At 74.5% G+C, this 56,617-nt stretch carries 55 protein-coding genes (2 of these 55 running past the window's edge); 44 read left to right on the forward strand and 11 right to left on the reverse strand.

Annotation, left to right across the window (positions count from 1 at the left end):
• The 5 genes in view from PHK61_RS06985 to PHK61_RS07005 are tightly spaced (at most 60 nt apart) and all read left to right on the forward strand, a layout consistent with a single transcriptional unit that may run on beyond the window.
• Nucleotides 1–398: the 3' end of a protein kinase domain-containing protein gene (locus PHK61_RS06985; RefSeq protein WP_274280244.1), read on the forward strand. 1,684 nt of this gene lie to the left of the window's left edge; only the last 398 of its 2,082 coding nucleotides appear in the window; its start codon lies beyond the left edge, outside the window; the stop codon is at nt 396–398.
• A 60-nt stretch (nt 399–458) separates the two neighbouring features.
• On the forward strand, nt 459–1,775 hold the full coding sequence (hemL, locus tag PHK61_RS06990) for a glutamate-1-semialdehyde 2,1-aminomutase (RefSeq protein WP_274280316.1): 1,317 nt from the start codon (nt 459–461) through the stop codon (nt 1,773–1,775).
• Nucleotides 1,772–2,407 (forward strand): histidine phosphatase family protein, encoded by a 636-nt coding sequence (locus PHK61_RS06995; RefSeq protein WP_274280245.1) that lies wholly within the window; start codon nt 1,772–1,774, stop codon nt 2,405–2,407. The genes hemL and PHK61_RS06995 overlap by 4 nt, the downstream gene beginning before the upstream one ends.
• 1 nt (nt 2,408) lies before the next feature.
• Nucleotides 2,409–2,984, forward strand: coding sequence for a redoxin domain-containing protein (locus tag PHK61_RS07000; protein WP_476287384.1), 576 nt, complete (start codon nt 2,409–2,411; stop codon nt 2,982–2,984).
• Between the two features lie 53 nt (nt 2,985–3,037).
• Nucleotides 3,038–3,451 carry a zinc-ribbon domain-containing protein gene (locus PHK61_RS07005; RefSeq protein ID WP_274280246.1) on the forward strand — a complete coding sequence of 138 codons (414 nt, stop codon included), beginning with the start codon at nt 3,038–3,040 and terminating at the stop codon, nt 3,449–3,451.
• Between the two features lie 18 nt (nt 3,452–3,469).
• Here the strand turns inward: PHK61_RS07005 and PHK61_RS07010 are convergent, their stop codons facing one another.
• Nucleotides 3,470–3,643 carry a hypothetical protein gene (locus tag PHK61_RS07010; protein ID WP_274280247.1) on the reverse strand — a complete coding sequence of 58 codons (174 nt, stop codon included), beginning with the start codon at nt 3,641–3,643 and terminating at the stop codon, nt 3,470–3,472.
• A gap of 361 nt (nt 3,644–4,004) precedes the next feature.
• On the opposite strand from PHK61_RS07010, the gene PHK61_RS07015 reads away from it, so the two are divergent.
• The 4 genes from PHK61_RS07015 (at nt 4,005) to PHK61_RS07030 (ending at nt 9,058) form a co-directional block, all read left to right on the forward strand.
• Nucleotides 4,005–4,853, forward strand: coding sequence for a cytochrome c biogenesis CcdA family protein (locus PHK61_RS07015; protein WP_274280248.1), 849 nt, complete (start codon nt 4,005–4,007; stop codon nt 4,851–4,853).
• A gap of 5 nt (nt 4,854–4,858) precedes the next feature.
• Entirely contained in the window at nt 4,859–6,619 is a 1,761-nt protein-coding gene (gene resB / locus PHK61_RS07020) for a cytochrome c biogenesis protein ResB (protein WP_274280249.1), read from the forward strand.
• Nucleotides 6,609–7,622, forward strand: a complete 1,014-nt coding sequence (ccsB, locus tag PHK61_RS07025) for a c-type cytochrome biogenesis protein CcsB (RefSeq protein ID WP_274280250.1) — start codon at nt 6,609–6,611, stop codon at nt 7,620–7,622. Before resB ends, ccsB begins: the two co-directional genes overlap by 11 nt.
• 89 nt (nt 7,623–7,711) lie before the next feature.
• Nucleotides 7,712–9,058 carry a MinD/ParA family ATP-binding protein gene (locus PHK61_RS07030; protein WP_274280251.1) on the forward strand — a complete coding sequence of 449 codons (1,347 nt, stop codon included), beginning with the start codon at nt 7,712–7,714 and terminating at the stop codon, nt 9,056–9,058.
• 10 nt (nt 9,059–9,068) lie between these two features.
• Here PHK61_RS07030 and PHK61_RS07035 read toward each other — a convergent pair whose 3' ends face one another.
• Nucleotides 9,069–9,329 (reverse strand): hypothetical protein, encoded by a 261-nt coding sequence (locus PHK61_RS07035; RefSeq protein WP_274280252.1) that lies wholly within the window; start codon nt 9,327–9,329, stop codon nt 9,069–9,071.
• Nucleotides 9,330–9,591: 262 nt separating this feature from the next.
• Nucleotides 9,592–9,795, reverse strand: a complete 204-nt coding sequence (locus PHK61_RS07040) for a BldC family transcriptional regulator (RefSeq protein ID WP_274280253.1) — start codon at nt 9,793–9,795, stop codon at nt 9,592–9,594.
• Between the two features lie 204 nt (nt 9,796–9,999).
• On the opposite strand from PHK61_RS07040, the gene PHK61_RS07045 reads away from it, so the two are divergent.
• Complete coding sequence (locus PHK61_RS07045; protein ID WP_274280254.1) at nt 10,000–10,338, forward strand: DUF4229 domain-containing protein; 339 nt, start codon at nt 10,000–10,002, stop codon at nt 10,336–10,338.
• Here PHK61_RS07045 and PHK61_RS07050 read toward each other — a convergent pair.
• The 3 genes from PHK61_RS07050 to PHK61_RS07060 form a co-directional block, all read right to left on the reverse strand.
• Nucleotides 10,331–11,203 (reverse strand): 1,4-dihydroxy-2-naphthoate polyprenyltransferase, encoded by an 873-nt coding sequence (locus PHK61_RS07050; protein WP_274280255.1) that lies wholly within the window; start codon nt 11,201–11,203, stop codon nt 10,331–10,333. The two genes, PHK61_RS07045 and PHK61_RS07050, sit on opposite strands and share 8 nt — an antisense overlap.
• A 34-nt stretch (nt 11,204–11,237) precedes the next feature.
• Nucleotides 11,238–12,503: a hypothetical protein gene (locus PHK61_RS07055; protein WP_274280256.1), complete on the reverse strand. Its 1,266-nt coding sequence runs from the start codon at nt 12,501–12,503 to the stop codon at nt 11,238–11,240.
• A 261-nt stretch (nt 12,504–12,764) separates the two neighbouring features.
• On the reverse strand, nt 12,765–13,412 hold the full coding sequence (locus tag PHK61_RS07060) for a DUF998 domain-containing protein (protein ID WP_274280257.1): 648 nt from the start codon (nt 13,410–13,412) through the stop codon (nt 12,765–12,767).
• Between the two features lie 148 nt (nt 13,413–13,560).
• On the opposite strand from PHK61_RS07060, the gene PHK61_RS07065 reads away from it, so the two are divergent.
• The 27 genes from PHK61_RS07065 (at nt 13,561) to PHK61_RS07195 (ending at nt 44,991) form a co-directional block, all read left to right on the forward strand.
• Nucleotides 13,561–13,884 carry a YciI family protein gene (locus PHK61_RS07065; RefSeq protein ID WP_274280258.1) on the forward strand — a complete coding sequence of 108 codons (324 nt, stop codon included), beginning with the start codon at nt 13,561–13,563 and terminating at the stop codon, nt 13,882–13,884.
• On the forward strand, nt 13,881–15,833 hold the full coding sequence (locus tag PHK61_RS31885) for a sigma-70 family RNA polymerase sigma factor (protein WP_337993936.1): 1,953 nt from the start codon (nt 13,881–13,883) through the stop codon (nt 15,831–15,833). Before PHK61_RS07065 ends, PHK61_RS31885 begins: the two co-directional genes overlap by 4 nt.
• 327 nt (nt 15,834–16,160) lie before the next feature.
• The gene (menD, locus tag PHK61_RS07075; protein ID WP_274280259.1) at nt 16,161–17,888 is read left to right on the forward strand and encodes a 2-succinyl-5-enolpyruvyl-6-hydroxy-3-cyclohexene-1-carboxylic-acid synthase; all 1,728 of its coding nucleotides are present in this window, start codon (nt 16,161–16,163) and stop codon (nt 17,886–17,888) included.
• Nucleotides 17,889–18,023: 135 nt separating this feature from the next.
• Nucleotides 18,024–20,879 carry a Na+/H+ antiporter subunit A gene (locus tag PHK61_RS07080; protein ID WP_274280260.1) on the forward strand — a complete coding sequence of 952 codons (2,856 nt, stop codon included), beginning with the start codon at nt 18,024–18,026 and terminating at the stop codon, nt 20,877–20,879.
• Nucleotides 20,876–21,382 (forward strand): Na(+)/H(+) antiporter subunit C, encoded by a 507-nt coding sequence (locus PHK61_RS07085; protein ID WP_274280261.1) that lies wholly within the window; start codon nt 20,876–20,878, stop codon nt 21,380–21,382. The genes PHK61_RS07080 and PHK61_RS07085 overlap by 4 nt, the downstream gene beginning before the upstream one ends.
• Nucleotides 21,379–23,196 (forward strand): Na+/H+ antiporter subunit D, encoded by a 1,818-nt coding sequence (locus PHK61_RS07090; RefSeq protein ID WP_274280262.1) that lies wholly within the window; start codon nt 21,379–21,381, stop codon nt 23,194–23,196. The genes PHK61_RS07085 and PHK61_RS07090 overlap by 4 nt, the downstream gene beginning before the upstream one ends.
• Nucleotides 23,193–23,777, forward strand: a complete 585-nt coding sequence (locus PHK61_RS07095) for a Na+/H+ antiporter subunit E (protein ID WP_274280263.1) — start codon at nt 23,193–23,195, stop codon at nt 23,775–23,777. Before PHK61_RS07090 ends, PHK61_RS07095 begins: the two co-directional genes overlap by 4 nt.
• Complete coding sequence (locus PHK61_RS07100; protein ID WP_274280264.1) at nt 23,774–24,058, forward strand: monovalent cation/H+ antiporter complex subunit F; 285 nt, start codon at nt 23,774–23,776, stop codon at nt 24,056–24,058. The genes PHK61_RS07095 and PHK61_RS07100 overlap by 4 nt, the downstream gene beginning before the upstream one ends.
• Entirely contained in the window at nt 24,055–24,540 is a 486-nt protein-coding gene (gene mnhG / locus PHK61_RS07105; RefSeq protein ID WP_274280265.1) for a monovalent cation/H(+) antiporter subunit G, read from the forward strand. Before PHK61_RS07100 ends, mnhG begins: the two co-directional genes overlap by 4 nt.
• 23 nt (nt 24,541–24,563) lie before the next feature.
• Nucleotides 24,564–25,160 carry a DUF3592 domain-containing protein gene (locus tag PHK61_RS07110; RefSeq protein WP_274280266.1) on the forward strand — a complete coding sequence of 199 codons (597 nt, stop codon included), beginning with the start codon at nt 24,564–24,566 and terminating at the stop codon, nt 25,158–25,160.
• The gene (locus PHK61_RS07115; protein ID WP_274280267.1) at nt 25,157–25,915 is read left to right on the forward strand and encodes a demethylmenaquinone methyltransferase; all 759 of its coding nucleotides are present in this window, start codon (nt 25,157–25,159) and stop codon (nt 25,913–25,915) included. Before PHK61_RS07110 ends, PHK61_RS07115 begins: the two co-directional genes overlap by 4 nt.
• Nucleotides 25,916–26,138: 223 nt before the next feature.
• Nucleotides 26,139–27,485, forward strand: a complete 1,347-nt coding sequence (locus PHK61_RS07120) for a geranylgeranyl reductase family protein (protein WP_274280268.1) — start codon at nt 26,139–26,141, stop codon at nt 27,483–27,485.
• A 168-nt stretch (nt 27,486–27,653) separates the two neighbouring features.
• Nucleotides 27,654–28,019, forward strand: a complete 366-nt coding sequence (locus tag PHK61_RS07125) for an NADH-quinone oxidoreductase subunit A (protein WP_274280269.1) — start codon at nt 27,654–27,656, stop codon at nt 28,017–28,019.
• A gap of 4 nt (nt 28,020–28,023) precedes the next feature.
• Nucleotides 28,024–28,620 carry a NuoB/complex I 20 kDa subunit family protein gene (locus PHK61_RS07130; RefSeq protein ID WP_274280270.1) on the forward strand — a complete coding sequence of 199 codons (597 nt, stop codon included), beginning with the start codon at nt 28,024–28,026 and terminating at the stop codon, nt 28,618–28,620.
• A gap of 196 nt (nt 28,621–28,816) precedes the next feature.
• Entirely contained in the window at nt 28,817–29,452 is a 636-nt protein-coding gene (locus tag PHK61_RS07135) for an NADH-quinone oxidoreductase subunit C (RefSeq protein ID WP_420791368.1), read from the forward strand.
• Entirely contained in the window at nt 29,449–30,783 is a 1,335-nt protein-coding gene (locus tag PHK61_RS07140; protein WP_274280272.1) for an NADH-quinone oxidoreductase subunit D, read from the forward strand. Before PHK61_RS07135 ends, PHK61_RS07140 begins: the two co-directional genes overlap by 4 nt.
• Nucleotides 30,784–30,807: 24 nt before the next feature.
• Nucleotides 30,808–31,617, forward strand: a complete 810-nt coding sequence (gene nuoE, locus PHK61_RS07145) for an NADH-quinone oxidoreductase subunit NuoE (protein WP_274280273.1) — start codon at nt 30,808–30,810, stop codon at nt 31,615–31,617.
• Nucleotides 31,614–32,945, forward strand: coding sequence for an NADH-quinone oxidoreductase subunit NuoF (gene nuoF / locus PHK61_RS07150; RefSeq protein WP_274280274.1), 1,332 nt, complete (start codon nt 31,614–31,616; stop codon nt 32,943–32,945). The genes nuoE and nuoF overlap by 4 nt, the downstream gene beginning before the upstream one ends.
• Nucleotides 32,942–35,545: an NADH-quinone oxidoreductase subunit G gene (locus tag PHK61_RS07155; RefSeq protein WP_274280275.1), complete on the forward strand. Its 2,604-nt coding sequence runs from the start codon at nt 32,942–32,944 to the stop codon at nt 35,543–35,545. The genes nuoF and PHK61_RS07155 overlap by 4 nt, the downstream gene beginning before the upstream one ends.
• 23 nt (nt 35,546–35,568) lie before the next feature.
• Nucleotides 35,569–36,858, forward strand: coding sequence for an NADH-quinone oxidoreductase subunit NuoH (gene nuoH / locus PHK61_RS07160; RefSeq protein ID WP_274280318.1), 1,290 nt, complete (start codon nt 35,569–35,571; stop codon nt 36,856–36,858).
• Nucleotides 36,858–37,496, forward strand: a complete 639-nt coding sequence (gene nuoI, locus PHK61_RS07165) for an NADH-quinone oxidoreductase subunit NuoI (RefSeq protein ID WP_274280276.1) — start codon at nt 36,858–36,860, stop codon at nt 37,494–37,496. Before nuoH ends, nuoI begins: the two co-directional genes overlap by 1 nt.
• 41 nt (nt 37,497–37,537) lie before the next feature.
• Entirely contained in the window at nt 37,538–38,407 is an 870-nt protein-coding gene (locus PHK61_RS07170; RefSeq protein ID WP_274280319.1) for an NADH-quinone oxidoreductase subunit J, read from the forward strand.
• On the forward strand, nt 38,404–38,703 hold the full coding sequence (gene nuoK / locus PHK61_RS07175; protein ID WP_274190868.1) for an NADH-quinone oxidoreductase subunit NuoK: 300 nt from the start codon (nt 38,404–38,406) through the stop codon (nt 38,701–38,703). Before PHK61_RS07170 ends, nuoK begins: the two co-directional genes overlap by 4 nt.
• 24 nt (nt 38,704–38,727) lie before the next feature.
• The gene (nuoL, locus tag PHK61_RS07180) at nt 38,728–40,719 is read left to right on the forward strand and encodes an NADH-quinone oxidoreductase subunit L (protein ID WP_274280320.1); all 1,992 of its coding nucleotides are present in this window, start codon (nt 38,728–38,730) and stop codon (nt 40,717–40,719) included.
• On the forward strand, nt 40,716–42,335 hold the full coding sequence (locus PHK61_RS07185; protein WP_274280277.1) for an NADH-quinone oxidoreductase subunit M: 1,620 nt from the start codon (nt 40,716–40,718) through the stop codon (nt 42,333–42,335). Before nuoL ends, PHK61_RS07185 begins: the two co-directional genes overlap by 4 nt.
• Nucleotides 42,332–43,969, forward strand: coding sequence for an NADH-quinone oxidoreductase subunit NuoN (gene nuoN / locus PHK61_RS07190; protein WP_274280278.1), 1,638 nt, complete (start codon nt 42,332–42,334; stop codon nt 43,967–43,969). Before PHK61_RS07185 ends, nuoN begins: the two co-directional genes overlap by 4 nt.
• Nucleotides 43,939–44,991 (forward strand): polyprenyl synthetase family protein, encoded by a 1,053-nt coding sequence (locus tag PHK61_RS07195; RefSeq protein ID WP_420791365.1) that lies wholly within the window; start codon nt 43,939–43,941, stop codon nt 44,989–44,991. Before nuoN ends, PHK61_RS07195 begins: the two co-directional genes overlap by 31 nt.
• A 41-nt stretch (nt 44,992–45,032) precedes the next feature.
• On the opposite strand, the gene rarD is transcribed toward PHK61_RS07195, so the two are convergent.
• The 4 genes from rarD to PHK61_RS07215 form a co-directional block, all read right to left on the reverse strand.
• Nucleotides 45,033–45,917 (reverse strand): EamA family transporter RarD, encoded by an 885-nt coding sequence (rarD, locus tag PHK61_RS07200; RefSeq protein ID WP_274280280.1) that lies wholly within the window; start codon nt 45,915–45,917, stop codon nt 45,033–45,035.
• Nucleotides 45,918–45,954: 37 nt separating this feature from the next.
• Complete coding sequence (locus PHK61_RS07205) at nt 45,955–47,052, reverse strand: 2-oxoacid:ferredoxin oxidoreductase subunit beta (RefSeq protein WP_274280281.1); 1,098 nt, start codon at nt 47,050–47,052, stop codon at nt 45,955–45,957.
• Nucleotides 47,049–48,935 carry a 2-oxoacid:acceptor oxidoreductase subunit alpha gene (locus PHK61_RS07210; protein ID WP_274280282.1) on the reverse strand — a complete coding sequence of 629 codons (1,887 nt, stop codon included), beginning with the start codon at nt 48,933–48,935 and terminating at the stop codon, nt 47,049–47,051. The genes PHK61_RS07205 and PHK61_RS07210 overlap by 4 nt, the downstream gene beginning before the upstream one ends.
• Before the next feature lie 206 nt (nt 48,936–49,141).
• A complete protein-coding gene (locus PHK61_RS07215; protein WP_274280283.1) occupies nt 49,142–50,005 on the reverse strand; it encodes an enoyl-CoA hydratase-related protein in 864 nt (287 codons plus the stop codon).
• 53 nt (nt 50,006–50,058) lie between these two features.
• Here PHK61_RS07215 and PHK61_RS07220 point away from each other — a divergent pair, with 53 nt between their 5' ends.
• The 5 genes from PHK61_RS07220 to PHK61_RS07240 all read left to right on the forward strand — a co-directional run bounded on the left by PHK61_RS07220 (nt 50,059) and on the right by PHK61_RS07240 (nt 53,112).
• A complete protein-coding gene (locus tag PHK61_RS07220) occupies nt 50,059–50,643 on the forward strand; it encodes a PaaI family thioesterase (protein WP_274280284.1) in 585 nt (194 codons plus the stop codon).
• A 68-nt stretch (nt 50,644–50,711) separates the two neighbouring features.
• Nucleotides 50,712–51,545, forward strand: coding sequence for a zinc metalloprotease HtpX (htpX, locus tag PHK61_RS07225; RefSeq protein WP_274280285.1), 834 nt, complete (start codon nt 50,712–50,714; stop codon nt 51,543–51,545).
• A 98-nt stretch (nt 51,546–51,643) separates the two neighbouring features.
• A complete protein-coding gene (locus PHK61_RS07230; RefSeq protein ID WP_274280286.1) occupies nt 51,644–52,027 on the forward strand; it encodes a VOC family protein in 384 nt (127 codons plus the stop codon).
• A complete protein-coding gene (locus PHK61_RS07235; protein WP_274280287.1) occupies nt 52,020–52,484 on the forward strand; it encodes a GNAT family N-acetyltransferase in 465 nt (154 codons plus the stop codon). Before PHK61_RS07230 ends, PHK61_RS07235 begins: the two co-directional genes overlap by 8 nt.
• Before the next feature lie 67 nt (nt 52,485–52,551).
• Entirely contained in the window at nt 52,552–53,112 is a 561-nt protein-coding gene (locus PHK61_RS07240; protein ID WP_274280288.1) for a Clp protease N-terminal domain-containing protein, read from the forward strand.
• 48 nt (nt 53,113–53,160) lie between these two features.
• Here PHK61_RS07240 and PHK61_RS07245 read toward each other — a convergent pair whose 3' ends face one another.
• Complete coding sequence (locus tag PHK61_RS07245) at nt 53,161–54,498, reverse strand: NAD(P)/FAD-dependent oxidoreductase (protein WP_274280289.1); 1,338 nt, start codon at nt 54,496–54,498, stop codon at nt 53,161–53,163.
• Between the two features lie 106 nt (nt 54,499–54,604).
• Here PHK61_RS07245 and PHK61_RS07250 point away from each other — a divergent pair, with 106 nt between their 5' ends.
• Both PHK61_RS07250 and PHK61_RS07255 read left to right on the forward strand, forming a co-directional pair.
• Nucleotides 54,605–56,404 carry a GAF domain-containing SpoIIE family protein phosphatase gene (locus PHK61_RS07250; protein ID WP_274280290.1) on the forward strand — a complete coding sequence of 600 codons (1,800 nt, stop codon included), beginning with the start codon at nt 54,605–54,607 and terminating at the stop codon, nt 56,402–56,404.
• Between the two features lie 196 nt (nt 56,405–56,600).
• Nucleotides 56,601–56,617, forward strand: partial view of an excalibur calcium-binding domain-containing protein gene (locus tag PHK61_RS07255; RefSeq protein ID WP_274280291.1) — the beginning only. Its footprint extends 706 nt past the window's final position; only the first 17 of its 723 coding nucleotides appear in the window; its start codon is at nt 56,601–56,603; its stop codon lies beyond the right edge, outside the window.

The raw sequence follows: 56,617 nt of genomic DNA on the forward strand, positions 1-56,617 counted from the left end.
GGGCGGTCGATCGCATCCTGCCCGGGGCGGTCCGCGACGGCTGCGGCCCCGCGACCCCGACCCCGGGCACCTCGGGGATCGTCCCGCTCCAGGTGCGCAGCTGCATCGGCGCCGACGGCACCACGACGACCTGGTCGCGGTGGAACGGCCCGGGCGACGTCGCGACCGAGGCCAACGCCCGCGGGTCGCGCACGGGCGAGACGGTGAGCTCGTGGAACGCGCCGAACGGGCCGCGCCAGGGCCCGTACGTGCAGGCCGAGGACGGCGGCACGTGCCGCGCGCTGCTCGGGTGGGACGCGGCGCCCTACGCCGCCGAGATCGTCGGGCCGGACTGCGACGCCGTCGACCGCACCGTCGCGGGGCTGGGGCCGCCGCCGGGGGACGCGCTCCCGACCTGATCCCGGCCACGGCGCCGTCACGCAGCGGCTGGGACACTGGCGCCCGTGACCAGTACAGCGATGACGGGCTCGGGCACGTCGAGCGTCGGCCACAGCGCCGACCTCTTCGCCCGCGCCGAGCAGGTGGTCCCGGGCGGGGTGAACTCCCCGGTCCGCGCGTTCCGGTCGGTCGGCGGCACCCCGCGGTTCATGGTGTCCGGCTCCGGGCCCTACCTCACCGACGCCGACGGCAACCGCTACGTCGACCTGGTCAGCTCCTGGGGCCCGATGATCCTCGGGCACGCCCACCCGGCCGTCGTCGAGGCCGTTCGCGAGGCCGCGACCCGCGGGCTGTCGTTCGGGACGCCGACCGGCGGCGAGGTCGAGCTCGCCGAGGAGATCGTGCGCCGCGTCGAGCCCGTCGAGCAGGTGCGCCTGGTCAACTCGGGCACCGAGGCGACGATGAGCGCGGTGCGCCTCGCCCGCGGGTTCACCGGGCGCAGCGTCGTCGTGAAGTTCGCCGGCTGCTACCACGGGCACGTCGACGCGCTGCTCGCCGAGGCGGGTTCCGGGGTCGCGACCTTCGGGCTGCCGTCCACCCCGGGCGTCACCGGCGCGCAGGCCACCGACACCGTCGTCCTGCCCTACAACGACCTCGACGCCGTCGCGCAGGTGTTCGCCGAGCGCGGGCCCGAGATCGCGTGCGTGATCACCGAGGCGGCCGCGGGCAACATGGGCGCGGTCGCCCCCCACGACGGCTTCAACGCCGGCCTCAAGCGGCTCTGCCAGGCCCACGGCGCGCTGCTGGTGATCGACGAGGTGATGACGGGCTTCCGCGTCTCGTCCGCCGGCTGGTACGGCCTCGAGGGCGTGGCCGGCGACCTCTACTGCTTCGGCAAGGTCATGTCCGGCGGCCTGCCCGCCGCGGCGTTCGGCGGCCGCGCCGACGTCATGGCCCAGCTCGCTCCGGCCGGGCCCGTCTACCAGGCGGGCACGCTGGCCGGGAACCCCGTCGCCACGGCCGCCGGGCTGACGACGCTGCGCCACGCGACGCCCGAGGTCTACGCCGCGCTCGACGCCCACGTCGACCGGCTGCACGGGCTCGTCACGGACGCGCTGTCCGGGGCCGGCGTCGTCCACACGATCCAGCGGGCCGCCTCGCTGATCTCCGTGCGCTTCGCCGAGGACGAGGGGCGCAACTACGACGACATGCGTGCCGCGGAGACCTGGCGCTTCCCGCCGTTCTTCCACGCCCTGCTCGACCGGGGCGTCTACTGGCCGCCGAGCGTGTTCGAGGCGTGCTTCGTCTCCGCGGCGCTCGACGACGACGCGTTCTCGGTGCTCGCCGACGCGCTGCCCCACGCGGCGCGGGCGGCGGCCGGGGCGATGGCCCCGTGAGCCCGGTCCGGACCACCGTGCACGTCGTGCGCCACGGCGAGGTGCACAACCCCGAGGGCATCCTCTACGGGCGCCTGCCCGGCTACGGGCTCTCGGACACCGGTCGCGAGCAGGCCAAACGCGTCGCGGTGCACCTCGCGGGCGCCGACGTGACCGCGCTGTTCGTCTCGCCGATGCAGCGCGCGCAGGAGACCGCCGAGCCGATCGCCGCGGCGCTCGGGTTGGAGCCGGTGACCGAGGACCGGCTCATCGAGGCCGCCAACGCGTTCGAGGGCCAGCACGTGTCCGTCGGCGACGGGGCGCTGCGCAAGCCCGAGTACTGGCCGCTGCTGCGCAACCCGTTCCGCCCGTCGTGGGGCGAGCCGTACCTGGAGATCGCGCACCGCATGCTCGGCGCGGCGCACCGGGCGCGCGCCGCGGCCGCCGGCCACGAGGCCGTGTGCGTCTCCCACCAGCTGCCGATCTGGACGCTGCGGCGCTTCCTCACCGGGCAGCGGCTCTGGCACAACCCCACGCACCGGCAGTGCTCGCTCGGGTCGGTGACGAGCTTCGTCTTCGACGACGAGAGCCTCGTCGACATCGCCTACGCCGAGCCGGGCGGCACCTCGGACCCCACCGCCACGGGGGCGTGAGGTGCGCGTGCTCCTGCTGGCGCTGGCGGGCCTGCTGCTCGTCGCCGGGTGCTCGTCCGGGGCGGCGGAGGGCGAGTTCGTCTTCAACGGCACCGGCGGGCGCACCACCGTCGTCTACGACCCGCCGGAGACCCGGGGGTCGCTGACCCCGATCAGCGGCGAGAGCCTCCTCGAGCCGGGCCGGACGCTGTCCACCGACGCCTACCGCGGGCAGGTGGTCGTGCTCAACGTGTGGGGATCGTGGTGCGGGCCCTGCCGCGGTGAGGCGGACGCGCTCGACGCGGTCGCGACGGCGTCGGCGCCGCGCGGGGTGCAGTTCCTCGGCATCGACGTCCGCGACCAGCGCGACGCCGCCGCCGACTTCGTGCGCGACCGCGGCGTCGTCTACCCGTCGATCTTCGACCCGCCGGGGCGCTCGCTGCTCGCGCTGCGCGGCTACCCGCGCAACGCGGTGCCCTCGACGATCGTGCTGGACCGCCGGCACCGCGTCGCGGCGGTCTTCCTCACCGCGATCCTGGCCGAGGACCTCCAGCCCGTGGTCGACCGCGTCGCGGCGGAGCCGGCGCCGGCCGGCTGACTGGTCGCGCGCCATCTGAGAAGCTCACCGGCAGGACCGCTCCCCGGGGGTACGTGTTGCTCATCTTCGGCACCCGCCGCACCGTCACGCAGCTGGCGCTGGTCGTCCTGACCTGCGCGAACTGTCACCGCTCGGCCGCCACCGCGATCCTGCGGGCGGTCACCAGGTTCACGCTCTTCTTCATCCCGCTCTTCCCGGTCCGCGTCCGGTACGCCACGCAGTGCACGGCCTGCGGGTTCCTGATGTGGATCGACAAGGGGCAGGCCGAGCAGCTCGCGACCGCGCCGTCGGCGCCGCCGGCCGGCCCGCCGCCGCTGCCCGGGCAGTACCAGGGCCCGTACCAGCAGGGCCCCTACCAGCAGCCCCACCCGCAGCAGGACGCGGCGCCGGGCATGCCCGGCGCCGCGCCCTGGCCGGCGCCGCCGCAGGGCGGCGGCAACGGCAACGGCCACGCGAGGCACAACTGACGAGTCGCTCCTCGCCGGTCAGCCGCTGCGCCGTGCGGCGAAGTCCGTGCGGTGGTGCACCGGCTTCGTGCGCTGCCGCGGGCCGGTGACGCGCGGGGCGGCCGGCTGGCCGGTCGACCCGGCCGACCGGCCCTTCGCGGCGGCGCGGCGCGCGGCGCGGTTGGCCGGCGGCGTGGGATCGGTGGTGCGCATACGGGACCTCCTGGGGGTGCGGACGGACGCCGCCGGCGTCACCCGGGGTGCGCGGGGCACCGCGCCGGGCGGCATGAGGGGCAGCGGGGTCGGACACGGGGACCGGTGCGGTCCCGGCGTCCTCAGGAGTCGACGAGCACGACGGAGACGCTAGGAGCCCTCCGCGGGCGGCGCGAGCGAATTTCCGCGGGCCCGCTCGCCCCGCCGTGATCAGCAGGTCGAGAGGCACCTCCGGGGGCCCCTGCGCGGTGCTCCCCAGCCTGCTGATCGTCGCGCTGGCCGGTCTTCTACGACACATCGTCGGAGATCGGTCCCCGCGCTCACGCACGCCCGACCGCGGCGTCCTACCCTGGACGGCGCCATGAACCTGACCGAGGTGGCCACGTCCGGCCCCGTCCTGCTCGCCGTGCTGCTGTCGGTGGCGGCGGGCGTGGTCAGCTTCGCCTCGCCCTGCGTGGTGCCGCTGGTGCCGGGCTACCTGGCCTACCTCGCCGGTCTCGTCGGGGCGGACGCGCCGGCGGTCACGCAGGACGAGGTCCGCGTCCAGGACGCCGAGCGCCGCGCGGCGGTCACCGGGGAGCTCCCCGCCGCCGGTACGGCCACCGCGGCCCCGCGGCGGCTGCGCCGCTTCCGGGTCGCCGGGGCCGCGGCGCTGTTCGTCCTCGGGTTCACCGTCGTGTTCGTCGTCGGGCTCGGGTCGGTGGTGTGGCTCGCCGACGCGCTGCTCGTCAACGAGGCGCTGCTGCAGCGCATCGGGGGCGTCGTCACCGTTGCCATGGGGCTGGTCTTCCTCGGCCTCGTGCCCGCGCTGCAGCGCGACACCCGCCCGCACTGGATCCCGCGCACCGGCCTGCTCGGCGCGCCCCTGCTCGGCGCCACCTTCGGGCTCGGGTGGACGCCGTGCCTCGGGCCGACGCTCGCCGGGGTCGTCGCCCTGGCCAGCGGCACCGACTCGGGGTCCGCGGGGGTCCGGGGCATCGTCCTGCTGCTCGCGTACTGCCTCGGGCTCGGCGTGCCGTTCGTGCTGATCGCGCTCGGCGCCGGGCGCGCGGTCCGGGCCCAGGCCTGGCTGCGCACCCACAGCCGCCGCATCCAGATCGTCGGCGGCGTCGCGCTCGTCGTCGTCGGCCTGCTGCTCGCCACCGGCCTCTGGGCCGAGATCGTCGCCCTGCTGCGCGGCCCCGTCGCCGGCTTCACCACCCCCCTGTAGGCCTGATGACCACCACGCTCCCGGCGCCCCCGGGCGACGCCGGCCCGCCGCCGGCGCGACCGCCCCGGGTGCGGCAGGCGCTCGCCCTGGCCCGCAACACCTGGCGCGGGCTGACCAGCATGCGCACCGCGCTGATCCTGCTGTTCCTGCTCGCGGTCGCCTCGATGCCCGGCGCGGTGCTGCCCCAGCGCACGCCCAGCCCGAACGCCGTCGACGACTACCTCACGCAGAACCCCACCCTCGGCCCGATCCTCGACGACCTCGGGTTCTTCGACGTCTTCGCCACCCCGTGGTTCGCGGCGATCTACCTGCTGCTGTTCATCTCGCTCATCGGCTGCCTGTTGCCCCGCTCGTTCGAGCACGTGCGGGGCCTGCGCGCCGAGCCGGTGTCGGTGCCGCGCAACCTCGCGCGCCTGCCCCACCACGCGCAGAGCACGTCCGACGACGACCCCGACGCCGTCGTCGAGGCCGCGCGCCGGCGCCTGCGCGGCTGGAAGGTCGCGGTGCGCTCCGAGCCCGGCGGCGTGCGCACGCTGTCGGCGGAGAAGGGCGCGCTGCGCGAGGTCGGCAACCTCGTGTTCCACCTCAGCCTCGTCGCCCTGCTCGGCGGCATCGCCGTCGGCAAGCTCTTCGGGTACGAGGGCCAGGTCATCGTCATGGCCGACGGCAGCGAGTTCTGCAACTCCGGCATCTACGCCTACGACTCGTTCCGCCCCGGCCTCCAGGTCGACGGCACCGGGCTCGATCCGTTCTGCATGATCGTCGACGACTTCCGGGCCAGCTTCCGCCCGGACGGCCAGCCCGACTCGTTCGACGCGAACGTCCGCTACCAGGACACCGACGCCGTCGAGCGCGGTGACACCGACTGGCAGTCGCACGACCTCGCCGTCAACGACCCGCTGCGTGTCGACGGCGAGCGCGTCTACCTGCTCGGGCACGGCTACGCCCCGCGGTTCACGGTCACCTTCCCGAACGGCGAGCAGCGGGTCGGGCTGATCCAGTGGCGGCCCGTCGACCAGGCGACGCTGCTCTCCGAGGGCGCCACCAAGATCGACCCGCCGGGCGTGACCGACGAGTCGGAGCGCCGGCGCTCGCAGCTCGCCATCACCGGCCTGTTCGCGCCCACCTCGTCGGGCGGTGGCCTGGTCACCTCGGTGTTCCCGGCGCTGAACGACCCCGAGGCGGCCGTCGACGTGATGCGCGGCGACCTGGGCCTCGACTCGGGCCGCGCGCAGTCGATCTTCGAGGTGGACCGGACGATGGTCGACCAGGGCCGCCTCGTGCGGGTGGCCCGCGAGAACGTCAAGCCCGGCGGCGAGATCGCGCTCGACGACGGCACCCGCATCCGCTTCGACGGCGTCGAGAACTGGGTGTCGCTGCAGGTGTCCCACGACCCGGCGCAGACCGCGGTGCTCCTCGCCGCGATCGCCCTCCTGGGCGGGCTGACCCTCTCGCTGACCGTGCGCCGGCGGCGCTTCTGGCTGCGGGCGAGCCCTGGCGCGCCGTCTACGACAGGAGGTCGTACGGTGGTGAGCCTGGGCGGACTCGCCCGGACCGACCGGGCGGGCTACGGCGAGGAGTTCGGGCGGCTCGCCGGTGAGCTGGCCCCGCCGCGTGCCGGCGGTGATCCCGGCGGGGACCCGACCGGGCGCACGGAGCCCGACCCGGACGTCCCGGACGAGGCCCTCGAGGGGCCCGACGGGCCGGCCGCCGAGCAGCCCCGACCGCAGGACGATGACCGGGAGGACGACGACGATGGTCGTTGACGCAGCGTTGGGCCAGTTCGGCGATCTGCTGTTCGAGTCCGCGCTCGCGGTCTACGTGCTCGCCATGATCCTGCACGCCGTCGAGCACGCGCTGCTGCGGCGCACGGGGGTCGAGCAGGAGGAGGCCCGGGTGCCGGTGGCGGCCGCGGCCACCGCCGGCACGGGCGCGGGGCTCTCGCGCGAGGGTGCGGCCGCGGCCGCCGATCTCGGCTCCCACGACACGTCCACGCCGACCCGCCCGCCCCGCACGAAGGCCGAGCGTTTCGGGCGCACCGGGGTCTCGCTCACCGTGCTCGGGTTCGGCCTGCACCTCGCGATGCTGGTGGTGCGCGGGCTGGCCGCCCAGCGCGTGCCCTGGGGCAACATGTACGAGTTCACCGCGGCGATCTGCCTGGTCGCGGTGGGGGCCTGGCTGGTCGTGCTGCGCCGCCGCCCCGAGCTGCGCCGCCTCGGCGCGTTCGTGCTGCTGCCCGTGGTCGTCCTGATGTTCCTCGCCGGCACGGTGCTCTACACGCAGACCGCGCCGGTGGTGCCCGCGCTGCGCTCGTACTGGCTCGCCATCCACGTGTCCGCGGCCGTGATCGCCTCCGGCATCCTGCTGCTCGCCGGCGTCGCGAGCCTGCTCTACCTGCTGCGCCGCGTGCACGAGAACGACCCCACGCGGCTGACCTGGACCGCGCGCCTGCCGTCGGCCGACGTCCTCGACCGCGTCGCCTACCGCGCCACCGCCATCGCCTTCCCGGTCTGGACGTTCGCGGTGATCACCGGCGCGATCTGGGCCGAGGCGGCGTGGGGCCGGTACTGGGGCTGGGACCCCAAGGAGACGACGGCGTTCGTCGCCTGGATCGTCTACGCCTGCTACCTGCACGCCCGCTCGACGGCCGGCTGGCGCGGACCCCGCGCCGCGGTGATCAACGTCGTCGGGTTCGCGGTCATGGTCTTCAACCTCTTCTTCGTCAACCTCGTCGTCACCGGACTGCACTCCTACGCCGGCGTGGGGTGATCCTCGGAGTCGATCCCGTTCTCCCGTTCGTCCAGGATCTCCCGACGGGATACGGTGCGGCGCGCACGCGACGAGGGAGGACCGTGGGGATGGAAGCCAGGGACGACACCGGCGCCGAGCGCGGGGCGGGAGACGCCGCGCCCGGTGCGTCCGAGTCGTCGCCGGTCACCACGGCGACCCCCGGGGCTCCCGCCACGGACCGGTCGGAGTCCTCCGCGGCCGCCGCGCCCGTGAGCAGCACCGACGAGCCCCCCGGTGCCGCGGCCGCGCCGGACTCGCCGGACACCACCCGGCGCGTCGACACGGCCGAGGCCGCCCGCGGGGACGCCGCGCAGCCCCGTCCCTTCGCCCCGCGCGTCGGCGCCGCCCCCACCGGCCGGGTCGCCGGCCCGCCCGGGAGCCCCCCGCCCGCCGACCGCGCCCCCGTCTCGGGGCGCTTCACCACGCCGGGCCGCGGCGCGGGCGTGCCGCCGGCCGGCGGACCGAGCACCGACGACCTGTCGTCGGCCCACCTCCTGCGGCCCAGCAAGCGCCCGCCGCAGACCGGCTGGCGGCGCGCGCTGTTCGTCGGCTCCGGCGGGCTGATCAACCCGGGGGAGAGCCTCGGCGACGCCGCCCGCCGCGAGCTCATCGCGCGGGTCAACCAGCCCCTGCACGGCTGCTACAAGATCGCGATGCTGAGCCTCAAGGGCGGCGTCGGCAAGACCACGATGACCACCACGCTCGGCTCGACGTTCGCGTCCCTGCGCGGCGACCGCGTCATCGCGGTGGACGCCAACCCCGACCGCGGCACGCTCAGCCAGAAGATCCCGCTCGAGACCACGGCGACGGTGCGCCACCTGCTGCGCGACGCCGACCGGGTGCGGCGCTACTCCGACGTGCGCGCCTACACCTCGCAGGGCCCGTCCCGCCTGGAGATCCTCGCGAGCGAGCAGGACCCGGCGGTGTCCGAGGCGTTCAGCGAGGTCGACTACCGGCGCACGGTCACGCTGCTCGAGCACTTCTACAACGTGGTGCTCACCGACTGCGGCACCGGCCTCATGCACTCGGCCATGAAGGGCGTGCTCGACGTCGCGGACTCGCTGCTGATCGTGTCGTCGGCGTCGATCGACGGGGCCCGCAGCGCGTCGGCGACCCTGGACTGGCTCGACGCGCACGGCTACCGCGACCTGGTGTCCCGCTCGGTGGCCGTCATCAACTACGTGCGGCGCTCGTCGGGCAACGTCGACCTCGACCGCGTCTCCGACCACTTCGCGGCCCGCTGCCGCGCCGTGGTGCGCCTGCCGTTCGACCCGCACCTCGAGGAGGGCGCGGAGATCGAGCTGGACAAGCTGGCGGCGCGCACCCGCTCGGCGCTGCTGGAGCTCGCGGCGACGGTGGCCGACGACTTCGGCCGCGCCGGCTCGCGCGTGCGGCGCCCCGTGCTCCCGCGCTGATCCGCGCCCGCTACGGGGAGGGCGGGTCCTCGCGCTGGATCTTCTCGTCGAGCGCCTTGAGGAACTCGGGGTCGTCGTCCGGGGCCACCGGGCGGCGGGGGCGCTGCGGGCGCCGCGGCGTCGCCTGCCGGGTGGGGCCGGTGGGAGCGTCCTGGACCATGCCGCCGGGGCCGCCGTCGTGGCCGGCCTGGGCCGCCTGGGCGGCCATCACCTTCCACAGCAACGTCCCCACGACGACCAGGACCAGCACGGCCACGAGGAACGGGATCACTCGGACGCCTCCAGCATCTCGCCGTCACCGGTCCACGGGTGGGACTGCGGACCGGGCATCCACCACGCTACCGGTCGGACCGGAAGTCCGCGTGGCGTGCGAGCGGTGGCCGTCGGGTGACGGTCGGGTGCCGGGGACGAGCGGGACGCGCGTCACCGGCGGTGCCGGTGACGCCCCGGGACGGCGCAGCGCGCGTCGACCGGGAACCGTCGGTGACCGGCGGCAGTGCGGCCGCCGGCCACCCGGCATCGTCGGACGAAGACTAGTGGTGCGCCTCGCTCGTGAGGCCGTCGAGCAGCGTGCGGACCTCGGACTCGCGGAAGCGGCGGTGCCCACCCGGCGTGCGGATGGAGCCGATGCGGCCGGCCGACGCCCACCGCGTGACGGTCTTGGGGTCGACGCGGAACATCGCGGCGACCTCACCCGGGGTCATCAGTCGCTCGCTGGCGTCGTGAGTGATGGTCATGTCACTCCACCTTCCCTGTCCCTCACACCTGGCCCGCACCGGTCCGGCGGGCGGAGCGGACGTAACGCAGCGAATCGTGACACCGGACCCCGTACGTACTCGAACGCTTGTATCCAGGTAAAGGGACCATAAAGGGCGAAACCGGACGAGGTGGGCGTCCCACGAGCCCGCACGGTGGCGTCGGCCGGTGCCTACCCTGGGGGTGTGACCTCCCAGGAACCCGGGTCCACCACCACGTCCACCCCGCCCGCCGCCGGCACGCCCGCCAGCGTCGCGCTGGCGGTGGTGCTCTACGTCGGCGCGCGCCTGCTCGTCGTCGCCGTGATCGCGGGCGTGCTCGTGGCCGTCGGCCTCCCCCTGCTCGTGGGACTGCTCGTCGCGATCGTCGTGGCCCTGCCCCTGTCGCTCGTGCTCTTCCGTGGCCTGCGCGCGCGCCTGAACGCCGAGGTGGAGGCCGCGACCGCGACCCGCCGCGACCGCCGCGAGCGCCTGCGAGCGGAACTGCGCGGTGACGTCGGGACCGACGACGGCCCGGCTACGTGAGCGCCAGGCCCAGCGCCGTGGCCGCCGACCACACGAGCAGGCCCAGGGCGGTGTCGCGCAGCACCGGGATGAGCTGCGGGCCGGTCGAGCCGGCGAGCACGCGCCGCAGGCCGGGGCCGAGCAGGATCAGCGCGAGCAGGCCGGCGAGCGCGCCCCAGGCGCGCAGGCTCAGCACGAGCGTCATGCCGAGCGGCACCACGACCAGCGCGGCGTAGAGCACGCGGGTGTCGCGGTCGCCGAGGACGACGGCGAGCGTGCGCTTGCCGGTCTCGACGTCGGAGCCGATGTCGCGCAGGTTGTTGGCGACGAGCACCGCGCACGCGAGCAGCCCGACGCCCACCGAGGCGCCGACGCCGAGCCCGCTGGCCCGACCCGTCTGGGTGAACTCGGTGCCGAGCACGGCGACGGGGCCGAAGAACACGAACACCGCGACCTCGCCGAGCCCGCGGTAGCCGTAGGGGCGCGAGCCGCCGGTGTAGAACCACGCGCCGAGCAGGCACACCGCGCCGACGACGATCAGCCACCAGTGCCCGCTGTAGAGCGAGAGCGCGATCCCCGCGAGCGCCCCGAGCCCGAGGCACACGAAGGCCGCCTGCCGCACCTTGTAGGGCTGCGCCAGCCCGGAGCCGACGAGGCGCAGCGGGCCGACCCGGTCGTCGTCGGTGCCGCGCACGCCGTCGGAGTAGTCGTTGGCGTAGTTCACGCCGATGACGAGCGCCACCGACACGACCAGCGCCAGCACGGCGGCCACCGGGTCGAACCCGGCGACGCCCGCGGCCGCCCCGGACCCCGCGAGCACCGGCGCGACGGCCGTGGGCAGCGTGCGGGGCCGCGCTCCCTCCACCCACTGCGCGACGGTCGCCACGGGCCGCGAGCCTAGTGGGCCCGGGCCGTCGGTCCTACGTGCAGGGAGGGACGGGAGGTGCGCCCTGGATCCACGCCGCCGGGACGTAGTGGTCGGGCCGGGTGCGCAGCCAGAGGTTGCTCGTGCCCTGGCTGCCCGCCACCGGGGTCCCGGCGACCTGGCACTGGATCTCGACCTGGGCGCCGTCGCCGACCACCCCGCCGTCCGCGGCCGCCGCGTCCGCGCCGGTGCGCTCGACGACCGGCCCGGCGCCGCCCGTGACGGCCCGGCCGAGCGCGGCCGCCCGGGCCGTCCACAGGTAGTCGACGGTGACGAAGGCGTTCTCGCGCAGCCCGAGACCCCAGAAGGTGCCGTCGGCGAGGTCGATGCCCGCGGGGTTCCTGACCTGGCGGCCGAACCCGTCCCGCCCGCCGTTGTGCTCGTTCTCGAACGCGGCCTGCGCCTGCGGGCGGCCCTGCGGCAGGTCCTTCCACTGCTGGCGCTGGTCCGCGGGGTTCCAGTAGTCGTCCTTGGTGTTCCACGGCCCGACGTCCCACACCGGCACGGTCGCGCAGCGGCCGGCGTCGGTGCAGACGCGCACGCTGTAGTCGCCGCTGCCGTTCGGTGACAGGGCGCGCCGGGAGGGCAGCGCGACGAACTGGTCATCGGCGACGATCCGGTGCCCGTTCGCGGTCGTCCCGCCGACGAGGCCCTCGCGGGTGGCGAACACCCGGTAGCTGGCCCGCGGGGTGATGGTGCGGGCGTCGGTCGGCACCTCGTCGGCGCGGATCTCGAGGCTGCGCACCGCCGGCCCCGTCCCGCCGGCGGGCCCGATCAGCGCGAGGCGCGCGGCCACGGTGCGGGTGGGCTCGGGGAGGATCGCCGGCGTGCCGGGCGCGGCGGGGATCCACTCGGTCCACTGCCCGTCGGGACCCTGCCCGCGGACGTCGACGGCGACCTGCGTGCCGGGCGGGACGTCGCCGGTGACGGGCGCCTCGATGCGGTTCACCGGCGTCGCGAACTGGTGGGCGCCGAGGTCGAGCAGGCCCTGGCGCTCGGCGCCGCGCAGCGCGGCAGGCCCGGTCTCGGTGCCGTCGCGGGAGGTGGACAGGCGCGCGGTGCCCGCGGTGACCTCGACGCCGGTCGTCGCGCCCGCCAGCGGCGGGGCCCAGCGCTGCGGGCCGTCCTCCTCCGGCGTGCCGCGGTCGTCGCGGGGCACGGGCTCAGACGTGCCGGGGCCGGGTGGCGTCACGGGGTCGGCCACCGCGACGGGCGCGGCGACGGCGAGGGTCAGGGCGGTCGTCAGGACGCCGGCGGCCACGACGAGTCCGGTCCGTCGCCTCCGCGGCGTCGCGACGACCCGGTCCAGGGAACGGGACGGAGCGATGCGCACCTCCCGCCAACGGCGCCGCCCCGGGTCGGGATGACGGTTCCGCCGCGGGATCCGCTCGATGGGTTGTCATCCGGTCGAGTGGTGTGCCACCCGTTCGGCGTGTCGGCTCGACGGCGACGCGTGCGTGGTGCAGACGTGCGGGGCATCCGAGGTCCCTGTGGGTGAAGCTTGGGTGAGGTGTGGGTGCGGTCAGCTCGCCCGGCGGAGCCGTAGGGCGACGACGGCGATCCAGGCCATGGCGGCGATCGCGCCGATCGCGAGGGTCAGCGTCCCCGCGGCGCCGCCGGTCATGGCCCAGCCCCATCCGGCGACGAGCGCCAGGCCGGCGGCCCGGGAGACGACGGCGAGATCGCGGCGCCCGCCGCGGCCGACGTGGCGGGCGAGCACGAAGCACGCGGCGATCAGTGACGTGAACGAGATCGTGCCGGCGATCATGTGGCCGTAGGCGTGCCAGGTGACGAGCGGCAGGTCGGCCGGGGCGCCGACGGGGAAGTTCGCCCCCGGGTCCATGACCATGGCGCCCGCCAGCACGAGCCCGACGCCGGCGGAGGTGACGAGTCGCGGCGCCCACACGCCGCCCGGTGTCCCCTGCAGCGCGCTCCGCAGGCCGCTCGCCCCGATGATCGTGAGCAGGCCGGCGAGCACGAAGTTCGTGATCTGCAGCCAGCCCAGGTCCCCCGTGGACAGCAGGCTCAGCGGGTGGACCCGGAGGTCGAAGCCCTCCCGGGTGGCGGCCTGGGCGAGGGAGACGGCGCTCCAGCCGAGGAGCCCGGCGGCGAGGGCGGCCAGGCGGGTGCGGGTGGTGGTGCTCGTGGCGGTGACGGTCGGTGTGGTCATCCCGGGTGCCTCCTCGGCGGGGTGGATCGGACTCTCGCCGGGACGTCGCCGGAGCTGGTACGACAGGGAACACTGGCCGTTCCCTGCCACATCGGCGCGATCGACGTGGAGCCGGAAGCACTCCGCACCACGCACCGAGGAGACCGAGATGCGCTACCTGATGACCACCGGGCAGAACAGCCGCGCGGCCGACGAGGCCCTCTTCGCGGAGATGGGCGCGTTCATCGAGGAGATGACCGCTGCCGGCATCCTCATCGCGACCGGGGGCCTCGAGCCCGGCGGCGTCGTGATGACCTCGCAGGGCGACGAGATCACCGTGACCGACGGCCCCTTCGTCGAGGCCAAGGAGGAGATCCTGGGCTTCGCGCTCGTCGAGGTCTCGTCGCACGAGGAGGCCCTCGAGGTCTCGCGGCGCTTCCGGCGGATCGTCGGTGACGGGTCGAGCGTCCTGCACCGGGTGATGGGTCCGTGACCCCCGCGCGTGGGGGCGGCCTGCCGGCGCAGGTGGACGCGGTCTGGAAGCTCGAGTCCGCCCGCATCGTCGCCGCCCTCACGCGGATGGTCCACGACGTGGGTCTGGCCGAGGAGCTCGCGCAGGACGCGCTGGTCGCGGCGCTGGAGCAGTGGCCGGCCGAGGGCGTGCCCGACAACCCCGGCGCCTGGCTGACCTCGGTCGCCAAGCGCCGCGCCGTCGACCACCTACGGCGCGCCGACCGGGCGGAGCGGGCGCGGACGGCACTCGCGGCGACCCCCGAGGCCGACGACGTCCCGGCCGACGAGGACGCCGACGTCCTGCGGCTGATGTTCCTGTCGTGCCACCCGGTGCTGCCGACCGCGGCCCGCCTCGCCCTGACCCTGCGGCTGCTCGGCGGCCTGTCCGTCGACGAGATCGCGCGGGCGTTCCTCGTCGACGCCGCCACCGTCGGGCGCCGCATCGCCGACGCCAAGCGCACCCTCGCGCAGGAGGGCGCCGCGTTCGCGATGCCCGACCGCGAGGAGCTGGCGGCGCGCCTGTCGTCGGTGCTCGAGGTGGTCTACCTCCTGTTCAACGAGGGCTACGCCGCGACCGCGGGGCACGACCTGCTGCGCCCGGACCTGTGCGGGCAGGCCCTCCGGCTCGGCCACCGGCTCGCCGCGCTCGCCCCGTCGGAGCCCGAGGTGCACGGGCTGCTCGCGCTGATGGAGCTGCAGGCCTCGCGCGCCGCGGCGCGGACCGGTCCGGCGGGCGAGCCGGTCCCGCTGCACGAGCAGGACCGCGGCCGCTGGGACCCGGTCCACGTGCGCCGCGGGTTCACCGCGATGCTGCGTGCGCGGGATCTGGGCGCGCGCGACCTCGGCGGAGCTCCGGGGCCCTACGTCCTGCAGGCCGCCATCGCCGTCTGCCACGCCCAGGCGCGGCGCGCGGAGGACACCGACTGGGCCGCGATCGCCGCCCTCTACGACCGCCTCGCCGCCCAGCTGCCCACGCCCGTGGTGGCGCTCAACCGGGCCGTCGCCGTCGCCCGCGCCCGCGGACCCGCCGAGGGGCTCGCGCTGGTCGAGGCGCTGCGCGACGACCCCCGCCTGCGCGACTACCACCTGCTGCCCGGGGTGCGCGCCGACCTGCTCGCCCGGCTCGGGCGCGAGGCCGAGGCCCGCCGGGAGTACGCCCGCGCGGCCGCCCTGACGCGCAACGACGCCGAGCGCGCGTTCCTCGACGCGCGGGCGGCCGACCTGGTCGCCGCGCCGGCCGGACCCACGCTGGAGGAGGTCGCCGCGCGGTTCCTCGACGGGCTCGCCGCTCCCGCGCGCCGGGCCTACGGGCAGACGCTGCGCCGCCTCGTCCGCGGGCTCGGCGGCACGACGCCGCTCGCCGCGACGACGGCCGCCGACGTCGCCCGGGTGCTCACGACCTCGTGGGGCACCGCCGCGCCCGCCACGTGGAACCGCCACCGGGCGGCCGTGCGCTCCTTCGCGGCGTGGTGCGGGCGGCCCGAGCTGGCGTCGGACCTCGTCCGCCGGTCCTCCTCGTCGGTGCCGACGCCGCCCGTCACCCCGGACCGCGTGGCCGCGCTCTGCGACGACCCCGCCGTCCCCGTGCGCGAGCGCGCGCTGTGGTCGTTGCTGCACGAGTCCGGCGCGCCGGTGCGGGCAGTGCTGGCGCTCGACGTCGGCGATCTCGACCGCGACGACCGCAGCACCCACGACCGCGCGGTGACGTGGCGCTCGCGCACCGCCCGCCTGCTCGAGGAGCTCCTCGCGGGCCGCGCGCGGGGACCGGTGTTCCTCGCCGACCGCCGCCCCGGCCCCGCGCGCACCCCGGAGCCGGCCGACCGCTGTCCCGACACGGGCCGCGCGCGCCTGTCCTACGAGCGCGCCGAGTACCTGTTCAAGCACTCCTCCGGCGGCGCCACCCTGCGCCGGCTGCGCGCGGGGCGGTGAGCCCGGTCCGGCCGCGGCGACGGCCTTCTCCGACCACGGGGCGCCGACGTCCAGCTCGACGTCGGTCGGCGGTTGTCCTGCGCCCGACGACGCCCTGGCGGGCCTGCTCGACCCGGAGCTGCCCGACGGCCACCGCTTCGTCCCGACCCCACCCCGCGTCCGCCACTCCGGCGTGTCGTGCCACCGAGGATGTGGCGATCCTGGCGTCACACGCCAGCGATGCCGCATCGCTCGCACCGCCGAGACGTCCCCTCCGAACCCGATCAAGGGCCGGGATCACCCCCGCCGGGCGGGTGCGCCGGGCCCGACGCCCCTACCGTGGAGAGCGTGTTCCCCTCGACCGCGCAGGCCCACGTCGTCGTCGACGAGTGGGTGCGGGCCGGGGTGACCGACGCGGTCGCGTGCCCGGGCTCGCGCAACGCGCCGCTGCTCGTCGCCCTCGACGCCGCCGACCGCGACGGGCGCCTGCGCCTCCACGTCCGCATCGACGAGCGCGGCGCGGGCTTCCTCGCGGTGGGCCTCGGCGCGGTGTCCGGGCGGGTGGTCCCCGTCGTCGTGACCTCCGGCACGGCCGTCGCGAACCTGCACCCCGCCGTCCTCGAGGCCTCGCGGGCCGGTGTCGGGCTCCTCGTGGTCAGCGCCGACCGGCCCGTCGAGCTCGTCGACAGCGGCGCGAACCAGACCATCGACCAGGCCGGCCTGTTCGGCGAGGCCGCTCGGGCCTCGATCACCATGCCCGTCGCCGAGGACCGCGCCGGCGCCGCGCGCACCTGGCGCGCGGTCGTGGCGCGCGCCCTCGACCGCGCCGCCGGCACGAGCGGCGGCGACCCGGGCCCCGTGCAGCTCAACGTGCCCCTGCGCGAGCCGCTGCTCGACCCCGCCGACGACGCCCCCGGCGAGCCCGACCCCACGCTCGCGGGCCGCGCCGACGCGGCCCCGTGGACGCGCACGATCGCCGCGCCGCCGACGTCGGTGCTCGCCCCGCTGCCGCTGCGCGCCGGGGCCCGCACGCTCGTCGTCGCCGGCTACGGCGGCGCCGCGGTGCCCGCCGGGACCCGCCTGCCCGAGGGCGTGCCGGTGATCGCCGAGCCCACCTCGCCGCTGTGGTCGGACGCGCAGGGCGGGCGGGTGCTGCACGCCGGCACGTGGGTGCTCCCGGCCGCGCTCGACGGGCTGCGCGACGACCTGCGCCCCGAGCAGGTCGTCGTCCTGGGCCGCCCGACCCTGCACCGCTCGATCTCCCGGCTGCTCGCCGACCCGGGCATCGAGGTCCTCGCGGTGCCCGCGATCGCCCCGACCGGCGGGCGACCCCGGCCGGGGTGGACCGATGTGGCCGGCGCCGTCTCCGCCGTCGGCGCGCTGCCCGACCCGGACGACTGGAAGCCCGACCTCCACTTCGCCCGCGCCTGGGCCGAGGCGTCGCAGCGGGCCGCCGCGGTGATCGCCGCCGACCCCGGCGAGGACGGCCCCGCGCTCGCCGCGGCCACCGTCGCCGCGCTCCCCTCCGGTGCCCACCTCGTGGTCGGCTCGTCGGCCCCGATCCGCGACGTCGCGCTGGCCGCCGTCCCGCGCGGCGACGTCACCGTGCACTCCGCGCGCGGCGTCTCCGGCATCGACGGCGCGGTCTCGCTGGCCGTCGGCGTCTCGCTCGGGCACCGGGGGCCGACCTACGCGCTGCTCGGCGACCTCACGTTCCTCCACGACACCAACGGCCTGCTCGTCGGCCCGGAGGAGCCCCGGGGCGAGCTGACCGTCGTGGTGGCCAACGACGACGGCGGCGGGATCTTCACCACCCTCGAGCAGGGTGCCCCGCGGTACGCCGCGGCGTTCGAGCGGGTCTTCGGCACCCCGCACGGCACCGACCTCGCCTCGCTCTGCGCCGCCCACCACGTGCTCCACCGGCGGGCGACGCCCGCGGAGCTCGCGGACGCGCTGACCCCCACGGGGCGGCCGGGCACCCGGGTGGTGGAGGTGGCCATCGACCGGAGCACCCGGCGTGCGGCGGGCGAACGCTCCGCCGCCGCCGTCCGCGAGGCCCTCAGCGCCGCGGACTAGCGACCGGGCCGTGTGCGCCACGGGTGGACCGGGACAGTGACCCGGTCGTCTCCGCACGCGGTCACCACGGACGATCAGGAATGATGCAGCCGCCTCGGGCGGGGCGACCACGGCGACGACGGGAGTGCGGCAGGCGTGCTGGTGCTGGTGGTGGCGCACGCGGTGGCGGCGCTGGCCGCGCCCGCGCTCGTCCGGGTGCTCGACCGGCGCGCGTTCCTCGTGCTCGCGCTCGTCCCGGCGGCCGCCTTCGCGTGGATCCTCGCCCAGCTCCCCGGGGGGGTCGTCGCCGGGATGCCGGTCGAGGAGCAGGTGTCCTGGATCCCGGCCCTCGGGATCGACATCGCGATGCGCCTCGACGCGCTCGCGGCCACGGTGTCGCTGCTGGTCACCGGGGTCGGCGCGCTCGTGCTCCTGTACTGCGCGCGGTACTTCCCGGCCGGGGCCCGCGGGCTCGGGCGCTTCGCCGGCGTCCTCACGGCCTTCGCCGGCGCGATGCTCGCGCTCGTCTGGTCGAACGACGTGTTCGTGCTCTACGTGTGCTGGGAGCTCACGACCGTCTTCTCGTTCCTGCTCGTCGGCCACGACGCGACCAAGCGGGCGAGCCGCGCGGCGGCCGTGCAGGCGCTCGTCGTCACCGCCGCGGGCGGGCTGACGATGCTCGTCGGGCTGGTGGTCCTCGCCGAGGCCGCCGGGACGTCCCGGCTCTCCGACCTCGTCGCCTACTTCACCGGCCCCGCGGCCACCCCCGCGGCGCTGACCGCCGGCGTCGTCTGCGTGCTCGTCGGGGCGATCACCAAGTCCGCGCTCGTCCCGTTCCACTTCTGGCTGCCCTCGGCGATGGCGGCCCCGACGCCGGTCAGCGCCTACCTGCACGCCGCGGCCATGGTGAAGGCCGGCGTCTACCTCGTGCTGCGCCTCGCCCCGGGGCTCGCCGACGTCGAGCCCTGGCGCCCGCTGGTCGCCACGCTCGCGGTCACGACCATGCTGCTGGGCGGCATCCAGGCCCTGCGCCAGCACGACCTCAAGCTCGTCCTCGCGCACGGCACCGTGTCGCAGCTCGGGTTCATGGTGCTGCTCGCCGGGGCCGGCACCCGGGACGCGGCGCTCGCGGCGCTCGGCCTGGTCGTGGCCCACGCGCTGTTCAAGGCCTGCCTGTTCCTCGTCGTCGGCGTCATCGACCGCCGTGCCGGCACCCGTGACCTGCGCGAGCTCTCCGGCCTCGGGCGCCGGGCCCCGGTGCTGGCCACCGCCGGCGTCCTGGGTGCGGCGTCGATGGCGGGGCTGCCGCCGCTGCTGGGGTTCGTCACCAAGGAGGGCGCCTTCGAGGCGTTCCTGCACGACGCCTACGGGCCGGCGGCCGTGCCGCTGCTCGTGCTCGTGGTGCTCGGGTCGGTGCTCACCGTCGGCTACAGCACGCGGTTCGTCTGGGGCGCGTTCTGGCGCAAGCCGGGCGTCGAGGAGGTGCGCTGGCAGGCGCCGGGCGTCCTGTTCTCTGCGGCGCCCGTCCTGCTCGGCATCGGCGGGCTCGTCGCGGGCTTCGGGGTCTCGGGCCTCGCGCCCCTGCTCCTGCCCTACGCCGACACGCTGCCCGTGACCTACCCGGTGCTCTTCGAGCTGGCGCTGATCCCCTCGCTCGGGCTCGCGCTGGGCCTCTCGGTGCTCGCCGTGGCGCTGGGCTTCGTGGTCGGCCTGCCGCGGGTCAGCGCGCGCCTGACCGCCCGCCACCCGCTGGCCGGGGTCCGCGCGGAGATCACGTGGCGCGGGGTCGTCCACGCCCTGGAGAACACCTCGCTGCGCGTCACCGCGCTCACCCAGCGCGGGTCGCTGCCGTGGATCCTCTCGACCGTCTTCGCGGTCCTGGTGATCGGTCCGGGCCTGGTGCTGCTGGTCGGGCCCGAGCTCGGCGAGGTCCGGATCGACCGGCTCGCGGACTCGCCGTTCCAGGTGCTCGCGGCCGTCATCGGTGCCGCGTGCGCGATCGTCGCCACCCGCGTGCGCCGGCGGCTCGGAGCCGTCCTCATCGTCGGCGGCGTCGGGTACGCGACCGCACTGATCTTCGCGCTCGCGGGGGCGCCCGACGTCGCGCTCACCCAGGCCCTGGTCGAGACGGCGACGCTCGTGGTCGTCGTGCTCGTCCTGCGCACGCTGCCGCGCGACATCGCCGACCGCGACACCCCGCGCCGGCGCGTGCGGCGCCTCATCGTCGCGGTGCCGGTCGGGCTGCTGATGGCCGGGCTCGGGGCGGTCGCCCTCGCCGCCCGCAACGCGCCCGCCGTGTCGGCGGCGTACCCCGCCCAGGCCTACGGCTTCGGGGCCGGGGCGAACGTCGTCAACGTGACCCTGGTCGACATCCGCGCCTGGGACACGATGGGCGAGCTGTCGGTGATCGTCGCCGCCGCCACCGGCGTCGCCAGCCTCGTGTTCCTGCACCGCCGCTCGGGTGCGCCGCCCCGCGGCGAGCCCCAGCCCGTGGTCACCCCGACCACGCGGGCCGGCGGCTGGCTGCGGTCGGCCCGCCGCGGCGACGACGACCGCGTACTGCTGCTCGAGGTGGTCACCCGCCTGGTCTTCCCGACGATGATGGTCGTCTCCCTGTACTTCCTGTTCGCCGGCCACAACGCGCCCGGCGGCGGGTTCGCGGGCGGGCTCGTGGCGGGCCTGTCGCTCGTCGTGCGCTACGTCGCGGGCGGACGCTACGAGCTCGGCGAGGCGGTGCCGGTGGACGCCGGCGTGCTGCTCGGGCTCGGGCTGCTCTTCGCCGGCGGCACCGGGGTCGGGGCGCTGCTGCTCGGCGGCGAGGTCCTGCAGACCGCGGTCGTCGAGGCGACCCTCCCGGTGCTCGGGGACGTCAAGTTCGTGACCTCGCTGATCTTCGACATCGGCGTCTACCTGGTCGTCGTCGGGCTCGTGCTCGACGTGCTGCGCAGCCTCGGCGCGGAGCTCGACCGACGGCGCGCCGCCGCCGTGACACGGCAGGAGGTGCCGTCGTGACCTCGCCGATCGTGCTGCTCGCCCTCATCGGGGTGCTCTACGCCGCGGGCGTCTACCTGATCCTCGAGCGCAGCCTCACGCGCGTCCTGCTGGGCATCCTGGTGCTCGGCAACGCCACCAACGTGCTCGTCATCGTGGCCGGGGGCCGCGCGGGCGCCCCGCCGCTCGTCGGCACGGCGCCGGAGGCGGAGATGAGCGACGCGCTGGTCCAGGCCCTGGTGCTCACCGCGATCGTCATCACCCTGGGCGTGACGGCGTTCCTGCTGGCCCTCATTCACCGCACCTGGACCCTCGAGCGCGAGGACGACCTCACCGAGGACGTCGAGGACCGCTCGGTGCGCCGGCGCCTCGAGCGGGGGGAGCAGGAGGACGAGGAGGAACTCGACACCACCGGGTGCGAGAACACCTCGGACACCGACCCCGAGGACCCCGACGACCAGGACGCCGGGTCCGCGCCCGCCCCCGCCCGGGCCACGACCGCCGCCGGGGAGGCCACCCGATGAACCCCGGGTCCAGCCTGCTCGCCACCATCATCCCGCTGCCGGTGCTGCTGCCGCTGCTCGGTGCGGGCGCGACGCTCGTGCTCTCCCGGCGCCCGACGCTGCAGCGCGCGCTCTCGGTGGTCGTCCTCGCGGTCGTGGTGGTCATCGCCGCGCTGCTGCTCGTCGCGGCCGTGCAGAACGGGCCGATCGTCGTGACGGTCGGGTCGTGGCCGGTGCCGCTGGGCATCACGCTCGTGGTCGACCCGCTCTCGGCGCTGATGCTGCTCACGTCGATGACGGTGACGCTCGCCGTGCTCGTCTACGCGATCGGCCAGGGCGTCTACGACCGCGACGAGGCCACGCCGATCACGATCTTCCACCCGACCTATCTCGTGCTCGCGGCGGGCGTCGCCAACGCGTTCCTGTCCGGGGACCTGTTCAACCTCTACGTGGGGTTCGAGGTCCTGCTCATGGCGAGCTACGTGCTGCTGACCCTGGGCGGGAGCCGCTCGCGGGTGCGCGCCGGCATCACCTACGTCGTCGTCAACGTGGTGTCTTCGCTGGTCTTCCTCGTCGGCATCGCGCTGGTCTACGCCGCGGTCGGGACGCTGAACCTCGCGCAGATCTCCCTGCGCATGGAGCAGGTGCCCCCGGGCACGGCGCTCGCGATCCACCTCGTGCTGCTCACGGCGTTCGGCATCAAGGCCGCGGTCTTCCCGCTCTCGGCGTGGCTGCCCGACAGCTACCCGACCGCCGCCGCCCCGGTCACCGCGGTGTTCGCCGGCCTGCTCACCAAGGTCGGCGTCTACTCGATCATCCGCACCGAGACGCTGATCTTCCCGGACTCGGAGGTCACGCAGACGATCCTGCTCGTGGCCGCCGGGCTGACCATGGTGATCGGGGCGCTCGGCGCGATCGCGCAGGCCGACATCAAGCGGATCCTGTCGTTCACGCTGGTCAGCCACATCGGCTACATGATCTTCGGGATCGCGCTCGCGACGCCGCTCGGCGTGGCCGGTGCCGTGTTCTACGTCGTCCACCACATCACCGTGCAGGCCACGCTGTTCTGCGTGGTGGGCCTCATCGAGGGGGTCGGCGGCTCGACGTCGGTGACCCGCCTGGGCGGGCTGATGAGGGCCTCGCCGGTGCTCGCCGTGCTGTGGTTCGTGCCGGCGATCAACCTCGGCGGCATCCCGCCGCTGTCGGGCTTCGTGGGCAAGCTCGGGCTGGTCCAGGCCGGCGTCGTCGACGGCTCCGCGCTCGCGTGGATCCTCGTGGCCGTCGCGGTGCTGACCAGCCTGCTGACGCTCTACGCGGTCACCAAGGTCTGGGTGCTCGCGTTCTGGCGCCCGGCCGAGCAGATCCCGGTCCCGGAGGTGCCGGACGAGACCGCCGAGAGCGAGGACGAGTACGGCGACGAGGACGAGGAGGACGGCGCCGGCCGGCCCTCCCGCGACGGCGGCCTGCCCGGCGCCCCCGCGCCGCGGACGGGCACCCTCACCGGGGTGCGTGCCGGCACGGCGCGCACCATCGCGCGCCAGGAGGCGAACACCGGCGCCGAGGTCGACTGGCCGGTCGCCCGCCTCGCCCCCGCCGACGGCGCCCCGATGCTCAGCGGCCGGCTCCTGGGCGCCCCGGGCGAGCGGGTGTCGAGCCGGCTGCCCAAGGTCATGGCCGGCGCCACGGGCGCGCTGGTCGCCCTCGGGCTCTCCCTGACCGTGGTCGCGGGCCCGCTCTACGCGGTCGCCGACCAGGCCGCCGACGACCTCGTCGCGCGCACCCCATACATCCAGGCCGTGTTCGCCCAGACCGTCGACGACCGGGTGGCGCGATGACCGACCGGACCCCCGTCCCGCCGCGGCCCGCCCCGCCCGACAGCGGCGGCCTCCTGCGCCGCGCGGTCCCCGTGGTCTGGCTCGTGCTGGTCTGGGTGCTGCTGTGGGGCACGTTCTCCTGGGCCAACGTGCTCGGCGGGCTCGTCGTGGCCCTCGTCGTGCTGCTGGTGTTCCCGCTGCCGCCCGCACCCGGGCGGAACTGGCTGCGCCCGGGGGCGACGCTGCGCACCGTGCGCCGGTTCGTCGCCGACCTCCTCGTGTCGAGCGTCCAGGTGGCCCGGCAGTCGCTGGAGGCGCTGCGCCCCGGCCCGCCGATCCGCAGCTCGGTCGTCGCGGTCCGCCTCGCGTCGTCGTCGGAGTTCGTCATGGCGATGGCGGTCGGGATGCTCTCGCTGGTGCCCGGCAGCGTCGTCATCGAGGCCCGCCCGCAGGAGCGCACGATCTACGCGCACGTCCTGGGGGCCGACGACGCCGAGGCCGTCGCCGCCTTCCGGACGCAGGTCGCCGTCCTGGAGACCGACCTGGTCGAGGCGCTGGGTCGTCCCCCGGCCGCCGGCGCCCCGTCCGAGGAGATCCCGTGACCGGACTGCCCGCCCTGCTCGACGCCGTGCTCGTCGTCTGCCTCGTCCTGCTCGGGATCTCGGCGCTCCTCGTGGTCGTGCGCCTGCTGCGCGGCCCCACGGGGCTCGACCGGCTCGTCGCTCTCGACGTGCTGGTCGCGGAGTTCCTCTGCGGGCTCGTCGTCTACGCCGCGCTGACCGGCGACTCCGCGCTCGTCCCGGTGGTGGTGGCGATCAGCCTGGTCGGGTTCCTCGGCTCGACCACCGTGGCGCGCTTCGTGCGCCGGGGGACCGACCGGTGAGCGCCGGCAGCCGGGACGGCCTCGCGGTGACGCTGGACGCGATCGGCACGGTCGCGATCGTGCTCGGGGTGCTGCTGACCCTCGTCGCCTCGATCGGCCTGCTCTCCCTGCCCGACGTGCTCAGCCGCATGCACGCCGCGACGAAGCCGCAGGTCCTCGGGCTGCTGCTCGTGGTGATCGGGGGCGCGCTGCACCTGCGGACCAGCGTCGACGTCTGGATGCTCGTGCTGGTCGGGGCGTTCCAGCTCGTCACGGCGCCGGTGACCGCGCACGTCGTCGGCCGGCTCGCCCACCGCGGTGACGGGGTGCGCCGCGACCTGCTGTACGTCGACGAGCTGGTGGACACCCCGGACACCGCGGACCCGGGCCCGGACCGCCCCGAGCCCGACGAGCCCGACACCGAGGACCCGGACGCACCCGGGGACGCGGAGGACACCGACGTCCCGGCGCCCCGGGGCGGCGGGCGGCCGGAGGGGGCGTGAGGCGGCTCCCTAGAATCGGCGTGGTGACCTGGTTGCGCGCGCTCGTGCGGCGGGCCCGTGCGCGGGTCGCGCCGTTCCTCGCCGACGCCCTGGAGCTGATCCGCCCGGCCGGCCGGCGGGCGCCGGAGATCGTGGTCGTGGTGGGCGTCGTGGTCAGCGTGCTGCTCGCTCTCGTGCTCGTGGCCGCCGCCCGCAACGACGCGCACATCGACGCCGCGCGGGGCGACGCCGTCGCCGAGGTGCTCGAGGGCGGGTCGCGCCCGCACGTCTACGTCCGGTTCACCACGGTCGAGGGCGCGGTGCTCACCCCCGAGAAGGGCGTGTTCTACCCGCGCGGGCTCGAGCCGGGCCAGCTCGTCGAGGTCGAGTACGACCGCACCGACCCCGAGCTCGTCCGCGTCGGCGGGCGGACCTGGACCGAGGGCCTCGTGCCCGTGCTGCTCGGCCTGCTCGTGCTGTGGGCCGTCGTGGGCCCGTCCGCGTGGGCGCTCGCCCGCGCCCGGCGGCGCCGCCGCGAGGCCGCCGCGTCCGCCGCGCGGTGGCGCAGCGACCGGGCGGCGACCCGCACCGACGAGCACGAGGACGGCGAGCCGGAGATGGCCGGGGCGGTGCCCCGGTGAACGCTTTCCGGAGGAGATCGACGGGTCCGTCTCCGCTGCGCTCCGCGTCCCGGGGCACCCGCGCCGAGCTCGACCGCGACCCGCGCGCCGTGGCCCGCATGTTCGACGGGGTCGCCGCGCGCTACGACCTCACCAACACGGTGCTCTCGTTCGCCCAGGACGTCCGGTGGCGCCGGGCGACCCGCGCGGCGCTGGCGGTCGGTCCCGGTGACGTGGTGCTCGACGTCGCGGCCGGCACCGGGGTGTCGACCGTCGAGCTCGCCCGCACCGGGGCGCGCTGCCTGGCCACCGACTTCTCGCTCGGCATGCTGCGTACGGGGCGCGCGCGACCGGCCACGGCCGGGTTGCCCTTCGTCGCCGCCGACGCGCTGCACCTGCCGGTGCCCGACGCCTCGGTCGACGCCGTCGTGATCTCGTTCGGCCTGCGCAACACCGTCGACGTCGACGCGGCGCTCGCCGAGTTCGCCCGCGTCACCCGCCCCGGCGGCACGCTCGCGGTCTGCGAGTTCTCGCGCCCGACGTGGGCGCCGTTCCGCCGGCTCTACACCGACTACCTCATGCGCGCCCTGCCCCGCGTGGCGACCGCGGTCAGCTCCAACCCGGACGCCTACGTCTACCTCGCCGAGTCGATCCGCGCCTGGCCCGACCAGGCGGCCCTCGCGCAGCGGATCGCCGCGGCGGGCTGGCGCTCGGTCGCCTGGCGCGACCTCTCCGGCGGCATCGTCGCCCTCCACACGGCCACCAGGCCCTCCTAAGCACCCGGGACCGGGACCGCACCCGGGGGGTGCGAGCGATGCGGCAGCGCTGGTGTCCCACGCCAGGATCGCCACATCCTCGCGGGCGCGACACGCCGGGGATCGCGTCCCGATGACCGCTCGCCACCGGATCCAAACCACCCTCGGCGGGCGTTCTCGCCACGCGATCCCTAGACTCCCCCGTACCGAGCTAGTGAACGGATTCACAAGGAGCAGTGTCGCCGTGTCCGCCACCACCGGAGCGCGCCGCAGCCCCGACGGCGACGCCGACGTCGTGGTCGTGGGGGCCGGGCCCGCCGGCTCCACGGTCGCGACCTACCTGGCGCGCGCCGGCCTGGACGTCCTCGTGCTCGAGAAGGCGACGTTCCCGCGCGAGAAGGTCTGCGGCGACGGGGTCACGCCGCGCGGGGTGAAGCAGCTCGTCGACCTCGGCGTCGACACCCGCGAGGAGGCCGGCTGGCGCCACCAGCGCGGCCTGCGCGTGGTCGGCGGCGGCGCGAGCGTCGAGCTCGACTGGCCCGAGCTCGCCCATTACCCCGCCTACGGCCTCGTGCGCCCGCGCCGCGACTTCGACCAGATGCTCGCCGACCACGCCCGCGCCGCCGGCGCCCGCGTCGAGGAGGGCGTCTCGGTCACCGGGGCGACCCGCGACGAGCGCACCGGACGCGTCACCGGCGTCGAGGCGCGCCGCGGGCCCGAGCGCACGCCCGTGGGCTTCCGCGCGCCCCTCGTCGTCGCCTGCGACGGCGTCGGCGCCCGCACCGCGCTGAGCCTGGGCATCGCCAAGCGCGACGACCGCCCGCTCGGCGTCGCCGTCCGCCGCTACTACACGAGCCCGCGCCACGACGACGCCTACCTCGAGACCCACCTCGGCCTGCACGACCGGCCCGGCGTCGGCAGCGACCTCCATGGCGGCTACGGCTGGATCTTCGGCATGGGTGACGGCACCGCCAACGTCGGTCTCGGCGTCCTCGCCACGCAGCAGAGCGACAAGCGCGACTACCGCGCCATGCTGCGCTCCTGGCTCGACGGCCTGCCCGCCGCGTGGGGCCTGCGCGAGGAGAACGCGGCCGGCCCGATCGGCGGTGCCGCGCTGCCGATGGGCCTGAGCCGCACGCCGGTCTACCGCGACGGTCTCGTGCTCGTCGGCGACGCCGGAGGGATGGTCAACCCGTTCAGCGGCGAGGGCATCGCCTACGCCCTGCAGTCCGCCGCGCTCGCCGCCGAGTGCGTCGTGCAGGCGATGGCGCGGCCGGAGGGCCCCTCCCGCGAGCGGGCTCTCGGCGCGTACCCGACGGCCGTCCGCCGCGAGCTCGGCGGCTACTACCGCATCGGCAACCGGGCGGCCGGCGCCCTGGGCCGGCCGCGGTTCATGCACCACGCGCTGCGTCTCGGGCTCCCGCGGCGCCGCGTGATGGGTGCCGCCCTCCGGCTCTTCGCGGGGCTCACCGACGGACGGGACGGGGACGCGGGCGACCGCGTGCTCGAGCTCGCCCTGCGGCTGGTGCCGCCGCTGTCCGACGGACCGTCGGACCCCGGCCGGCGGAAGGGGGAGTCCGCGGCGGCCTGAGGAGCCGCCCGAGCAGCGCGGGTTAGGACGCCCTGATCAGGGCACGGGAGCACCGTCCTCATTAAGGTCGGCGTCCGCCCGCCGAGCGTGATCCACCACGTGGCCCCGTCCGTGGGCCCCACCACCACCCGAACTCCCGACGCTGCACCGGGGAGGAAGGAGACGACGATGCTGGACCTCTACGTCCCGCTCATCGTCATGTTCGTGCTCGCGGCCGCGTTCGGGCTGTTCTCCGTCACCGCCGCACCGTTCATCGGCCCGCGCCGCTACAACCGCGCGAAGCTCGACTCCTACGAGTGCGGCATCGAGCCGTCGCCGCAGCCGATCGCCGGCGGCGGCCGCATCCCGGTGGCCTACTACCTCACCGCGATGCTGTTCATCCTCTTCGACATCGAGATGGTCTTCCTCTACCCGTTCGCGGTGAACATCGACGCGCTCGGGTTGTTCGGCCTGGTCGAGATCGTGCTGTTCGTCGCGACCGTCGCCTTCGCCTACGCCTACGTGTGGCGGCGCGGCGGGCTGGACTGGAGCTAGAAGCATGGGACTGGAAGAGAAGCTCCCGAACGGGATCGTGCTGGCCAGCGTCGAGAGCCTGGTCAACTGGACACGCAAGGCCTCGCTGTGGCCGGCGACCTTCGGGCTGGCCTGCTGCGCGATCGAGATGATGACCTCGGGCGCCCCGCGCTACGACCTCGGCCGCTTCGGGATGGAGGTGTTCCGCCCGAGCCCCCGCCAGGCCGACCTGATGATCGTCGCGGGCCGCGTCACCAACAAGATGGCCCCGGTCCTGCGCCAGATCTACGACCAGATGGCCGAGCCCCGCTGGGTGCTCGCCATGGGCGTCTGCGCGTCGTCGGGCGGGATGTTCAACAACTACGCGGTCGTCCAGGGCGTCGATCACGTCGTGCCCGTCGACATGTACCTGCCGGGCTGCCCGCCGCGCCCGGAGATGCTCATCGACGCGATCCTCAAGCTCCACCAGAAGATCCAGAACGAGCCGCTCGGGCCGGTGCGCGCCGAGCTCGCCGCCGAGCGCCGGGCCCAGGGCGAGAAGCTCGAGCTGCTGCCCTCGTCGGAGAAGTACGCCAAGAAGGACCGCAAGACGGGGGAGGTGAAGGCCGAGCATGTCTGGTGACGCGGGAGACGCAGCGAAGCGGAGCTCGAGCCGGGACGAGAACACCGAGAAGCCCGAGACGCCCGGGACGGGCGCCGGCGGCGCGAGCGGCCCCACGGGCGCGTCGAACCCCGGCTCGGCCGGCACGGCCTTCGGCCCGCAGGAGATCGCGCGCCGCGACGTCAGCGGCTCCGCCGCGGGGCGGGCCCGCGAGGGCATGTTCGGCATCCAGGGCTCCGGCGACACGTCGGGCTTCGGCGGCCTGCGCCTGCCCGGCTACGCCCCGGCCCCCGCCGAGCGGCCCTACGGCGGCTGGTTCGACGAGGTCGCCGACGAGGCGGCCGCGGCCCTGGCCGACGACGGCGGGGCCGACTTCGACACCTGCGTGCACCAGGTGACCGTCGACCGCGGCGAGATGACCTGGTACGTCGACCGCGAGCACCTGGTGCGCCTCGCCCGCACCCTGCGCGACGACCCGGCGCTGCGCTTCGAGTTCTGCTCGGGCGTCTCCGGCGTCGACTACGGCGAGGGCGTGCCGCAGCAGCTGCACGTCGTGACCCACCTGCTGTCGATGACCTACCGCCGCCGGCTGCGCCTCGAGATCGCCCTCGAGCTCGACGACGCGCGCTGCCCGTCGCTGGTCGACATCTACCCGACGGCCGACTGGCACGAGCGCGAGACCTGGGACATGTTCGGCGTGGTCTTCGAGGGCCACCCGAGCCTGACCCGGATCCTCATGCCCGACGACTGGAACGGCCACCCGCAGCTCAAGAGCTACCCGCTCGGCGGCATCCCCGTGGAGTACCACGACGCGGAGATCCCGCCGCCCGACCAGCGGAGGGCGTACACGTGACCACGTCCGACCAGACGACCCAGGACCCGTACGCCGCGACCAGTCGCGAGACCACCGAGGGCACCGTCTACACGGTCACCGGTGGCGACTGGGACGAGATGGTCGACCAGACCGCCGGCGACGAGCGCATCGTCATCAACATGGGCCCGCAGCACCCGTCCACGCACGGCGTGCTGCGGCTGGTGCTGGAGCTGCAGGGCGAGGTCGTCACCGACGCCCGTCTCGTCATCGGCTACCTGCACACGGGCATCGAGAAGAACTGCGAGTACCGCACCTGGACCCAGGGCGTCACCTTCGTGACGCGCGCGGACTACCTCGCCCCGCTGTTCAACGAGACCGCCTACTGCCTCTCGACCGAGCGCCTGCTCGGCGTCGAGGTGCCCGAGCGTGCCGCGACGATCCGCGTGCTCCTCATGGAGATCAACCGGATCGGCTCGCACCTCGTCGCCCTCGCGACGGGCGGCATGGAGCTCGGCGCGCTCACCGGCATGACCAACGGCTTCCGCGAGCGCGAGGAGGTCCTGCACCTGCTCGAGTTCCTCACCGGCCTGCGCATGAACCACGCGTTCGTCCGCCCCGGCGGGGTCGTGCAGGACCTGCCCGAGGGCTACGAGGAGCGCATCCGCTCGTTCGTCGAGGTCATGCGCGGGCGGCTGCCCGGCTTCCACAAGCTGCTCACCGGCAACCGCATCTGGCGCCAGCGCCTCGAGGGCGTCGGCTACCTGCCGCTCGACGGCTGCCTCGCGCTCGGCGTCACCGGCCCGATCCTGCGGTCGGCCGGGCTCGCCTGGGACCTGCGCCAGGTCGAGCCCTACCTCGGCTACGAGCACTACGAGTTCGAGGTCCCCACCGACACGGCCGCCGACAGCTTCGCCCGCTACCTGCTGCGGGTGGAGGAGATGAGCCAGTCGCTGCGGATCATCGAGCAAGCCCTCGAGCGCCTCGAGCCCGGCCCGGTGATGGTCGAGGACGCGAAGATCGCCTGGCCCGCGCGGCTGTCGATCGGCGCCGACGGCATGGGCAACTCGCTCGAGCACGTCCGCCGGATCATGGGCCAGTCGATGGAGTCCCTGATCCACCACTTCAAGCTGGTCACCGAGGGCTTCAAGGTCCCGGCGGGGCAGGCCTGCGTGCCGATCGAGTCGCCGCGCGGCGAGCTGTCGGCCCACCTGGTCTCCGACGGCGGCACCCGCCCGCTGCGGGTCCACCTGCGCGACCCCAGCTTCGTCAACCTGCAGGCGGCGCCCGCCATGTCCGAGGGCGGGATGGTCTCCGACGTCATCGCCGCGCTCGCCTCGCTGGATCCCGTGATGGGGGGTTGTGACCGATGATGGGACACCAAGCGGAGCGGACCCATGTCTAGGACGCTCGGACCGGGGGCGCCGGCCACGCCGCCGAGCGAGCCCGAGCACGCCATCGACGAGGCCGGCGGCACCACCGCGCAGCACGCGGCGCTCTCGGCCGTCGGCATCTCGGTGTTCGACGGGGTGCGCGACCGGGCGGCGGCGATCATCGCCCGCTACCCCGAGCCGCGCTCGGCGCTGCTGCCGCTGCTCCACCTCGTCCAGCACGTCGAGGGCCACGTGTCCCGCGCCGGCATCGCGTTCTGCGCGGAGGCCCTGGAGATCACGACCGCGGAGGTCTCGGCGGTCGCGACCTTCTACACGATGTACAAGCGCGAGCCCGCCGGGCGCCACCTCGTCAGCGTCTGCACCAACACGCTGTGCGCGGCGCTGGGCGGCGACGCCATCTACCGGGCCGTCGGCGAGCGTCTCGGGGAGAACGGACGGCCGCTGGGGCACGAGCAGACCAGCGCCGACGGCACGGCGACGCTCGAGCACGCCGAGTGCCTCGCGGCCTGCGACCTCGCCCCGGTGCTGACCGTCGACTACGAGTTCTTCGACAAGCAGACCGTCGACTCGGCCCTCGAGATCGTCGACGCGCTGCGCCGCGGGGAGAAGCCCCACCCGACCCGTGGCGCCCCGCTGACCGACTTCCGTTCGGTGGAGCTGCTGCTCGCCGGGTTCTTCGACGACCCGGCCGTCGGCGGGCTCGACGCCGTCTCCGGCCCGTCGGCCGCCGACGAGAGCCTGGCCGGCGCCCGGCTCGCCGAGGAGCGGGGCTGGACCGCCCCGCCCGTGCCCGACGAGGGAGAGAACGCATGACCGACCCCCTCACCCCGGTCCTGACCAAGCGCTGGCTCGGCCCGGAGTCGTGGACGCTGCGCCACTACACCGAGCTCGGCGGCTACGCGGCCCTGGACACCGCGCTGCAGACGTTCCCGGACGACCTCATCGCGCTGGTCAAGGACTCCGGCCTGCGCGGCCGCGGCGGCGCCGGGTTCCCGACCGGCATGAAGTGGAGCTTCATCCCGCAGGCGAAGCCCGGCGAGGAGCCCACCGGCCCGGCGGCCAAGCCCAAGTACCTCGTCATCAACGCCGACGAGGGCGAGCCCGGGACCTGCAAGGACACCCCGCTGATGATGGCGGACCCGCACTCGCTCATCGAGGGCTGCATCATCACGAGCTGGGCGATCCGCGCGCACTACTGCGTGATCTACGTGCGCGGCGAGATCGTGCACTGCATCCGGCGCCTGCACGCCGCGGTGCGCGAGGCGTACGACGCGGGCCACCTCGGGAAGAACATCCACGGCAGCGGCTTCGACCTCGACATCGTCGTGCACGCCGGCGCCGGCGCGTACATCTGCGGCGAGGAGACCGCGCTGCTCGACTCGCTCGAGGGCCGCCGCGGCCAGCCGCGCCTCAAGCCGCCGTTCCCCGCCACCGCGGGCCTCTACGCCGCGCCGACGGTCGTCAACAACGTCGAGACGATCGCGACCGTCCCGTCGATCGTGGCGGGCGGCAAGGACTGGTTCCGCACGATGGGCCGCGAGCGCTCGCCCGGCCCGAAGATCTACTCGCTGTCCGGGCACGTCGAGCGTCCCGGCCAGTACGAGGCGCCCCTGGGCACGACGCTGCGCCAGCTCCTCGAGCTCGCCGGGGGCATGAAGGACGGCATCCCGCTGAAGTTCTGGACGCCGGGCGGCTCGTCGACGCCGCTGCTGACCGACGAGCACCTCGACGTCCCGCTGGACTTCGAGGGCGCCACCGAGGCCGGCTCGATGCTGGGCACCACCGCGCTCATGATCTTCAACGAGACCGTGTCGGTGCCGTGGGCGGTCATGAAGTGGACCGAGTTCTACGAGCACGAGTCGTGCGGCAAGTGCACGCCGTGCCGCGAGGGCTGCTACTGGCTCGCCGGCATCCTGCGCCGGATGGTCGACGGCGAGGGCACCGAGGCCGACATCGACACGCTGCTCGACGTCTGCGACAACGTCCTCGGCCGCTCCTTCTGCGCCCTCGGCGACGGCGCGGTCTCGCCGATCACCAGCGGCATCAAGTACTTCCGGCAGGAGTTCGTCGACCTCTGCCAGGCGCAGCGCCGCCACCCCGAGGTCGACCGCATCGTGGAACTGAGCGGAGCCAGCGCATGACCCAGGCCCCGGAGCGGACCTCGGACCAGGACGACCTCCCGCCCGTGCCCGAGGGGCACGTGCGGCTGACCATCGACGACCGGATCGTCGACGCCCCGCAGGGCGAGCTGCTCATCCGCACGTGCGAGCGGCTCGGCATCGTGGTGCCGCGCTTCTGCGACCACCCCCTGCTCGACCCGGCCGGCGCCTGCCGCCAGTGCCTGGTCGAGGTGGAGATGGGCGGGCGCAAGATGCCCAAGCCGCAGGCCAGCTGCACGATGACCGTCGCGCAGGACATGGTCGTCAACACCCAGATGACCTCCGCGGTCGCCGACAAGGCGCAGCAGGGCGTCATGGAGCTGCTGCTCATCAACCACCCGCTCGATTGCCCGATCTGCGACAAGGGCGGCGAGTGCCCCCTGCAGAACCAGGCGATGTCGTCGGGGCGGGCGGAGTCGCGGTTCGTCGAGGAGAAGCGGACGTTCGCCAAGCCGCTGCCCATCTCCGACGAGGTGCTGCTCGACCGCGAGCGCTGCGTGCTCTGCCAGCGCTGCACCCGGTTCTCTCGCCAGATCGCGGGGGACCAGTTCATCGAGCTGCTCGAGCGCGGCGCGCACCAGCAGATCGGCACCGAGGAGACCGCCTTCGGCGAGGGCGAGGACTTCCAGTCCTACTTCTCCGGCAACACCATCCAGATCTGCCCGGTGGGCGCGCTGACCTCGGCGTCCTACCGCTTCCGCTCGCGGCCGTTCGACCTCGTGTCGACCCCGGGCGTCTCCGAGCACGACGCGTCGGGGGCCTCGGTCCGCCGCGACTGGCGCCGCGGGACGGTGACCCGCGTGCTGGCGGGCGACGATCCCGAGGTCAACGAGGAGTGGATCGACGACAAGACCCGGTTCGCGTTCCGCTACACCCAGGCCGCCGACCGCCTCCTGCGCCCGATGGTGCGCGGCGACGACGGCGAGCTGACCGAGACCTCGTGGACCGAGGCGCTCGAGCGCGCGGCGCAGCTGCTGGTCGCCGCCCGCGACGGGCAGGGTCCCGAGGACGAGGACGGCCACCGCAAGCAGGGCGTCGGCGTGCTGCCCGGCGGGCGCGTGACCGTCGAGGACGGCTACGCCTACGCCAAGTTCGCCCGCCTCGCGCTGCGCACCAACGACGTCGACGCCCGGGCGCGCGTGGGCTCGGACGAGGAGCTGGACTTCCTCGGTACCCGGGTCGCGGGCACCGGGCCCGACCACGTCTCCTTCGGCGCGCTCGAGGAGGCGCCCGCGGTGCTGTGCGTGGCGCTCGAGCCGGAGGAGGAGGCGCCGATCGTCTTCCTGCGGCTGCGCAAGGCCGCGCGGACGGGGACCGCGGTGCACCACCTCTCGCAGTGGTCGACGCCGGCCGTGGTGAAGACCGGCGGTCGCCTGGTCCGCTGCGCGCCGGGTGACGAGGTGGCGGCGCTCGGCACGCTGCCCGACGCCGTCGCCGCGGGGCTCGCGCAGCCCGGCGCGGTGGTGCTCGTCGGCGAGCGGGCCGCCGAGGTGCCCGGGCTCTACGCCGCGGTCGCCGACCTCGGCGCGCGGACCGGCGCGAAGGTCGCCTGGATCCCGCGGCGGGCCGGCGAGCGGGGTGCGCTCGACGCCGGCGCCCTGCCGACCGTGCTGCCCGGCGGCGCGCCCGTCGCCGACGCCGGGGCCCGCGCGGCGCTGGCGTCGTCGTGGGGCCTCCCCGACGCGGCCGGGCTGCCCGCCGACGCCGGGCGCGACCTCGGCGAGATCCTGCGGGCCACGGCCGACGGCGAGCTCGCCGGGCTGGTCGTCGGCGGTGTCGCCCTCGACGACCTGCCCGACCCGGACCTCGCCCGCCGCGCCCTCGAGGCCGCCGACGTCGTCGTGTCCCTCGAACAGCGCCGCAGCGAGGTCACCGACCGCGCGGACGTGGTGCTGCCGGTGGCGCCGGTGATCAACAAGGCGGGGTCCTTCCGCAACTGGGAGGGCCGCGACCGGCACTTCACCACCACCATCGACCCGTCCGGCGGCTCGGCGGGCCGGGTCGGCGGCACGGCGGCGACGACCCTGCCCGACTGCCGGGTGCTCGACACCCTGGCCGTCGAGATGGACGTCGACCTCTTCACCCAGACCCCGCAGGCCACCGCCGCCGAGTTCGCCCGCGTCGCCGACGCCCTCGCCGGTCACCGCACCCGCGACGCGGCGAACGCCCTGTTCGCGGCGTCCCGGCGTTCGGCGTCGCCGCCCGCGGAGGAGCAGCACGTCGAGACGCACGCCCCGGCCCTGCGCCTCGCCACGTGGCGCCAGTTGCTCGACGGCGGCGCGCTGATGGCCGGCGAGCCGGAGCTCGCGGGCACCGCCCGCCCGCCGAAGTTCCGGGTCTCGACGCAGACGGCCCTGCGCCTCGGCATCGCGCAGGACGACCCCGCCGAGCTCGAGGGGCCGCGCGGGTCGCTGATCCTCCCGGTCGAGATCGCCGACCTGCCCGACGACGTGGTGTGGGCCCCGGCGCGGGTCCCGCACCCCGACGGCAGGGTCGTCACCCTCGCCGGGCTCGGCCTCGCCCACGGCGGCCCCGCCCGGCTGACCGGCGGGAGCCGGGCCTCGGAGAGGAGCTCCTCGTGAATCCGGTCCCCCCGCCGGGCTACATGCAGTCGCTGATCGCGGACGACCCGTTCTGGCTGACGGCGGTCAAGGTCCTCGTGATCTTCGTGCTGCTCATGCTGATCACGCTGTTCATGATCTGGTTCGAGCGCCGGGTCGTGGGCCGCATGCAGCAGCGCCCGGGCCCGAACTGGAACGGCCCGTTCGGGCTGCTCCAGAGCCTCGCCGACGGGCTCAAGCTCGCGTTCAAGGAGGACATCCGCCCGGTCCTCGCGGACAAGGCGGTGTTCTTCATCGCGCCGGTGCTCTCGGTGGTGCCGGCGTTCGTCGCGTGGTCGGTGATCCCGCTCGGCCCCGAGGTCTCGATCTTCGGTGAGCAGACCGCCCTGCAGCTGACCGACCTGCCCGTCGGCGTGCTGGTCGTGCTGGCCTGCTCGTCGATCGGCGTCTACGGCATCGTGCTCGCGGGCTGGGCGTCGGGCTCGCCCTACCCGCTGCTCGGCAGCCTGCGCAGCGCCGCCCAGGTGATCTCCTACGAGCTCGCGCTCGGCCTGTCGATCATCGCCGTGGTGCTCTACGCCGGCTCGCTCTCGACCGCGGACATCGTCGCGGCGCAGTCGACCGGCTGGTACGTGTGGCTGCTCCCGGTCAGCTTCGTGATCTTCGCGGTGTCGATGGTCGGCGAGACCAACCGCGCGCCGTTCGACCTCCCCGAGGCCGAGTCCGAGCTGGTCGGCGGCTTCCACACCGAGTACTCGTCGCTGAAGTTCGCCCTGTTCTTCCTCGCCGAGTACGTCAACATGGTCACCCTGTCCGCGGTGGCCACCACGCTGTTCCTCGGCGGCTGGATGGCCCCGTGGCCGCTGTCGCTGATCCCGGGTGTGAACGAGGGCTGGTGGCCCCTGCTCTGGTTCTTCGGCAAGACGCTGGCGTTCCTGTTCGTCTACGTCTGGCTGCGCGGCACGCTGCCGCGCCAGCGCTACGACCAGTTCATGAGCCTCGGCTGGAAGCTCCTCATCCCGGTCAGCCTGGTCTGGCTGATGCTCGTCGCGACGTTGCGGGTGCTGCGCTCCGAGCTCACGACCGGCCAGATCCTGCTGGTCGGCGGCATCGCGCTGGTGGTGCTCGTCGGCGCGGCGCTGCTGATCCCGGACCAGGCACCCCCCGAGGAGGACAAGGAACCGCAGGTCATCACCGACTACCCGGTCCCGCCGCTCGACCTCGCCGTCCCGACGACGCCCAAGCGTCGCCGGCGCGCGGTGTCCGCCGGCCGCGCGGAGGAGAAGGACAGCGAGACGGTGGGCGCAGGAACGAGCGCGGAAGGAGACCGCTGATGGGCATGTTCGACGGCGTCGCCGGGTTCGGCGTCACCTTCTCGACGATGTTCCGCAAGGTCGTCACCGAGGACTACCCCCGGGTGAAGAAGGTGACCGCCCCGCGCTACCACGGGCGGCACCAGCTCAACCGGCACCCGGACGGCCTCGAGAAGTGCGTCGGCTGCGAGCTGTGCGCCTGGGCATGCCCGGCCGACGCGATCTACGTCGAGGGCGGCGACAACACCGACGAGGAGCGCTACTCGCCCGGGGAGCGCTACGGCGCGATCTACCAGATCAACTACCTGCGCTGCATCGGCTGCGGCCTGTGCATCGAGGCGTGCCCGACGCGCTCGCTGACGATGACCAACGAGTACGAGCTCGCCGACGACGACCGCCAGGACCTGATCTACGACAAGGAGCGCCTCCTCGCCCCGCTGCTGCCGGGCATGGAGCAGCCGCCCCACCCGATGCGTCTCGGCGAGGACGAGCAGGACTACTACGTGCAGGGCCCGGAGATGGCGCGGCGCCCCGACGTGCAGGACCAGGTCCGCGAGGAGGTCCCGATGGTGCCGCCGCGCGAGCCGGCGCCGCAGGACGGGGTCTCGGGCACGGCCGTGGAGCAGAGCTCGGTCACCTCCACCGGGGAGAAGCGGTGAACGCCCTGCTGGCCGCCGCGCCCGTGACGGGCGGCGGGGAGATGAGCACCGGCGAGTCGGTGGCCTTCTGGATCCTCGGCCCGGTCGCGCTCGCCGGCGGCCTCGGCATGATCTTCTCGCGGAACGCCGTGCACTCGGCGCTCTGGCTCGTGATGACGATGCTCTCGCTGGGCGTGCTCTACATGGTCCAGCAGGCGCCGTTCCTCGGCTTCACGCAGATCATCGTCTACACCGGCGCGATCATGATGCTGTTCGTGTTCGTGCTGATGATGGTCGGGCGCGACGCGTCGGACTCCGTGGTCGAGGTGCTCCGCGGCCAGCGACTGGCCGCTGCGGTCCTCGGCGTCGGGCTGGGCGGGCTCGCGGTGGCCGCGGTCGCCGAGACGCTCACGGCCGTCGGGCCGGTGGGGCTCGGCCCGTCCTACGGCCCCGAGGCCCGCGGCAACGTCCAGGCGCTCGGCACGAGCATCTTCCGCGACTACCTGCTGCCCTTCGAGCTGACCTCGGCGCTGCTCATCACGGCCGCGGTCGGCGCCATGGTCTACACGTTCGCCGGCCAGGCCCGCCGCAAGCAGGCCAGCCAGCGCGAGCGGGTCACCGAGCGCCTCCGCGGCCCGCTGTCGGGCTACGGCTCGCGCTCGGGCCCCGGCGTCTTCGCGACCGCCGACTCTGTCGCCACGCCCGCGCTGCTGCCCGACGGCTCGGTCGCCCCGGCCTCGCTGTCGCGGATCATCGAGGCGACCCGGCGGGAGCGGCTCGACGCCGACATCGCCGACGTGCAGTCCGACAGCGGTCCCGCCGGCGAGGTCGACGCGCGGGCCCTGCGCGGTGGGGACGGCGACGGTCACGGCGCCGGCAGCACCCACGACCGCCTCAGCGAGGGCGAGCACGAGGGTGAGGGAGCCCGATGAGCCCCACGATCTACCTTCTGCTCTCCGCGCTGCTGTTCGCGATCGGCGCGGTGGGCGTGCTGGTGCGCCGCAACGCGATCGTCGTGTTCATGTGCATCGAGCTCATGCTCAACGCCGTGAACCTGACGCTCGTCACGTTCTCCCGCATCAACGGGTCGCTCGGCGGTCAGATCATGGCCTTCTTCGTCATGGTCGTCGCCGCGGCCGAGGTCGTCGTCGGCCTCTCGATCATCATGGCCATCTTCCGCACGCGCCGGACGACCTCGGTCGACGACGCCAACCTGCTCAAGTACTAAGGGGGTCCGAGAGACGTGTCGCCTCTGTTGGCCGCCGCCCCGCTCCCCCCGGTGCTCCCCGCCGAGGGCGCCGCGGGCGCGGCCTGGCTCCTCGTCGCGCTGCCGGCGCTGGGTGCGCTCGTGCTGTTCGTCGGGGGCCGTCGCACCGACCGCTGGGGTCACGTCCTCGGCGTCGCCACCGTGGTGGCGTCGTTCGTGGTCGCCGCCGTCCTCTTCGCCGGGTCGCTCGGTCTGCCCGCCGAGGAGCGCGTCCGCGACCTCGGGCTCTACGAGTGGATCGCCGTCGGCTCGCTCGACGTCGAGTTCGGGCTGCGGATCGACCCGCTGTCGCTGACGTTCGCGCTGCTCATCACCGGTGTCGGTTCGCTGATCCACATCTACTCCGTGGGCTACATGTCCCACGACCCGGACCGGCGCAAGTTCTTCGCCCAGCTCAACCTGTTCGTCGCGGCGATGCTCGTGCTCGTCCTCGGCAACGGGTTCGTGACGCTCTACCTCGGCTGGGAGGGCGTCGGCCTCGCGTCCTACCTGCTCATCGGCTTCTACACGGGACGCCGGTCGGCGGGCAGCGCGGCCAAGAAGGCGTTCCTCATGAACCGCGTCGGTGACGTGGGGCTCGCGCTGGCGATCTTCCTGCTGTTCGTCGAGCTGGGCACCACGCAGTACGCCGAGGTGTTCGCCCGCGCCGGGGAGATCTCGCCCGGCGCGCTGACCGCGATCACGCTGCTCCTGCTGCTCGGCGCCTGCGGCAAGTCGGGCCAGTTCCCGCTGCAGGCCTGGCTCCCCGACGCCATGGAGGGCCCGACCCCGGTGTCGGCGCTCATCCACGCCGCCACGATGGTCACCGCCGGCGTCTACCTCATCGCCCGCGCGAACCCGCTGTACGACCTGGCACCGGTGGGCCAGCTCGTGGTGACGATCATCGGCGCGATCACGCTGGTGCTCGGCGCGATCATCGGGTGCGCCTACGACGACATCAAGAAGGTGCTCGCGTACTCCACGGTCAGCCAGATCGGCTACATGATGCTGGCCGTCGGGCTCGGCCCCGTCGGCTACGCCGCGGCGCTGGCGCACCTGCTCGCCCACGGCTTCTTCAAGGCCGGGCTGTTCCTCGGGGCCGGCTCGGTGATGCACGGCATGGCCGACGAGACCGACATGCGCCGCTTCGGCGGGCTGTGGCGCCACATGCCGGTGACGTTCTGGACGTTCACCGCCGGGTACCTGGCCCTGATCGGCTTCCCGTTCCTCTCGGGCTTCTACACGAAGGACCTCATCATCGAGGCGTCGCTGACCGCGGGCCCGGTGGCCGGCTGGATCTTCGCGATCGCCACCCTCGGCGCCGCCGGGCTGACCGCGTTCTACATGACGCGCCTGATGCTCATGACGTTCTTCGGGCCGGAGCGCTGGAAGGACCTGCACCCGCGGCGCGTCGACGGCGCCGATCTCGAGGACCCGCCCGAGCACTACCACCCGCACGAGTCGGTCGCGTCGATGACGGCGCCGATGGTGCTGCTGGCGATCGGCTCGGTGGGCGCCGGGGCGTTCCTCGTCGGGGGCGAGCGTCTGGGCCGCTACCTGGAGGCCTCGCTCGGCGCGCCGGTCGACCCCCACGACCTGCCGGCGGCCTTCCCGGTCGGGCTGGTCCCCTACGTCGCGACGGTGATGATGCTCGCCGGCGCCGGCCTCGCCTACGTGCTGATCGGCCGCCGCGAGGTCCCGGTCGAGCGCCCGCAGCGGGTGAGCCTGCCCGTGCGGGCCGCCCGGGCCGACCTGTTCGCCAACACCATCAACGAGGGCGTCATCGCCCGCCCGGGCATCTGGCTCTCGCGGGCGCTGGTCTACCTCGACAACCGCGGCGTCGACGGGGCGGTCAACGGCATCGCCGCCCTGCTGGGCGGCACGTCGGGCCGGCTGCGCCGCACGCAGACCGGCTTCGTCCGCTCCTACGCCCTGACCATCCTCGGAGGCTCCGTCGTGCTCGTCGCGGCCCTGCTGGTCGTGGGCGGCGCCGGATGAGCGCGCTGCTGCTGGCCCTGCTGCTGCTCCCGCTGGTCGGCGCCGCCGTCTGCGGCGTGATGGCCACCCGCGAGGACCTCGAGCGGGCGGCCCGGGTCGTCGGTCTCGGGTTCGCCGCGGTCTCGCTGGTGCTCGTGGCCATCGTCTGGTCGCTCTACAGCACCGCCCCGGACGCGCCACGGTTCCAGGGACGCCTCTCCGTCGAGTGGATCCCGGCATTCGGGGTGTCCTTCGCCCTCGGGCTCGATGGCATCGCGCTGACGATGATCGCCCTGCTGGCCGTGCTGGTGCCGATCGTGCTGGTCTTCGCGGCGGCCGACAAGCTGCCCGCCGGGCGCACCGGCGCAGGGTTCACCGCGCTGATCCTCGCGACCCAGGGCGTGCTGGTCGGCGTCTTCGCGGCGACCGACGTGTTCCTGTTCTACGTCCTGTTCGAGGCGATGCTCATCCCGATGTACTTCCTCATCGGGCGCTTCGGCGGGCCGCGCCGCCAGTACGCCGCGGTGAAGTTCTTCCTCTACTCGTTCCTCGGCGGGCTGATCATGCTCGCGTCGGTGATCGGGCTGTTCGTGGCGAGCGAGAACCGCCTGGGCGAGGGGACCTTCGACTGGACCGCGCTGCAGGGCATGGCCGCCCAGCTGCCGCTGTCGACCCAGATCCCGCTCTTCCTCGGGTTCTTCGCCGCGTTCGCGATCAAGGCGCCGCTGGTGCCGTTCCACACGTGGCTGCCCGACGCCGGTGCCGAGGCCCCGATCGCGGGCAGCATCATCCTGCTCGGCCTGCTGGACAAGGTCGGGACCTTCGGGTTCCTGCGCTACACGCTGCCGCTGTTCCCGGCCGCGTCGCGCGAGCTCGCCCCGCTGGTGCTGACCCTCGCGGTCATCGGCGTGCTCTACGGCGCGCTGCTGGCCGCCGCGCAGACCGACCTCAAGCGCTTCGTCGCCTACACGTCGATCGCGCACTTCGGCTTCATCGCGCTCGGCATCTTCGCGTTCTCGTCGCAGTCGATCGCCGGGTCGGCGCTCTACATGGTCAACCACGGCATCTCGACCGCGATGCTGTTCCTCGTCGTCGGCCTGCTGATCCGGCGCGGCGGCACGGCGGACCTGACGCAGTACGGCGGCGTCGGGCGGGCCGCCCCGCTGCTGGCCGGCATGTTCCTCGTCGCGGGGCTGTCGACGATCGCCCTGCCCGGCACGAACTCGTTCATCAGCGAGTTCCTCGTGCTGCTGGGCTCGTTCGCCCGCCAGCCGGCGTTCACGGTGATCGCGACCGTCGGCATCGTCTTCGCGGCCCTCTACATGCTCTGGGTCTTCCAGCGCACGATGACCGGCCCGCTGCGCGGCGCGGCCGTCGTCGGGGACGGCCCGGGTGCGGCGTCGGCGGCGACGTTCACCGACACCGGGGACGACTCGTGGATGCGGCGCACCACCGCCCGCTTCGGTGACCTGACCCGCGGTGAGGTCGCGCTGCTCACCCCGCTGGTGGCGCTGATCCTCGTGCTCGGCTTCTTCCCCGGTCCCGTTCTCGAGGTCCTCGACCCGACGGTGGCGGCGACCATGAGCGAGGTCGGCGTGCCCGATCCGGTGACCCCGAACGGAGTGGTGGCGCGATGAGCCCGCTGACGCCCGCGATGCCCTCGGTCGACTACGCCGCGCTCGCGCCGGTGCTGATCGTCCTCGGCGGGGCGTGCCTGTCGGTGCTGCTCGAGGCCCTGCTCCCGCTGCGGGTGCGCGGCCGGGTGCAGCTCGGCGTCACGCTCACCGTCGTCGTCGTGGGTCTCGTGGCCGTGATCGTCCGCGCGACGTCCGGCGCGGCACCGGTGACGACGCTGGCCGGGGCGCTGGCCGTCGACGGCCCGGCGCTGTTCCTCTGGGGCACGCTGCTCGCCCTCGCGGTGCCGAGCGTGCTGCTGCTCGCCGACCGTTCCGTCGAGCCGGGCGGGGCGTTCGTCGCCGACCCGGTGGCGCTGGGCGAGGCCGAGGAGCGCGAGCGGGTGGCCGTGGGCGCCCGGTCCGGCGGTGCGACGGCCCGCGCCCGGACCGGCGGGGGCGGCGGCCGGGACGGTGCCCGCGGCCGCGGGACGCGGGCCCGCGACGTCGTCGAGGGACAGACGGAGATCTTCCCACTGGTCCTGTTCGCGCTCGGCGGCATGCTCGTCTTCTGCGCCGCGGACGACCTGCTGACGATGTTCATCGCCCTCGAGGTGCTCAGCCTGCCGCTGTACCTGCTCTGCGGCCTGGCCCGGCGCAAGCGGCTGATGAGCCAGGAGTCGGCGGTCAAGTACTTCCTGCTCGGGGCGTTCTCGTCGGCGTTCTTCCTCTACGGGCTCGCGCTGCTCTACGGCTACGCGGACTCGGTGAAGCTCGCCGACATCTCGCAGGCGGCCGCGGGATCGCTGCGCCCGGACTCGCTGCTGTTCGGCGGGCTCGCGCTGCTCGTCGTCGGCCTGATGTTCAAGGCGTCGGTCGGCCCGTTCCACACGTGGACCCCGGACGTCTACCAGGGCGCGCCGACGTCGGTCACCGCGTTCATGGCCGCCTGCACCAAGGTGGCCGCGTTCGGCGCGATCCTGCGGGTGTTCACCGTCGCGTTCGGTTCCACGGTGTGGGAGTGGCGCGGGGTGTTGTGGGCCGTCGCCATCGTCTCGATGGTGATCGGCGCGGTGCTCGGGCTCACCCAGACCGACGTCAAGCGCATGATCGCCTACTCGTCGGTGGCGCACGCCGGCTTCCTGCTGCTCGGGGCGATGGCCATCACGCCGGCCGGGCTCTCGGCGACGCTGTTCTACCTGCTCGCCTACGGGTTCACGACCGTCGCGCTGTTCGGGCTCGTCTCGCTCGTGCGCGGGCCGGACGGGGAGGCGACGCACCTGTCGGCGTGGGCGGGGCTCGGGAAGCGCTCGCCGGTGGTCGCGGCCGCGGTGACGTTCCTCATGCTGGCGCTGGCCGGGATCCCGCTGACCAGTGGCTTCACGGCCAAGTTCGCGGTGTTCTCCGCGGCCCTGGCCGACGGCATGACGCCGCTGGTCATCGTGGCCCTGGTGGTCAGCGCGGTGGCCGCGTTCTTCTACCTGCGCCTCATCGTGCTCATGTACTTCTCGGAGCCCGCCGCGGACGGTCCGACCGTCAGCGTGCCTGGCCCGTTCACGACGGTGGCGATCACACTGGGGGTCGTGGTGACCCTGCTGCTCGGCGTCGTGCCGACCGCCGTCCTCGGATGGGCCGACGGCCTGTCCTTCCTGGGCTGAGGCCCGTGTCCGGACCCAACCCCGCCCTGACCCAGGTCGCCGGCCTGCCGATCGCCGATCCCGACCTCGCCACCGCGGTGAGCGAGGGCCTCGACCGCGTCGAGGACCTGCTGCGCCGCGAGGTGCACAGCGACTACCGGTTCGTGACCGACACGTCGCTGCATCTCATCGAGGCCGGCGGCAAGCGGTTCCGCCCGTTGCTGACGCTGCTCGCCGCCCAGGTCGCGGGCGGGACGTCGGAGGACGTGGTGGTCGCGGCGACGTCGGTGGAGCTCGTCCACCTCGCGACCCTGTACCACGACGACGTCATGGACGAGGCCGTCATGCGCCGCGGCGCCGAGAGCGCCAACGCCCGCTGGGACAACAGCGTCGCGATCCTCACCGGCGACTACCTGTTCGCCCACGCCTCGCGGCTGGTCTCGCAGCTCGGCCCCGAGGCGGTCCGGATCATCGCGGAGACGTTCGCCGAGCTCGTCACGGGCCAGATGCGCGAGACCCGCGGGGCCCGCGAGGGCGAGGACGCCATCGAGCACTACCTGGCGGTCGTGGCCGAGAAGACCGGCTCGCTGATCGCCACGTCGGGGCGCTTCGGGGCGATGTTCGCGGGCGCGACCCCGGAGCAGGTGACGGCGCTGCGCCGGTTCGGCGAGATCATCGGGACCGCGTTCCAGGTCTCCGACGACATCATCGACATCGCCTCGCCGTCCGGTGACTCGGGCAAGGTCCCGGGCACCGACCTGCGTGAGGGCGTGGCGACGCTGCCGGTGCTCTACGCCCTCGCCGGCGACGGGCCCGAGGTGCCGCGGCTGCGCGAGCTGGGCGTGGGCACCCGCGAGCTCGACGACTCCGAGGTGGGCGAGGCGCTGGAGCTGCTGCGCCGCTCACGGGGCCTGGACGAGGCGCGCGCGGCCCTCGACGCCCGCGCCGACGCCGCCCGCGCCGAGCTCGCGACCCTGCCCGACGGCCCCGCCCGCGCCGCGCTCGCCGCCCTCCTCGACTACACGATCGCCCGCACGAGCTGACCCCTGTGAGCGGACTTCGGGGCGATCGCCCCGAAGTCCGCTCACAAGGGGACGGGGGCGCGGCGGCCGGCGCGCAGGGCGTCCGTGGTGAAGATGAGCAGCGCGGCCCACACGAGCGAGACGCCGATCCAGCGCGACACCGGCATCGCCTCGCCGGCCACGAGCACCCCGAAGAGGAACTGCAGCGTGGGGTTGAGGTACTGCAGCACGCCCAGCGTGGCCAGCGTCAGCCGCTTCGCCCCGGCGGCGAAGAGCAGCAGCGGCACCGCGGTCACGGGCCCCGCGGCGATCAGCAGCAGGGCGTGCCCGACGCCGTGGCCGGTGAAGGTCCCGACGCCCATCACCTGAATGACGACGATGTAGACGATTGCCAGCGGGCCGAGCAGGAAGCCCTCGGCGGTGAGCCCGGGGACCGGGTCGAGCGGCACCCGCTTCTTGACCAGCCCGTAGACCCCGAAGCTCACGGCCAGCACCAGGGTGATCCACGGCAGCCGCCCGGTCCCGACGGTCAGCACGGTGACCGCGGCCGCCGCCAGCCCGATCGCCACCCACTGCGCCGGGCGCAGCCGCTCGTGCAGCACGAGCACCGCGAGCAGCACCGCCACGAGCGGCGTGCCGTAGTAGCCCAGGGCGGCGTCCACGACGTGGTCGTGGGTGGTCGCCCAGATGTAGGTGCCCCAGTTCACCCCGATGAGCACCGAGCCGGCCGTGATCAGCAGCCACGTGCGCCACGGGAGGCCCCGCAGGTCGGACCACCGGCGCGCCACCGTGATGACGACCAGCATCCCCAGCAGCGTCCAGGCGACGCGGTGGGCGACGGACTCGACGGCGTCGGCGGGTGCCAGCAGCGGCCAGAAGGCCGGCGACACGCCCCAGAGGGCGTACGCGGTGACGGCGGCCGCGTACCCCCGACCCGCACCCGACACCGGCGCCCCGGTCGCGGGCGCGGTGTCGGGCGCGGTGCTACTGCTCGTTCTCGGGCTCCGGCAGGACCGCCCAGGTGTCCTTGCCGGAGAGCAGGGCCTGCAGGTTGTCGCCCCGCTGCTCGGCCTGCTCGGTGGCCGCCGCGACCTGCGCCCGCGCGCCGTCGTCGTACGTCGGGCGGTCGACCTTGCGGAAGATGCCGGTGACGGTGTGGGTCAGGTCCTGGTCGGACAGGCGCGAGAGCGCGAAGGACTGGGTCGGGTCCTCCTCGCCGGCGCGGTGGACGACGACCGCGTCCTCGCCGACGTCCGCCACGCGGGCCACCTCCAGCCCGCCGGTCGCGGAGCGCACCACGCCCCACTCGTCCTCGTTGCCGAAGCGGATCGGCTCGCCGTCGACCAGCTTGATCAGCCGCTCGGCCACGTCGTCGCCCTTGCGCAGGACGTCGAACGACCCGTCGTTGAAGATCGGGCAGTCCTGGAAGATCTCGACGAGCGAGGCGCCGCGGTGGGCAGCGGCCTGGCGCAGGACCTCGGTGAGGCCCTTGCGGTCGGAGTCGAGCGCGCGGCCCACGAACGTGGCCTCGGCGCCCAGGGCCAGCGACACCGGGTTGAACGGGGCGTCGACCGAGCCCATCGGCGTGGACTTGGTGACCTTGCCGACCTCGGAGGTCGGCGAGTACTGGCCCTTGGTCAGGCCGTAGATCCTGTTGTTGAACAGCAGGATCGTGATGTTCATGTTGCGGCGCAGCGCGTGGATCAGGTGGTTGCCCCCGATCGACAGCGCGTCGCCGTCACCCGTGACGACCCACACCGACAGGTCGGGGCGCGTGACCGCCAGGCCCGTCGCGATCGTCGGCGCGCGCCCGTGGATCGAGTGCATGCCGTAGGTGTCGAGGTAGTACGGGAAGCGCGACGAGCACCCGATGCCCGAGACGAACACGATGTTCTCGCGCTTGAGGCCGAGCTCGGGCAGGAAGCCGCGCACCGAGGCGAGCACGGCGTAGTCGCCGCAGCCCGGGCACCAGCGGACCTCCTGGTCCGAGGTGTAGTCCTTGGCCTTCTGCGTCTCGTCGGTGGTCGGGACGAGGTCCAGGCCGCCGCCGAACGACGGCTGGCCGAGATCCGTTGCGGTCATGCGGGCAGGTCCCCCTTCACGGCGTCGGTGAGGACGCCGGCGAGCTCCTCGGCCTGGAACGGCAGGCCGGCGACCTTGGTGTACGAGTGCGCGTCGACGAGGAACTTCGCGCGCAGCAGCATCGAGAGCTGCCCGAGGTTCATCTCCGGCACGACCACCCGGCGGTACGAGCGCAGCACGTCGCCGAGGTTCCCCGGCATCGGGTTGAGGTGGCGCAGGTGCGCCTGGGCCACCGACATCCCCGCCGCGCGGACCCGGCGGCACGCGGCGCCGATCGGGCCGAACGAGGAGCCCCAGCCGATCACCAGGACCTCGGCGTCACCGTCGGGGTCGTCGACGGTGAGGTCCGGGACCTCGATGCCCTCGATCTTGGCCTGGCGCAGCCGGACCATGCGGTCGTGGTTGTCCGGGTCGTAGGAGATCGTCCCGCGGCCGTCGGCCTTCTCGAGGCCGCCGATGCGGTGCTCGAGGCCCGCCGTGCCCGGGATCGCCCAGGGGCGCGCCAGGGTGTCGGCGTCGCGCAGGTACGGCCAGAACTCGCCGGACCCGTCGGGGGCGTTCGGCTCGGTCGCGAACGTCGTCGACAGGTCGGGCAGCGTCGCCACGTCCGGGATCGCCCACGGCTCGGAGCCGTTGGCGATCGCGCCGTCGGAGAGCAGGAACACCGGGGTGCGGTAGGTCAGCGCCATCCGCACGGCGTCCAGCGCCGCGTCGAAGCAGTCGGCCGGTGACTGCGGCGCGATGATCGGCACCGGGGCCTCGCCGTTGCGCCCGTACATGGCCTGCAGCAGGTCGGCCTGCTCGGTCTTGGTGGGCAGGCCGGTCGACGGGCCACCGCGCTGCACGTCGAGGATCAGCAGCGGCAGCTCGAGGGCCACCGCGAGACCGATCGTCTCCGACTTCAGCGCGACACCGGGGCCGGACGTCGACGTGACGCCCAGCGAGCCGCCGAACGACGCGCCCAGCGCGGCGCCGATGCCGGCGATCTCGTCCTCGGCCTGGAACGTCGTGACGCCCATGCCCTTGTGCTTCGAGAGCTCGTGCAGGACGTCGGACGCCGGGGTGATCGGGTAGGTCCCGAGGAACACCGGCAGCTTGGCCTGCTGCCCGGCGGCGACGACGCCGTAGGCGAGCGCGAGGTTGCCGGTGATCTGCCGGTAGGTGCCCTCGGCCAGCCGCGCCGGGGCGACCTCGTAGGTGACCGCGAAGCTCTCGGTGGTCTCGCCGTAGTTCCAGCCGGCGCGGAACGCGAGGATGTTCGCCTCGGCCAGCTCGGGCTTCTTCGCGAACTTCTCGCGCAGGAACTGCTCGGTGCCCTCGGTGCCGCGGTGGTACATCCACGACAGGAGCCCCAGCGCGAACATGTTCTTCGCGCGCTCGGCGTCCTTCTTGCTCATGCCGGTGGGCTCGAGCGCCCCGCGGGTCAGCGTCGCCATCGCGACCTGGTGGGTGGTGTAGGGCTCCAGCGAGTCGTCCTCGAGGGGGTTCGACTCGTAGCCGACCTTCGCCAGGTTGCGCTTCGTGAACTCGTCGGTGTTGACGATGAGCATCCCGCCGTGCGGGAGGTCGGCGATGTTCGCCTTGAGCGCCGCCGGGTTCATCGCCACCAGCACGTCGGGGCGGTCGCCCGGCGTGAGGATGTCGTAGTCCGCGAAGTGGAGCTGGAAGCTCGACACCCCGGGCAGCGTCCCGGCGGGGGCGCGGATCTCGGCGGGGAAGTTGGGGAGCGTCGCCAGGTCGTTCCCGAACGCCGCGGCTTCAGAGGTGAACCGGTCGCCGGTCAGCTGCATGCCGTCCCCGGAGTCGCCCGCGAAGCGGATGACGACCCGATGGGTCTGGCGCACCTCCCGACCGGACGGCCCGACGGCGGTGTCAGTGCTCATCGGAGCAATCGCTTCCCTTCGCAACTCCTCGTGGTGAGTCCCCCGGGACGAGGCGGACTACCCAGGCTAACCTCACCGCTCCGTGACCGGTCGGCGGCTGGTCGTGGGTCACAGGCTGGACCGAAAAAGGATGTTCCGCACGGCCGTCGTTCCCGGTGACGGCACTGTGTCACTCGCCGGGTCACTCCCGGGTCACTCCCCGGGTGTCACCTCTTCCCGGTCGCCTCGCGCACCCGCGCCAGCCCCTCGCGGAACCCCTCGGAGCGCAGCGACTCCAGCTGCGGGCCGACCTCCACGGCGACCGCGTCGCGGTGCCGGTCGAGCTGCGCGGTGGTGCGCAGCGTGGCCTTGGTGGCCAGCACGAGCTCGCGCGGCGCCGCGGCCGCGATCCCCGCCATGCGCAGCGCCTCGGTCACCGCCGCCGATCGTCGGGTCGAGCTCCGCTCCGCTTCGTCTCCCGATCGCCTGCCGCTGCCCTCGCCGGTCGCCACGCGCAGCACGAGGCCCAGCTCGGCGGCCCGCGAGGCGTCGAGCCCCTCGCCGCCGAGCAGCATCGCCGTCGTCACCTGCGGCCCGACCAGCCGCTGGGCCATCCACGTCATGCCGCCGCCGGGGTGCACGCCCAGGCGCAGGAAGCCCGGCTCGAAGCGGGCGGTGTCGCCGGCGATGCGCACGTCGGCGGCGAGCGCGAGGTTGAGCCCGGCGCCCACCGCGGGCCCGTCGACCGCCGCGAACGTCGGCAGCGGGCACTCGGCGAGGGCGAGGAACCCGGCGTAGATGTGCTCGAGCGCGTCCGGTCCCGCCTCGCCCGCGGCCGCGAGCTCGTCGAGGTCGCCGCCGGCGCAGAACGCGGGCTTGGGGTCGTCGTCGCCGGTGACGACGACGGCGCGCACCGACTCGTCGGCACCGACCTCGGCGAGCACGGCCACCAGGCGCTCCGAGAGCGCGCCGGTCATCGCGTTGCGCCGCTTCGGGTCGGACACGGTGAGCAGGGCGACACCGTCGAGGCGCTCGACGCGGACATCCGGGACACGTCGCGCCGCGGAGCTGGACCCTGTCTCAGTTGACATGCCCACCAGCATGCCGTGGGCGTGACGCGGCTCGCGGCCCGGGAGTCGTTGCCATGGGTAACGTGCTGCGCGTGCCGATCCCGATCGACCCGCCGGCGGACGCCGCGGCGCCGCAGCGCAACCCCAAGGCGCCTGCCCCCGGCGAGCGCACCGCGTCGCACTTCGAGGGCTGCCGCGGCTGCGGTGACGTGCCGGGCAGCCTGCGCCTGCGCTCGTGGGTCGGCGACGACGGCGTCTCGGTGGTCAGCCGCTTCGACGTCCTCGACGAGCACCAGGGCGCGCCGGGCCTCCTGCACGGCGGGATGCTCATGACCGCGTTCGACGACGCCCTCGGCACCGCCTACACGCAGGTCACGCGGTCCGCGGTGACCGCGCGCCTGGAGACCGACTTCCGGCGCCCGGTGCCCGTCGGCACCACGCTGTGGCTGCGCTCGCGCGTCGACGCCGTCGTCGGCCGCAAGATCTTCGTCTCCGGGGACGCCCACCTCGACGGGCTCGCCGGCGAGGTCGCCGGCACCGCGCGGGCGCTCTTCCTCAAGGTCGGCGTCGAGCACTTCCTGCGCCACGGGCGCCCCGAGGACCTCGAGGCGCTCGGGGCGAGCCGCGAGGTGATCGAGGCGGCGCGCGCGGCCCGCTGACCGGCGGGAACGGGCGGGGCGCCGGCGGCGTTGTCCCCGGTGACGGCTCCGTCCGAGGGGAGGTACCGGTGCGCAACGGGCTGAAGACGGCCGCGCTGCTCGGTCTGATGAGCGCGATCGTCCTGATCATCGGCTCGCTGTTCGGGCGCACCGGGCTGCTGGTCGCGCTCGTCGTCGCGCTCGGCGTCAACGGCTACTCGTACTTCTTCTCCGACCGGCTGGCGCTGCGCGCGATGCACGCCCGTCCGGTGAGCGAGGCCGAGCAGCCGGTGATGTACCGGATCGTGCGCGAGCTCGCGACCGACGCCCACCAGCCGATGCCGCGGCTCTACGTCAGCCCCACCGACGCGCCCAACGCCTTCGCCACCGGCCGCAACCCGCGCAACGCCGCGGTCTGCGCCACCACGGGCATCCTCAGGTTGCTCGACGAGCGCGAGCTGCGCGGCGTGCTGGGCCACGAGCTCTCGCACGTCTACAACCGCGACATCCTCATCTCGTCGGTGGCCGGGGCGCTCTCCAGCGTCGTGTCCTACCTCGTGCTCGCCGCCCAGCTGTTCGGCGGCAGCCGCAACGTCCTCGCGACCCTGGCCGTCGCGATCATCGGGCCGGTCGCGGCGGCGATCGTGCAGATGTCGATCAGCCGGTCCCGCGAGTACCAGGCCGACGCGAGCGGCGCGACGCTCACCCACGACCCGCTGGCGCTGGCCTCGGCGCTGCGCAAGCTGCAGTACGGCACGGCCGTGGCGCCCCTGCCGCCGGATCCGCAGCTGGTCAGCCAGTCACACCTCATGATCGCGAACCCGTTCCGCCCGGGCGAGGGACTCTCGCGCCTGTTCTCGACCCACCCGCCGCTGGACGACCGCATCGCCCGCCTCGAGGCGATGTCCCGCAACGGCTCTTGACGGTGCCGGGGCGCCGCGATCGGATGTCGGCAGCGTCGCGTCCGGGCCGGTGCCAGACCGGCGGATGGAGGCACCGGAGCCCTGGAGTGACCCACCCCATGGCCGTTCGCATCGATCACCTCGCGCTCGCCGCCCGCGACGCCCGCGAGTCCGCCCGGTTCCTCGCCGACGTCCTCGGCCTGCCCGACCCCCACCCCTGGGGGCCGTTCGTCGCCGTCGACGTGGACGAGACGTTCACCATCGACTACGCCACCCCGCCCGGGGAGTGGCCCGGCCAGCATGTCGCGTTCCTCGTCGGCGAGGACGAGTTCGACGTCGTCCTGGCCACGCTGCAGCACCGCGGCGTCACCTACTGGGCCGACCCGCAGCAGCGCTGGGTCGGGCAGTACAACACCCACGACGGCGGGCGCGGCCTGTACTTCGACGACCCCGGCGGGCACCACTTCGAAGTGATCACCCGCCGGTACGGGTCCGGTGGGTGAGGTCCGGCGGGCGGGCCCCGACGACGCCGCGACCGTCGCGACCCTGCTCGACGACTTCAACACCGAGTTCGACACCCCGACCCCGGGTGTGGACGTCCTGACCGCCCGCCTCGCGGAGCGGCTGCGGGGCGACGACCTCGTCGCCCTCCTGCACGAGCCGCCCGGCGGGCCCGCCGACGGACTGGCCGTGGTGTCGTTCCGGCCGACCGTCTGGTTCGACGGCCCGGTCGCGCTGCTCGACGAGCTCTACGTGCGCCCGGACCGGCGCGGGCAGCGGATCGGGCACACGATCATCAGCGCCGTCGAGGCGCTGGCCGCGGAGCGCGGCGGGCGGATCGTGGAGGTCAACGTCGACGGCGAGGACGTCGACGCCCGCCGCTTCTACGCCGCGCACGGCTACGCCTGCGTCGAGCCGGGGGCGACCGAGCCGAGCTACTACTACGCCAAGGAGTGGTGACGACCCCGGGACGGACCGGGGGTCGACCCTGAGGTGGTGGACGGCCCGGGGCGGGACGGTCGTCGACATGACGATCGCCGCGCGCCAGACGGAGCGGGTCACCCGCGTGTTCCTCCTCGCCGACCAGGAGGCGGCCCGGGGCGGTGACGCCCGCGTCCGGACCGTCCACCTCCTGCTCGCCCTCGCCCGGGAGGAGCGCGACCGGGGCGGTGGCCTCGGCGGCGGCCTCCTCGACCCGCTCGACCTCGACGACGTGCGCGCCGAGGCGGCCATCCGGTTCCGGGGCGTGGGCTGGACCGGGCGCCGGCCCTACAGCCCCGGCGCGGTCGCCGCGCTCGACGCCGCGGTCCGGGTCGCCGACGAGTCCGCGGACCCGACCCTCGGCGTCCGGCACCTGCTCGTCGCCGTCCTCGCCGACGATGCCGAGGACGCGGCGCAGGTCCTGCACGCCTGCGACGTGGACGTCGACCGCCTGCGCGCCGGCGCCCGCCGCGAGCTCACCGCGGACACCAGCCCGCGCCCCTACGCCGCCGCCGGGCCCGTCCTGCCCCAGCTCGACCGCATCCTCGACACGCTGGGCCGCATCGACCGCCGCCTCGGCACCCTCGAGGGCCGCGCGGCGACCTGAGGCGGCCCGTCCCCTCGAACCCCCCTCGAACCCCCGCTCGAACCCCGCTCAGACCGCCGCGATCGCCGCCCGCGTCGCCTCCGGGTCGAGGTAGTCGTCGGTGTGCTCGAACTCGGCGAGCCGCCCGCTCGCGCCCGTCAGGAACCCGAGGCGGACCGCGCTCGTCCCGTGCAGGGCCCCCAGGGTCCACGCCGAGGCGACCCGCGCCATCGCGGCCGGCGCCCGCATCGCCCAGAGGTGGTAGGCGCGCGTCACCCCCGCCGCGACGGTGCCGGTGAGGTCGACGCCGAACGGCTTCGCCACGGCGTCGGTGCCCCCGAGGTCGACGACCATGCCGAGGTCGCGGTGGCGGTACGGCCGTGTCGGCTGCCCGGTGAGGCCCGCGACGACGTTGTCGGCGGCGACGGGGGCCTGGCGCGAGGCGTGCTGCGCGGTCGGCGGGCACACCGCGCCGCCGCCCGTGGCGAGGTCGGGCACCGCCGCCGCGTCCCCGATGGCGAGCACCTCGGGGTGCCCGGGCACCGACAGGTCCGCCTCCACGACGAGCCGACCGTGGTCGGTGGCCGCGTCCAGGTGGCTCATGAGCGGGCTGGGGGAGACCCCCGCCGTCCAGATCAGCGTCTGCGTCGGCAGGCGGCGGCCGTCGGACAGCGTCGCCGACCCGTCGTCCACCGCGGTCAGGCTCGTCTCGAGGTCGACGTGGATGCCGCGGGACTCGAGCACGCGCCGCGTGTCCTCGCCGAGCCTGTCGCCGAGGCCGGGCATGAGCCCGTCGTGGTGCTGCACGACGTGCCACTGCACGAGCCCGGGATCCAGGCGGGGGAAGCGCCGCGCCAGGGCGGTGGTCATGAGCTGCAGGTTCGCGGCGGTCTCGACGCCGGCGTAGCCCCCGCCGACGACGACGAAGCGGCAGCGCTGCGCCCGCTCGTCGGGGTCGTCGGAGGTGTTGGCGACCTCGAGCTGGCCCAGCACGTGGTCGCGCAGGTAGGCCGCCTCGGCGAGGGTCTTGCAGCCGCGTCCGTACTCGCGCAGGCCGGGGATGTCCATGACCTTGGTGACGCTGCCGGGCGCGAGCACGAGCCGGTCGTAGCCCAGGACCTCGGGGTTGCCGGTGATGCTGCGGACCAGCACGCGGCGCGCGTCGAGGTCGATGCCGGTCGCCCGTCCCGGGACGAGCACCGTGCGCCGCAGCCGTCGCGACAGCGACACGACGGCCGCCGGGGCCGGCAGCAGCCCGGCCGCCACCTGGGGCAACAGCGGCAGGTAGAGCATGTAGTCGTCCGGGCAGACGAGCCGGATGTCCGCGTCCGGCGCGAACCGTTCCACCCGGCGCGCCACACCCGATCCCGCGAAGCCGCCACCCACCACGACGATGCGTTCGCTCATGGTGTTCTGCCTACCCCACCCCGGCCCGTGGTCGTGTCACGCTGGGTTCGGCGCGTGCGACGGAATCTGCCGGCCGGGGGGAGGGATCGACGTGGCGGAGAGCTCGGTGACGACGGACGACGCCCTGCGCTGCGGCGACCTCACCGACCCGGTGCGTCTGGCCCACCTCGCCGAGTCCGGCCTCGGACCGCGCGTGGACGACCGCATGGAGTGGTTCGCCGCGCGGGTCCGCCGGTGGCTCGAGGTGCCGGTGGCGCTGGTGTCGCTGGTCCGGCCCGACGAGCAGGTCTTCCCGGGCGCCGCCGGCCTGGGCGAGCCCTGGGCGAGCTCGCGACGGACGCCCCTGACCCATTCGTTCTGTCAGCACGTGGTGGCGACCCGCCGGCCGCTCGTCATCGAGGACGCGCGCGCGGATCCGCTGGTGGCGGAGAACCTGGCCGTCCGCGACCTCGGTGTCGTCGCCTACGCGGGCATGCCGCTGACGGACGAGTCGGGCCACGTCCTGGGCTCGCTCTGCGCGATCGACCTGGTACCGCGCTCGTGGCGGCCGGCCGAGCTGGAGGCACTGGCCGACCTCGCCGCGGCCTGCTCGATCGAGCTGCGGCTGCGTCTCGCCCGGGTGGGCGCGGAACGCGAGCGTGCGCGGCGCGACGACCTGGAGGAGTCCCTGCGCGACGCCGTCGACCGCAGCCAGACGCTGCTGGAGGTCTCGCGATCGGTCGCGGACAGCACCTCGATGGAGGACGTGCGAGCAGGCCTGGCGGGGCTGACCCGGGGTGGGCTGGAGCCCGACCACCTCGACGTGCTCGTCGTCGGCGACGACGGGATCCTGCAGCGGCTGCCGGGGCCGGACGATCCCGACGGGGCCGACCGGTGGGACCCGAGCGGTGAGGAGCCCACGCCGCCCGCCCTGGCCGTGGCGGAGCGCCGGGCCGTGTACTGCGCGACGCGCCGCGAGTTCGACGACGTGTTCGGTGCGCGGTCCCGCGGGCGGCTCCGGGACCTCGACCTGCACGCGGTCGTCGCCGCACCCTTCCTGGGCCCGCGCGGGGCCTCCGGGGCGCTCGTCCTGGGCTGGCGACGCCCGCGGGAGTTCTCTCCGGCCGACCTGCTGCTCGTCAGCACCGTGACCGCCTACACGGCCCGGGCCATCGACCACGTCAGCTGGATCCAGCACCGGGTCACGGTCGCCCGCGAGATGCAGCAGGCGCTGCTGACGCAGGTGCCGGACGTCCCCGGTCTGCAGATCGCCGCCCGCTACGAGCCGGCCGACGCCGAGGAGTACGTGGGCGGCGACTGGTTCGACGTGTCGCCCCTGCGCGCTCCCGGGCAGGAGACGGCGGTGGTGATCTCGGTCGGCGACATCGTCGGCCACGAGCTCGACGCCGCGATCGACATGGGCCAGGTCCGGTCGATGCTGCGGCAGGCGGCCTGGGACCGCGCGGCGGGCCCGCCGTCGCTGATCGTGCACGCCTTCGAGACCGCCAACGCCGGTGCCGGGCTCGACGCCGCCGGCACGATGGTCGTCGCGCACCTGCGGCGCCGCGCGGGCGGCCGCTGGACGATGACCTGGGTCAACGCCGGCCACCCGCTCCCGATCCTCGTGACACCCGGGGAGACCCGGCTCCTCGAGGGCCACGGCCGGCTGTTCGGGCTGCCCGCCGGAGTCGTCGACGAACGCGGCGACCAGGAGGTCGACGTGCCGCCCGGTGCCGTGCTCGTCCTGTACAGCGACGGCCTGGTCGAGCAGCGCGGGGCCGACATCGACGAGCGGACCGAGGACCTGCGGGCCTTCCTGGCGCAGCGGGGGACGACGGAGCCCGGCGTCCTCGCCGACGCCGTCATGGGCGAGTTCGGGCGCCGCAGCGGCGACGACGTCGTCGTCCTGGTGGTCCGCTTCGACTGAGTCCGCGTCCTCGGCGGGGGTGTCGGGTGGACCTCCGTGCAGGGACGCGGCGGACCGCGCGGGGTTGTCCCGGTCGTCCGGATCCACCCCGCTCGTGTGGTCCGCGCGGATCTCCCCTAACGATCGCGGGGGCCGCGGCGACGGTGGTGCTGAGCGCGACGCCGCGCTCGCCCACCACCTCCCCGGGAGACCCTCCGTGCCTGCTCACCGTGC

It is taken from the genome of Actinomycetospora lutea (assembly GCF_028737205.1).
Taxonomy (GTDB): domain Bacteria; phylum Actinomycetota; class Actinomycetes; order Mycobacteriales; family Pseudonocardiaceae; genus Actinomycetospora; species Actinomycetospora lutea.

Coding starts and splice junctions, on each gene's coding strand:
- hemL (WP_274280316.1), top strand. CDS start 459: ATGACGGGCTCGGGCACGTCGAGCGTCGGCCACAGCGCCGACCTCTTC.
- PHK61_RS07010 (WP_274280247.1), bottom strand. CDS start 3,643: ATGCGCACCACCGATCCCACGCCGCCGGCCAACCGCGCCGCGCGCCGC.
- PHK61_RS07015 (WP_274280248.1), top strand. CDS start 4,005: ATGAACCTGACCGAGGTGGCCACGTCCGGCCCCGTCCTGCTCGCCGTG.
- resB (WP_274280249.1), top strand. CDS start 4,859: ATGACCACCACGCTCCCGGCGCCCCCGGGCGACGCCGGCCCGCCGCCG.
- ccsB (WP_274280250.1), top strand. CDS start 6,609: ATGGTCGTTGACGCAGCGTTGGGCCAGTTCGGCGATCTGCTGTTCGAG.
- PHK61_RS07030 (WP_274280251.1), top strand. CDS start 7,712: ATGGAAGCCAGGGACGACACCGGCGCCGAGCGCGGGGCGGGAGACGCC.
- PHK61_RS07040 (WP_274280253.1), bottom strand. CDS start 9,795: ATGACCATCACTCACGACGCCAGCGAGCGACTGATGACCCCGGGTGAG.
- PHK61_RS07060 (WP_274280257.1), bottom strand. CDS start 13,412: ATGACCACACCGACCGTCACCGCCACGAGCACCACCACCCGCACCCGC.
- PHK61_RS07065 (WP_274280258.1), top strand. CDS start 13,561: ATGCGCTACCTGATGACCACCGGGCAGAACAGCCGCGCGGCCGACGAG.
- PHK61_RS07090 (WP_274280262.1), top strand. CDS start 21,379: ATGAACCCCGGGTCCAGCCTGCTCGCCACCATCATCCCGCTGCCGGTG.
- PHK61_RS07095 (WP_274280263.1), top strand. CDS start 23,193: ATGACCGACCGGACCCCCGTCCCGCCGCGGCCCGCCCCGCCCGACAGC.
- PHK61_RS07125 (WP_274280269.1), top strand. CDS start 27,654: ATGCTGGACCTCTACGTCCCGCTCATCGTCATGTTCGTGCTCGCGGCC.
- PHK61_RS07130 (WP_274280270.1), top strand. CDS start 28,024: ATGGGACTGGAAGAGAAGCTCCCGAACGGGATCGTGCTGGCCAGCGTC.
- PHK61_RS07135 (WP_420791368.1), top strand. CDS start 28,817: ATGTTCGGCATCCAGGGCTCCGGCGACACGTCGGGCTTCGGCGGCCTG.
- nuoE (WP_274280273.1), top strand. CDS start 30,808: ATGTCTAGGACGCTCGGACCGGGGGCGCCGGCCACGCCGCCGAGCGAG.
- nuoF (WP_274280274.1), top strand. CDS start 31,614: ATGACCGACCCCCTCACCCCGGTCCTGACCAAGCGCTGGCTCGGCCCG.
- PHK61_RS07155 (WP_274280275.1), top strand. CDS start 32,942: ATGACCCAGGCCCCGGAGCGGACCTCGGACCAGGACGACCTCCCGCCC.
- nuoH (WP_274280318.1), top strand. CDS start 35,569: ATGCAGTCGCTGATCGCGGACGACCCGTTCTGGCTGACGGCGGTCAAG.
- nuoI (WP_274280276.1), top strand. CDS start 36,858: ATGGGCATGTTCGACGGCGTCGCCGGGTTCGGCGTCACCTTCTCGACG.
- PHK61_RS07170 (WP_274280319.1), top strand. CDS start 37,538: ATGAGCACCGGCGAGTCGGTGGCCTTCTGGATCCTCGGCCCGGTCGCG.
- nuoK (WP_274190868.1), top strand. CDS start 38,404: ATGAGCCCCACGATCTACCTTCTGCTCTCCGCGCTGCTGTTCGCGATC.
- PHK61_RS07185 (WP_274280277.1), top strand. CDS start 40,716: ATGAGCGCGCTGCTGCTGGCCCTGCTGCTGCTCCCGCTGGTCGGCGCC.
- nuoN (WP_274280278.1), top strand. CDS start 42,332: ATGAGCCCGCTGACGCCCGCGATGCCCTCGGTCGACTACGCCGCGCTC.
- PHK61_RS07195 (WP_420791365.1), top strand. CDS start 43,939: ATGGGCCGACGGCCTGTCCTTCCTGGGCTGAGGCCCGTGTCCGGACCC.
- PHK61_RS07205 (WP_274280281.1), bottom strand. CDS start 47,052: ATGACCGCAACGGATCTCGGCCAGCCGTCGTTCGGCGGCGGCCTGGAC.
- PHK61_RS07210 (WP_274280282.1), bottom strand. CDS start 48,935: ATGAGCACTGACACCGCCGTCGGGCCGTCCGGTCGGGAGGTGCGCCAG.
- PHK61_RS07215 (WP_274280283.1), bottom strand. CDS start 50,005: ATGTCAACTGAGACAGGGTCCAGCTCCGCGGCGCGACGTGTCCCGGAT.
- PHK61_RS07220 (WP_274280284.1), top strand. CDS start 50,059: ATGGGTAACGTGCTGCGCGTGCCGATCCCGATCGACCCGCCGGCGGAC.
- PHK61_RS07230 (WP_274280286.1), top strand. CDS start 51,644: ATGGCCGTTCGCATCGATCACCTCGCGCTCGCCGCCCGCGACGCCCGC.
- PHK61_RS07240 (WP_274280288.1), top strand. CDS start 52,552: ATGACGATCGCCGCGCGCCAGACGGAGCGGGTCACCCGCGTGTTCCTC.
- PHK61_RS07245 (WP_274280289.1), bottom strand. CDS start 54,498: ATGAGCGAACGCATCGTCGTGGTGGGTGGCGGCTTCGCGGGATCGGGT.